This window comes from Klenkia terrae, assembly GCF_037083865.1.
In the GTDB taxonomy this organism is placed as follows: Bacteria; Actinomycetota; Actinomycetes; order Mycobacteriales; family Geodermatophilaceae; genus Klenkia; species Klenkia terrae.
Map to the genome: position 1 here is coordinate 1 of NZ_JBAPLV010000022.1, position 57671 is coordinate 57671.

At 75.5% G+C, this 57671-nt stretch carries 46 protein-coding genes and 1 riboswitch (1 of these 47 running past the window's edge); of the genes, 17 read left to right on the top strand and 29 right to left on the bottom strand.

The genetic code is table 11. The features are described from left to right. Positions 1-343 precede the first annotated feature (343 nt). A complete protein-coding gene (locus UXQ13_RS17690) occupies positions 344-2014 on the top strand; it encodes an HNH endonuclease signature motif containing protein (protein ID WP_263639401.1) in 1671 nt (556 codons plus the stop codon). 153 nt (positions 2015-2167) lie between these two features. Here the strand turns inward: UXQ13_RS17690 and UXQ13_RS17695 are convergent, their stop codons facing one another. Continuing rightward, positions 2168-3604 carry an AAA-type ATPase lid domain-containing protein gene (locus UXQ13_RS17695; RefSeq protein WP_263639400.1) on the bottom strand — a complete coding sequence of 479 codons (1437 nt, stop codon included), beginning with the start codon at positions 3602-3604 and terminating at the stop codon, positions 2168-2170. Between the two features lie 179 nt (positions 3605-3783). Here UXQ13_RS17695 and UXQ13_RS17700 point away from each other — a divergent pair, with 179 nt between their 5' ends. From UXQ13_RS17700 to UXQ13_RS17710, 3 genes are read left to right on the top strand one after another with little or no spacing between them, the layout of a single operon-like run. Further along, the gene (locus tag UXQ13_RS17700; RefSeq protein ID WP_225235544.1) at positions 3784-4833 is read left to right on the top strand and encodes an amidohydrolase family protein; all 1050 of its coding nucleotides are present in this window, start codon (positions 3784-3786) and stop codon (positions 4831-4833) included. After that, positions 4833-5612 (top strand): metal-sulfur cluster assembly factor, encoded by a 780-nt coding sequence (locus UXQ13_RS17705; protein WP_225235543.1) that lies wholly within the window; start codon positions 4833-4835, stop codon positions 5610-5612. The genes UXQ13_RS17700 and UXQ13_RS17705 overlap by 1 nt, the downstream gene beginning before the upstream one ends. Further along, positions 5609-6634, top strand: a complete 1026-nt coding sequence (locus UXQ13_RS17710; RefSeq protein ID WP_225235542.1) for an NAD(P)-dependent alcohol dehydrogenase — start codon at positions 5609-5611, stop codon at positions 6632-6634. The genes UXQ13_RS17705 and UXQ13_RS17710 overlap by 4 nt, the downstream gene beginning before the upstream one ends. 21 nt (positions 6635-6655) lie before the next feature. On the opposite strand, the gene UXQ13_RS17715 is transcribed toward UXQ13_RS17710, so the two are convergent. The 3 genes from UXQ13_RS17715 to UXQ13_RS17725 all read right to left on the bottom strand — a co-directional run bounded on the left by UXQ13_RS17715 (position 6656) and on the right by UXQ13_RS17725 (position 13269). Next, positions 6656-9346 (bottom strand): putative bifunctional diguanylate cyclase/phosphodiesterase, encoded by a 2691-nt coding sequence (locus tag UXQ13_RS17715; protein ID WP_225235541.1) that lies wholly within the window; start codon positions 9344-9346, stop codon positions 6656-6658. A gap of 73 nt (positions 9347-9419) precedes the next feature. After that, entirely contained in the window at positions 9420-10448 is a 1029-nt protein-coding gene (locus UXQ13_RS17720) for an Atu2307/SP_0267 family LLM class monooxygenase (RefSeq protein WP_225235540.1), read from the bottom strand. Positions 10449-10491: 43 nt separating this feature from the next. Next, positions 10492-13269, bottom strand: coding sequence for an FAD-binding and (Fe-S)-binding domain-containing protein (locus tag UXQ13_RS17725; RefSeq protein WP_225235539.1), 2778 nt, complete (start codon positions 13267-13269; stop codon positions 10492-10494). A 30-nt stretch (positions 13270-13299) separates the two neighbouring features. Continuing rightward, positions 13300-13482: riboswitch (cobalamin riboswitch) on the top strand. A 126-nt stretch (positions 13483-13608) separates the two neighbouring features. Here UXQ13_RS17725 and UXQ13_RS17730 point away from each other — a divergent pair. Genes UXQ13_RS17730 through UXQ13_RS17745 form a run of 4 tightly spaced genes read left to right on the top strand, consistent with a single transcriptional unit; the run spans position 13609 to position 18222 of the window. Then, a complete protein-coding gene (locus UXQ13_RS17730) occupies positions 13609-15078 on the top strand; it encodes an ABC transporter substrate-binding protein (protein WP_225235538.1) in 1470 nt (489 codons plus the stop codon). A 5-nt stretch (positions 15079-15083) separates the two neighbouring features. Beyond that, a complete protein-coding gene (locus tag UXQ13_RS17735) occupies positions 15084-15788 on the top strand; it encodes an ATP-binding cassette domain-containing protein (RefSeq protein WP_225235537.1) in 705 nt (234 codons plus the stop codon). Further along, positions 15785-16516 (top strand): ATP-binding cassette domain-containing protein, encoded by a 732-nt coding sequence (locus tag UXQ13_RS17740; RefSeq protein ID WP_225235536.1) that lies wholly within the window; start codon positions 15785-15787, stop codon positions 16514-16516. Before UXQ13_RS17735 ends, UXQ13_RS17740 begins: the two co-directional genes overlap by 4 nt. After that, on the top strand, positions 16513-18222 hold the full coding sequence (locus UXQ13_RS17745; protein WP_225235535.1) for an ABC transporter permease subunit: 1710 nt from the start codon (positions 16513-16515) through the stop codon (positions 18220-18222). Before UXQ13_RS17740 ends, UXQ13_RS17745 begins: the two co-directional genes overlap by 4 nt. A 7-nt stretch (positions 18223-18229) precedes the next feature. Here the strand turns inward: UXQ13_RS17745 and UXQ13_RS17750 are convergent, their stop codons facing one another. Further along, positions 18230-19342, bottom strand: coding sequence for an MGDG synthase family glycosyltransferase (locus tag UXQ13_RS17750; protein ID WP_225235534.1), 1113 nt, complete (start codon positions 19340-19342; stop codon positions 18230-18232). Between the two features lie 194 nt (positions 19343-19536). Here UXQ13_RS17750 and ppk2 point away from each other — a divergent pair, with 194 nt between their 5' ends. Further along, complete coding sequence (gene ppk2, locus UXQ13_RS17755) at positions 19537-20502, top strand: polyphosphate kinase 2 (RefSeq protein ID WP_336392636.1); 966 nt, start codon at positions 19537-19539, stop codon at positions 20500-20502. Here the strand turns inward: ppk2 and UXQ13_RS17760 are convergent. From UXQ13_RS17760 to UXQ13_RS17805, 10 genes are all read right to left on the bottom strand, one after another. Further along, on the bottom strand, positions 20493-21467 hold the full coding sequence (locus UXQ13_RS17760) for a Gfo/Idh/MocA family protein (RefSeq protein WP_336392637.1): 975 nt from the start codon (positions 21465-21467) through the stop codon (positions 20493-20495). The genes ppk2 and UXQ13_RS17760 overlap by 10 nt on opposite strands. Continuing rightward, entirely contained in the window at positions 21464-22942 is a 1479-nt protein-coding gene (locus UXQ13_RS17765) for a glycoside hydrolase family 43 protein (protein WP_225235531.1), read from the bottom strand. The genes UXQ13_RS17760 and UXQ13_RS17765 overlap by 4 nt, the downstream gene beginning before the upstream one ends. After that, the gene (locus UXQ13_RS17770; protein ID WP_225235530.1) at positions 22939-24237 is read right to left on the bottom strand and encodes a C-glycoside deglycosidase beta subunit domain-containing protein; all 1299 of its coding nucleotides are present in this window, start codon (positions 24235-24237) and stop codon (positions 22939-22941) included. Before UXQ13_RS17770 ends, UXQ13_RS17765 begins: the two co-directional genes overlap by 4 nt. Positions 24238-24239: 2 nt before the next feature. Continuing rightward, positions 24240-25781: a GMC oxidoreductase gene (locus tag UXQ13_RS17775; protein WP_225235529.1), complete on the bottom strand. Its 1542-nt coding sequence runs from the start codon at positions 25779-25781 to the stop codon at positions 24240-24242. Further along, entirely contained in the window at positions 25778-26884 is a 1107-nt protein-coding gene (locus UXQ13_RS17780; RefSeq protein ID WP_225235528.1) for a Gfo/Idh/MocA family protein, read from the bottom strand. The genes UXQ13_RS17775 and UXQ13_RS17780 overlap by 4 nt, the downstream gene beginning before the upstream one ends. A 76-nt stretch (positions 26885-26960) precedes the next feature. Next, positions 26961-27830, bottom strand: a complete 870-nt coding sequence (locus tag UXQ13_RS17785) for an ATP-binding cassette domain-containing protein (RefSeq protein WP_336392638.1) — start codon at positions 27828-27830, stop codon at positions 26961-26963. Continuing rightward, on the bottom strand, positions 27827-29647 hold the full coding sequence (locus UXQ13_RS17790; RefSeq protein ID WP_225235526.1) for a dipeptide/oligopeptide/nickel ABC transporter permease/ATP-binding protein: 1821 nt from the start codon (positions 29645-29647) through the stop codon (positions 27827-27829). Before UXQ13_RS17790 ends, UXQ13_RS17785 begins: the two co-directional genes overlap by 4 nt. Beyond that, the gene (locus tag UXQ13_RS17795) at positions 29644-30585 is read right to left on the bottom strand and encodes an ABC transporter permease (protein ID WP_225235525.1); all 942 of its coding nucleotides are present in this window, start codon (positions 30583-30585) and stop codon (positions 29644-29646) included. The genes UXQ13_RS17790 and UXQ13_RS17795 overlap by 4 nt, the downstream gene beginning before the upstream one ends. 72 nt (positions 30586-30657) lie before the next feature. Further along, positions 30658-32187: an ABC transporter substrate-binding protein gene (locus tag UXQ13_RS17800; RefSeq protein ID WP_225235524.1), complete on the bottom strand. Its 1530-nt coding sequence runs from the start codon at positions 32185-32187 to the stop codon at positions 30658-30660. A 172-nt stretch (positions 32188-32359) separates the two neighbouring features. After that, positions 32360-33622 (bottom strand): ROK family protein, encoded by a 1263-nt coding sequence (locus UXQ13_RS17805; protein ID WP_336392639.1) that lies wholly within the window; start codon positions 33620-33622, stop codon positions 32360-32362. 119 nt (positions 33623-33741) lie between these two features. On the opposite strand from UXQ13_RS17805, the gene UXQ13_RS17810 reads away from it, so the two are divergent. From UXQ13_RS17810 to UXQ13_RS17820, 3 genes are read left to right on the top strand one after another with little or no spacing between them, the layout of a single operon-like run. Further along, positions 33742-36552, top strand: a complete 2811-nt coding sequence (locus tag UXQ13_RS17810) for an alpha-L-rhamnosidase (RefSeq protein WP_225235522.1) — start codon at positions 33742-33744, stop codon at positions 36550-36552. Then, on the top strand, positions 36549-38186 hold the full coding sequence (locus tag UXQ13_RS17815) for a GH35 family beta-galactosidase (RefSeq protein ID WP_336392640.1): 1638 nt from the start codon (positions 36549-36551) through the stop codon (positions 38184-38186). The genes UXQ13_RS17810 and UXQ13_RS17815 overlap by 4 nt, the downstream gene beginning before the upstream one ends. A 2-nt stretch (positions 38187-38188) precedes the next feature. Then, complete coding sequence (locus tag UXQ13_RS17820; protein ID WP_225235520.1) at positions 38189-39028, top strand: nucleoside hydrolase; 840 nt, start codon at positions 38189-38191, stop codon at positions 39026-39028. A gap of 9 nt (positions 39029-39037) precedes the next feature. On the opposite strand, the gene UXQ13_RS17825 is transcribed toward UXQ13_RS17820, so the two are convergent. Continuing rightward, positions 39038-39457, bottom strand: coding sequence for a MarR family winged helix-turn-helix transcriptional regulator (locus tag UXQ13_RS17825; RefSeq protein WP_225235519.1), 420 nt, complete (start codon positions 39455-39457; stop codon positions 39038-39040). A gap of 43 nt (positions 39458-39500) precedes the next feature. Between UXQ13_RS17825 and UXQ13_RS17830 the strand changes: the two genes are divergently transcribed. The 5 genes from UXQ13_RS17830 (at position 39501) to UXQ13_RS17850 (ending at position 46193) form a co-directional block, all read left to right on the top strand. Continuing rightward, entirely contained in the window at positions 39501-40325 is an 825-nt protein-coding gene (locus UXQ13_RS17830) for a glycoside hydrolase family 25 domain-containing protein (RefSeq protein WP_336392641.1), read from the top strand. A gap of 15 nt (positions 40326-40340) precedes the next feature. Then, complete coding sequence (locus UXQ13_RS17835) at positions 40341-41390, top strand: Gfo/Idh/MocA family protein (protein WP_225235517.1); 1050 nt, start codon at positions 40341-40343, stop codon at positions 41388-41390. Further along, the gene (locus tag UXQ13_RS17840; RefSeq protein WP_225235516.1) at positions 41387-41866 is read left to right on the top strand and encodes a nucleoside deaminase; all 480 of its coding nucleotides are present in this window, start codon (positions 41387-41389) and stop codon (positions 41864-41866) included. The genes UXQ13_RS17835 and UXQ13_RS17840 overlap by 4 nt, the downstream gene beginning before the upstream one ends. A gap of 740 nt (positions 41867-42606) precedes the next feature. After that, positions 42607-44283: an HNH endonuclease signature motif containing protein gene (locus tag UXQ13_RS17845; protein ID WP_336392642.1), complete on the top strand. Its 1677-nt coding sequence runs from the start codon at positions 42607-42609 to the stop codon at positions 44281-44283. A gap of 443 nt (positions 44284-44726) precedes the next feature. Continuing rightward, complete coding sequence (locus UXQ13_RS17850) at positions 44727-46193, top strand: aminopeptidase P N-terminal domain-containing protein (protein ID WP_225235799.1); 1467 nt, start codon at positions 44727-44729, stop codon at positions 46191-46193. 67 nt (positions 46194-46260) lie between these two features. Here the strand turns inward: UXQ13_RS17850 and gcvP are convergent, their stop codons facing one another. The 13 genes from gcvP to UXQ13_RS17915 all read right to left on the bottom strand — a co-directional run. Continuing rightward, on the bottom strand, positions 46261-49242 hold the full coding sequence (gene gcvP / locus UXQ13_RS17855) for an aminomethyl-transferring glycine dehydrogenase (protein WP_225235800.1): 2982 nt from the start codon (positions 49240-49242) through the stop codon (positions 46261-46263). A 24-nt stretch (positions 49243-49266) separates the two neighbouring features. Continuing rightward, positions 49267-49827: a MerR family transcriptional regulator gene (locus UXQ13_RS17860; RefSeq protein ID WP_455428468.1), complete on the bottom strand. Its 561-nt coding sequence runs from the start codon at positions 49825-49827 to the stop codon at positions 49267-49269. 222 nt (positions 49828-50049) lie between these two features. Then, a complete protein-coding gene (locus UXQ13_RS17865) occupies positions 50050-50541 on the bottom strand; it encodes a bifunctional nuclease family protein (RefSeq protein WP_225235801.1) in 492 nt (163 codons plus the stop codon). Positions 50542-50612: 71 nt separating this feature from the next. After that, positions 50613-51383 (bottom strand): transcriptional regulator FtsR, encoded by a 771-nt coding sequence (gene ftsR / locus UXQ13_RS17870; RefSeq protein WP_225235802.1) that lies wholly within the window; start codon positions 51381-51383, stop codon positions 50613-50615. Continuing rightward, a complete protein-coding gene (gene odhI, locus UXQ13_RS17875; RefSeq protein ID WP_225235803.1) occupies positions 51380-51898 on the bottom strand; it encodes an oxoglutarate dehydrogenase inhibitor Odhl in 519 nt (172 codons plus the stop codon). Before odhI ends, ftsR begins: the two co-directional genes overlap by 4 nt. Before the next feature lie 292 nt (positions 51899-52190). Continuing rightward, positions 52191-52595, bottom strand: a complete 405-nt coding sequence (gcvH, locus tag UXQ13_RS17880) for a glycine cleavage system protein GcvH (RefSeq protein ID WP_225235804.1) — start codon at positions 52593-52595, stop codon at positions 52191-52193. A 14-nt stretch (positions 52596-52609) separates the two neighbouring features. Next, positions 52610-53413 carry a DUF881 domain-containing protein gene (locus UXQ13_RS17885; protein ID WP_225235805.1) on the bottom strand — a complete coding sequence of 268 codons (804 nt, stop codon included), beginning with the start codon at positions 53411-53413 and terminating at the stop codon, positions 52610-52612. A gap of 13 nt (positions 53414-53426) precedes the next feature. Continuing rightward, entirely contained in the window at positions 53427-53759 is a 333-nt protein-coding gene (locus UXQ13_RS17890; RefSeq protein ID WP_055768226.1) for a small basic family protein, read from the bottom strand. Between the two features lie 4 nt (positions 53760-53763). Next, positions 53764-54684, bottom strand: coding sequence for a DUF881 domain-containing protein (locus UXQ13_RS17895; RefSeq protein ID WP_225235806.1), 921 nt, complete (start codon positions 54682-54684; stop codon positions 53764-53766). Beyond that, entirely contained in the window at positions 54681-55298 is a 618-nt protein-coding gene (locus tag UXQ13_RS17900) for a cardiolipin synthase ClsA (RefSeq protein WP_225235807.1), read from the bottom strand. Before UXQ13_RS17900 ends, UXQ13_RS17895 begins: the two co-directional genes overlap by 4 nt. 45 nt (positions 55299-55343) lie before the next feature. Beyond that, on the bottom strand, positions 55344-56429 hold the full coding sequence (locus UXQ13_RS17905) for a helix-turn-helix domain-containing protein (protein ID WP_225235808.1): 1086 nt from the start codon (positions 56427-56429) through the stop codon (positions 55344-55346). 56 nt (positions 56430-56485) lie between these two features. Further along, the gene (locus tag UXQ13_RS17910) at positions 56486-57460 is read right to left on the bottom strand and encodes an alpha/beta hydrolase (protein WP_225235809.1); all 975 of its coding nucleotides are present in this window, start codon (positions 57458-57460) and stop codon (positions 56486-56488) included. A 114-nt stretch (positions 57461-57574) separates the two neighbouring features. Then, positions 57575-57671, bottom strand: partial view of a serine hydrolase domain-containing protein gene (locus UXQ13_RS17915; RefSeq protein WP_225235810.1) — the 3' portion only. The gene runs 1079 nt beyond the window's last position; only the last 97 of its 1176 coding nucleotides appear in the window; its start codon lies off the right edge, out of view; the stop codon is at positions 57575-57577.

The window sequence follows — 57671 nt, forward strand, 5'->3', positions numbered from 1 at the left end:
GAGTGAGGTCAGGAGGGTGTTGAGGTCGGTCGTCACAACCCGTACCCCAGCACCCCCCGCCCTGAAATCACACCCGTGTCATTCGGACTTACTCATCTAGGCCACCCATCGTGCCGGCGGCTCCTTCGAGATTTCTCCGGAGTGGTCGACGAGACATTGGGCAGAGACCGTCGTAGGACGGTGCCGGCCAGGGCCTCCGCAGGAGCCGATGACCAGGTCTCGTCGTCACGGGCGCTCGGGCCGAGTTCCCGGACGAGACGCCCTATGGTCCGGACAAGACGCCCAATGGTGCAGTGCTCCGCGAGCCCCGAAAGTGTCGTACCCCCCTCGTAGCGTGCTGGTCATGACGACGGAGCCGCGGCTGGGGGTGGGGTTGGCCGTCGCCGTGGTCGGCCCCCGCCCGGAGACCGTGGTGGACCGGCCGTCGCGGTTGAGCGAGGTGCTGGACCCGTCCTGGCTGGACGACGTCGCGTGCGCCGGCGAGATGGTGTCGGTGAACCGGCTGCGCGCTGCGCTGGACGCCTACGAGGTCGGCGTGGTGGCCCGCTTGGCCGACCTGCGACCGGACTTCTGGCAGGAGACCGACACCCCCGGCGGGCCCGTAGAGGGCTGGTCGCCGGTGCGGTCGTTCGTCGGGGTGAGCGAGTTCTTCGTCGACGAGGTCGCCGCAGTGCTCGGCATCTCCCGCACCCGTGCGCACACCGTCGCGAACACCGCGTTGGTGCTCGTCGGTCAGCTCCCCGCCACGTGGCACGCCTTGGCCGACGGGCACATCGACCTGGCCCGTGCGCGTGCCCTGGTGCACGTGCTGGGCTGGCAGCAGCCCGAGGTGTCCGCGGACGTCGTCGCCGCGGTGGAGGCCGAGGCCCTGGGCTGGGCCATCGCGGGCGAGGGTCCGTACCGGCTGCAGGACCGTACGGCTGCCCTGCTCCTGGAGCGGGATGCCGAGGCCGCCGACCGGGCTCGGAAGCGGGCCGAGCGCGAGGCCGACGTGCAGGTGCACGGTAGGCGGGACGGGCTGGCCGACCTCACGGTCACGCTGCAGCCCGACATCGCCGCCGCCTGCCGGGACACCGCGGACCGCTACGCCCGGATGTGGAAGGCCGACGGCGACGACCGACCCATCGGGCTGCTGCGCACCCTCGTGCTGGCCGACCTGGTCCTGCGGCCGTGGGACACGTCCCGGCCGTCGGTCACCGCCCACATCACCATCCACGCGCCCCTGCCGGCGCTCGTCCCACCCCAGCCTGGAGCTGACCCCGGGCCACCCACCGGGACCTCCGCACCTTCAGATGGACCGGCCGGTGAGGACGGCGCTGGTCCATCCCAGCTCGGCACGGTCGGCGGCCTGCCGGTGACCTCCGCGCACCTGCGGGAACTGATGGCCCGGTGGTCGGACGCCGGGCTCGACGGGCTGACCGCACCCGACGACGGGTCCCTCGACGTCGCGGTCACCGACCCGCACACCGGACGACTGCGAGCCGTGGTCACCGGACCCGAGCTGCGCCGGGTGGCCGCCCGGGCCTGCCCGCAGCACCCCGGCGCCGACACCCCGTCGTGCGGGTGCCCGCTGCTGGACGCTCCACCAGCCACCACCGCCTACCGCCCCACCGCCGCCCAGCGTCAGTTCATCGCCGCCCGCGACCGGGGCTGCCGCCACCCCGGCTGCTCGCGCCCGGCACTCTGGACCGACGCGGACCACGTCCTCGCCCACCAGCACGGCGGCCCCACGGACTGCGCCAACCTGTGCACGCTCTGCCGCCGGCACCACCGGCTCAAGACGCACGCCCCCGGTTGGCGATTCGCGATGACGGCCGACGGCGTCCTCTCGGTCACCACGCCCTCCGGCGTCACCCGCACCACCCGACCACCCGGGATGGGCCACGGCCTCGACCACCTGGTGCGGCTGCTCGACCCGGCCGCCGAGCCACCACCTCAGATCGAGCACGGCGAGGCGACCAACCGCGGAGACGCCGCCCCCTCCCCGCCGCACGACGACCCGCCGCCGTTCTGACCGGTCCCGGCGCGGGTCGGGCGGCACCGTCCCCGTCGGGGTCGACGCGCCATGGCGCTCCGGGTGGACGACGGCAACCCCGCCCGCCGCCTCCACGACCGGACCGGTTCTGGGTGGTCGGGTCAGCGATCCCGACGTGCTGGTCCGCGAGTGTTAACGCCTGCCGGGGATCCGCAGGTCGTACTGGTTGATCTTCCGGTACAGCGTGGCCCGGGAGATCCCCAGCTCCGCCGCTGCCTGCACGGCGGTGGCACCCGGCACGGTCAGGCAGCGCAGGATCTCGTCGCGCTCCAGCTGCTCGAGCCGGCCGAGCGGACGGTCGCCCCCGGCCAGCACCTCCGGCCGCAGGTGGGCGAGGTCGACCAGGTCGGTCCGCCCGGCCGCCTCCCGCACCACCGACCGCAGCTCCCGCACGTTCTCCGGCCAGCCGTAGGTGGTCAGCGCCCGCACCGCCCGCGGGGTGAACCGCACGTCGCAGTGCCGCGCCTCCCGAGCGAAGGACCGGGCCAGCGGTTCGACGTCCTCCGGGCGCAACCGCAGCGCGGGCACCTCCACGACCGCGTCCACCAGTCCGGCCAGCGCCGGCGGCAACGCGGCGAACGACGACGCGGTGAGCACCAGCGGCCGCACCGGGCCCGCGCCGTCCGGCAGCACCGCGACCAGCTCGTCGGCCGCCCAGGCCGGCAGCGCGTCCGCCCCGGCCACCACGACGCAGGTGTCGGGCGCCGCCAACGCCGGGGACCACAGCGCCAACCAGGACTCTACGTCCTCGGCGGCGGGCGGCCGGGCCACCAGCACCCGCTCCCGGCGCCGGCTCCCCTGCCGCGCCAACGTGGCCACCGCGGACTTGCCCGCCCCCGGCTCCCCCACCACTGCCAGCACCCGGCCGGCCGACACCGCGTCCCGCGCCGCGCCGACCGCCTCCTGCCACCCGCGGGAGGCGCACGGATCCCCGGCCGGCAGCCGGTCGGCCACGACGTGGAAGACCTCGCCGCGCGGCAGCGGACGCACCGGCTGCCCACCGGCCCGCACGTGCATCAGCGCGCTGGTGTTGCCGGCCGCCGACTGCGCCAGCGCCAGCAGCAGGTCCGACGACGCGTCGGACCAGGTGGTCAGGTTGATGCTGCCGACCAGGTCGCCGCTGCGCGGGTCCAGCACCGGGACCGCGGCGCAGGTGTAGCGCCGCAGCGGGGCCACGAAGTGCTCGCCGGAGCGGACCAGCGCCGGCACCCGGTCGGCGAGGGCCAGGGCCAGGCCGTTGGTCCCCGCCGTCTGCTCGCCGAAGTAGAAGCCCGGCGCCAGGTGCACCCGGTCCAGCGACCGGTTCATGTCCGCGTCCACGGACCAGCGGGCCAGCACCAGGCCCTCGTGGTCGGTGATCATCAGCCCGACGGGCTCGGTCCCGAGCGTCCCGTGCAGCTGGCTCAGCACCTCGGCACCGCACTCGTAGAACAGCGAGCCGGTGTCCACGGCGCCGGTGAAGACCGGCTCGACGCCGTCCGGGGAGACGCCGTACCGCTCGCTGCGGACCCACGACGCCCGCACCCGCGGGCGGGCCGACGGGACCGGGCTGGCAGGCCGTTCGACCACGGGGACCCCCTCGACGCCTCGGTGCGCACCACGACCGTAGGGCCCGGGCCCGTCCGCCACGAGTGGTCCACGTCTCAAAGTGAGACACCGGGCCGTAGAGCCGGGTGCGCATGCCGCCCTAGCGTCGGCAGCGGTCCGGCGCCCAACGAGGGGTGCGGACCCGGCTCGAGGAGGACCCCGTGTACAGCAAGGACGGCACCGACTACTTCGTCGTGGACGCGCACATCGCGCTCTGGGACGCCCGCCCCGAGAACCAGCGGAACATCCACGGCAAGCAGTTCATCGACTGCTTCTACGACTACCACCGCAACCTGTCCCCGGAGGCCGAGGTCTGGTCCTACGACGAGTACCTCTACCAGGGCGGCGAGCGGCTGATGCGCGACGTCTTCGTCGACGGCATCGTCGACCACGCCATCTTCCAGCCGGCCCGGCTCGCCGAGTTCTACGCCAAGGGCTTCGGGCAGACCGAGGAGGCCTTCGCCCTCGCCCAGGCCCACCCGGACAAGCTCACCTACAACCACTACTGGGACCCCCGGGACGGCGAGAACGGCCTCGACGCCCTCCGCGCCGCGCACGAGCGGATGGACCTCAAGGGCGTGAAGCTCTACACCGCCGACTGGCACGGGGAGTCCCGCGGCTGGAAGCTCACCGACCCGATGGCCCAGCGCTACCTCGCGCTCTGCCAGGAACTCGGCATCCGCAACATCCACGTGCACAAGGGCCCCACCATCCGGCCGCTGGACCGGGACGCCTTCGACGTCGCCGACGTCGACCACGTGGCCACCGACTTCACCGACCTGACCTTCGTGGTCGAGCACTGCGGGCTGCCCCGGCTCGAGGACTTCTGCTGGATCGCCACCCAGGAGCCCAACGTGGTCGCCGGCCTCGCCGTCGCGATGCCGTTCATCCACTCCCGGCCGCGCTACTTCGCCCAGATCATGGGCGAGCTCCTCTACTGGATCGGCGAGGACCGGATCCTGTTCTCCAGCGACTACGCCATCTGGACGCCGAAGTGGCTGGTCGAGAAGTTCGTGGACTTCCAGATCCCGGAGGACCTGACCGAGTACGCCCCGCTGACCACCGAGACCAAGAAGAAGGTCCTCGGCCTCAACGCGGCCAAGCTCTACGACCTCCCGGTGCCCGCGGAGCTGCAGCTGCCCGACGCCGACGAGACCGCCACCGGCCCGCGGGACACCGACGCGGCCGACAAGAACCTGGCGATGGCCTGATGACGGCGGTCCTCCAGCGCAGCACCGAGCAGCGGGTCACCGAGGCCGACGTCCGGACGGCGCTGGACACCGTCATCGACCCCGAGCTCGACGAGCCGGTGACCGACCTGGGCTTCGTCCGGTCGGTGGCGGTCGAGGGCCCGGACGGCTGCGACGTACGAGTGCACCTGCGGCTGCCCACCTCGTTCTGCGCGCCGAACTTCGCCTGGCTGATGGTCTCCGACGCCCGGGACGCCGTGCGCGCCGTCCCGGGCGTGGGCCGGGTCGTGGTCGAGCTCGACGACCACCACGACTCCGACCTGATCAACGCCGGGCTGGCCGCGGACGCCGGCTACCGCGGCACGTTCGGCCACGAGGCGGAGGAGTCCCTGGACGAGCTTCGGGCGACGTTCCAGCGCAAGGCGCACACCGCCGCGATGGAGCGGGCGCTCACGTCCTGGCTGCGCGCCGACCCGGCCCGCACCGAGGACGACGTCGCCGCGCTCCGGCTCTGCGACCTCCCCGCCGGCCGGGAGACCGACTCCCTGCTGTCCCGGCGGGCGGCGCTGCGGCTGCCGCTGACCCCGACGTCCCCGGTGCTGCTCGCCCCCGACGGCACCCCGCCGGAGCCGGGCCAGGTCGCGCTGACCCTGCGCAGGGCCCGGTCGGTCCGGATCTCGGTCGACGGCAACGCGCACTTCTGCCGCGGCCTGCTCACCACCCGCTACCCGGGCTCGGACGCCGACCAGGTGTTCCGTCCCTCCGTCGACTCCGCACTCCCCCTGGAGGTCCTCAGATGAAAGCCGTACGCGTCACCGGCTACCACCAGCAGCTGGCGATGACCGACGTCGACAAGCCGGAGGTGAGCGGTCCGCACGACGTCGTCGTCCGGATCGGCGGCGCCGGCGTATGCCGCACCGACCTGCACATCCTCGAGGGCCAGTGGGCCGAGAAGTCCCAGGTCGCGCTGCCGTACACGATCGGTCACGAGAACGCGGGCTGGGTCGACGCGATCGGGGACGCGGTCACCAACGTGGCCGTCGGGGACAAGGTGATCCTGCACCCGCTGGTCACCTGCGGGCTGTGCCGTGCGTGCCGGTTCGGCGACGACGTGCACTGCGAGGCCAACCGGTTCCCCGGCATCGACAGCGACGGCGGCTACGCCGAGTACATCCTGACCACCGCGCGCAGCTGCGTGGTGCTGGACGACTCGCTGGAGCCGGCCGCCGTCGCCGCGCTGGCCGACGCCGGCCTGACCGCCTACCACGCAGCCGCGAAGGCGGCCCGCCGCCTGCGGGCCGGCGACCGGTGCGTGGTGATCGGGGCCGGCGGGCTGGGCCACATCGGCATCCAGGTGCTGGCCGCGATCTCCCCGGCCGAGCTGATCGTGGTCGACCGGAACCCCGACGCGGTGAAGCTCGCGCTGGGCATCGGCGCCGACCAGGCCGTGGTCGCCGACGGCAGCCAGGTCGAGCAGGTGCTGGAGCTGACCGGCGGCAAGGGCGCCGAGGTGGTCGTGGACTTCGTCGGCGAGGGCGGGTCCACGAAGCAGGGCATCGCGATGACCCGGCAGGGCGGGGACTACCTGATCGTCGGGTACGGCGAGAACATCGACGTCCCGACGATCGACCTGATCTCCGCGGAGATCAACATCATCGGCAACCTGGTCGGCAGCTACAACGACCTGGTCGAGCTGATGGCGCTGGCCGCGCAGCAGAAGGTCACCCTGCACACCCAGCAGTACGCGCTGGCCGACTTCCAGCAGGCGATCGACGACCTGGACGCCGGCCGCGTCCGCGGGCGGGCGATCCTCGTCCCCTGAGCGGGTGGTCCGGCGCCCCGGTCAGCCGACCGGGGCGCCGGACACCTCCGCCCGGAGCAGGTCCGACGCCTGCGCGACGGTCAGCGGCAGCGACACGTGGAAGCCCTGCGCGGCGTCGCAGGAGTCGGCGGCCAGTCGGTCGAGCACGGCGGCCTGCTCGACGCCCTCGGCCACCACGGTCAGCCCGCTGGCGTGCGCGGTGGCCACCATGAGCGCGACCAGCCGCTGGTCGGCCGGGTCGGTGGACAGGAATCGGCCGTCCACCTTGAGCGTGTCCACCGGCAGGTGCCGCAGCGCACCGATCGAGGTGGTCCCTGTCCCGAAGTCGTCCAGGGCCACCGAGACCCCCAGCCCGCGCAGCGAGGCCAGGTGCGACAGCAGCACCGGGGCCTCCACCACGGCCCGCTCGGCGATCTCCAGCACCAGGCAGGACGCCGGCAGCCCGGCCTCGACCAGGCAGGCCAGCACGGTGTCGGTCACCCGCGGCTCGGCCAGGAAGCGCGCCGAGACGTTCACCGACACGGTCGGTCCCCCGGCGCCGGCCAGGTCGTGCTCGGCCCGCCACCGGGCCAGCTGACCGACCGCGCTGGCCAGCACCCAGCGGTCCAGCTCGCAGATCAGGTCGCTCTGCTCGGCCACCGGGACGAAGGCCTCCGGCGCCAGCAGCCCGACGCCGGGGCGCTCCCAGCGGGCCAGTGCCTCGAACCCGACCAGCGCACCGCCGGCCACGTCGACCACCGGCTGGTAGAGCACGTGCACCTCGTCGGCGGCCAGCCCGCGGCGCAGCGCCACCTCGACGTCGCGGCGCTCGTCGATGTGCGCCCGCAGGCCGTCGTCGAAGATCTCGACCCGGCCGCGGCCGGCGTGCTTGGCCCGGTACACCGCGGCGTCGGCTTGGGCGAGCAGCTCGTCGCCGTCCACCTGGCCGTCCTGGGCCAGCGCCACGCCGACGCTGGCGCCGACGGTCACCGGGCGGGGCCCGGTCGGGGTGGCGACGGTCAGCGGGAGGGACACCGCCGCCACCAGCCGCTCGCCGAGGGCGGCCAGCTCGGACACGTCGGCGACCGCCTCTACCAGGACGACGAACTCGTCCCCGCCGAGCCGGCACACCGTGTCGCCGGCCCGGGCGGCCTCGCGCATCCGGGAGCCGACCGCGCGGAGCACGGCGTCGCCGGCGGCGTGGCCGGCCCGGTCGTTGACCGCCTTGAAGCCGTCGAGGTCGACGAAGAGCAGGCCGGTCGCGCTGCCGGTGCGCCGGGCGCGGTGCAGCGCCGCGGTGGTCAGCTGGAGCGCGCGGGCCCGGTTGGGCAGGTCGGTCAGCGGGTCGTGCGCGGCCTCGTGGGCCAGCGCCTCCTGCAGCCGGTCGCGCTGCCGGAACGCCTCGACGAGCTGCTGCACCGAGGCGTGCACGACCTCGCCGAGCTGGCCGGGCAACGACTCGTCCAGCACGGGGTCGGCCAGGTCGCCGCGGGCGACCGCACCGGCCTGGGCCTGGATCCGGCGGAGGCCGGCCACCGCGCCGCCGAGCGCGCGGCCGACCGAGCGCACCTCGCGCGGTCCGCCGACGCCCACGTCGACCAGCCGGCCCTGGCTGACCTCCTCGGCCTGCTCGGACAGCCGGCGCAGCGACCGGGTGACCTGCCGGCCCACCAGCCAGAGCGTCAGCACGGTCAGCGACACCGACAGCGCCGCCACCAGGAGGGTCGCGTCCCGCTCGTCGGCGGCGGCGTCCCCGTCGCGGGACGCCGAGGACGCCGCGCGGTCGACCGCGTCGCCGAGGACGTCGAAGGTCTGCTGGGTCACCGCGGAGGCGGCGAGGACCAGCGCCCGGAGCTGGCCCGAGGTCAGCTCGGGCACGCCCGAGGTGGTGGCCAGGGACAGCGTCTGGTCCAGCACCCGGGCCGAGGAGGTGACCGCCAGGTCGGTCGTCTCGGCCAGCATGGCCGGGTCGGTCACCGACCGCAGGTTCTGCCGGGCCAGGGCCACGGCGCTGTGCGACTGCAGCCACGCCCACTGCCGGGTGGGCGCCTCCGGCGTCCCGGCCCCGACCAGCCAGCCGAGGTAGTCCACGGCGTCGGGGTTCAGCGCGGCGGCCAGGTCGGCGACCAGGCGCACGTCCCGGATGGCGGCGACGGTGGCGGTGGTCGTCCCCGAGCTGGCGGCGGCGACCACGACGGCGTCCTGCCGGTCGTGCAGGCGGTCCGAGACGGCGGTCCAGTCGGCCCGCAGGACGGCGAGCTCGGGGGTGGTCCCGCCGTCCACCTCGGCCCGCAGCTCGGCCACCTCGGCCTGGGCCGCCTCGGCCGCCGCGGCCGACGCCGGGACGGCGCGCGCGGCGGCCAGCTGCTCGTCGGTCGCGGCGCGCACCCGGTCGGCGGCGGTGAGCACGGTCCCCGCGACCGCAGCACCGAACTCCGGGGTGATGCCGAGCCGCGCGACCACGACCGGGTCGTCCAGCGCGGCCGCGACCACCAGCACCAGCAGCTCCTGGTCGACGGCGGCGGACGCCTGGGCCAGCCGGCCGAAGGCGTGCACCTGCACCGCGGCGGAGGCCGAGGCGTCGGCGGCGGCCGAGGCCCGGCCGGCCAGCACCACGGCGAAGGTGGTCAGGCCGGCGACCGGCAGCAGGACGAGGACCAGGAGCAGGGCCCACAGCGGGGTACCCCGCCGACGCGTGGTCCGGCGGGGAGACCACGGGGCGGGAGTCCACACGGCCTGGTTGTCGGCGGCACCGGGCGCACGCTGAAGGTGCGCCCGGTGCTGTCACCCGACCGGGTGGCCCGGCTCAGGCGTCGGCGACCGCGGGGGCGACCTCGGTGCCCAGCAGCTCGATGCCGCGCAGCAGGTCGTCGTGCGCCAGCCGGGGGTTGGTCATCTGGATGGACAACCGGTCCACCCCGCCGAGCTGGTCGGAGATGCGGCGGATCTTCTCGGCCACCGTCTGCGGCGAGCCCATGAAGAAGGCGCCGTCCGGTCCGGAGGTGGCGTCGAACTGCGCCCGGGTGGGCTGGCGGAACCCGCGCTCCCGGCTGACCTTGGTGAACATCTCGTGCCAGCCCGGGTAGATGGTGTCCGAGGCGGCCTCGGTGCTCTCCCCCACGTAGCCGAACACGTGCAGGCCGACCTGGAGCTTCTCCGGGGCGTGCCCGGCCTGGGCACCGGCCCGCCGGTAGAGGTCGATCAGCGGCGCGAACTGCCGGGGCTCGCCGCCGATGATGGCGACCATCAGCGGCAGACCGAGCAGGCCGGCCCGGGCGAAGGACTCCGGGCTGCCGCCGACGCCCACCCAGATGGGCAGCTCGGCCTGGGCCGGGCGCGGGTAGACGCCCTGGCCGGTCAGCGCGGGGCGGTGCTGGCCGGACCAGGTCACCTTCTCCTCGTCGCGGATCTTCAGCAGCAGCTCGAGCTTCTCGGTGAACAGCGAGTCGTAGTCGCTCAGCGGCAGGCCGAAGAGCGGGAACGCCTCGGTGAACGAGCCGCGCCCGACCACCAGGTCGGTGCGGCCGCCGGAGATCAGGTCGAGGGTGGCGAACTGCTGGAACACCCGGACCGGGTCCGCGGCCGAGAGCACGGTGACCGCGCTGCCCAGCCGGATGCGCTCGGTGCGGGCTGCGGCGGCGGCCAGGATGATCGCCGGCGCGGAGTCGTAGTACTCGGGGCGGTGGTGCTCGCCGATCCCGAACGAGTAGAGCCCGACCTGGTCGGCCAGGGCGATCTCCTCGAGCAGGTGGGCCATCCGCTGCTGCGGACCGATGGCCTCACCGGTGGTCGGGTCGGTCACCGCGGCCACGAAGCTGTCGACGCCGATGTGCATGGGTCCTCCTCGGGACGGGTTCTGCTGCACTGTAGTTCAACGTTCAACCGTTGAGGTCGGCGCCCATTCCCGCGGCCAGCACCTCGGCCAGGTGCCGGGCCCGGACGCCGGCCAGCTGGTCGAGCTGGGTGCGGCAGGAGAACCCGTCGGCCAGGACGGCGGCACCCGGCCCGGCCGCCCGGACGGCGGGCAGCAGCGCGGTCTCCGCCACCGCCACCGACACGGCGTGGTGGCCGGCCTCGGCCCCGAAGTTGCCGGCCAGCCCGCAGCACCCCCCGACCGCGGCCACCTCCGCGCCGGCCCGGGCCAGCAGGTCCCGGTCGGCCGCCCAGCCCAGGACGGCGTGCTGGTGGCAGTGCGGCTGGGCGACCCCGCGGACGCCGGTGAGGTCCGGCGGTGTCCAGCCCGGCTTGGTGGCCAGCAGCTCGGCCAGCGTGTGCGTGGCCGCCACGACCCGCTGCGCGGCCGGCCCGGGCACCAGCTCGACGGCGTCCCCGCGCAGGACGGCGGTGCACGAGGGCTCCAGCCCGACCACGGGCACGCCCAGGTCCAGCGCGGCCACCGTGCGGGCCAGCTGGCTGCGCGCGGTGTCCAGCTGGCCGGTGGAGATCCAGGTCAGCCCGCAGCACACCGGCTCGGTGACCCGGACCGCGAACCCGGCGTCCTCGAGGACGACGACCGCGGCCCGACCGACCTCGGGGCTGAAGTGGTCGGTGAACGTGTCGACGAACAGCAGGACCGGCTCACCGGTGCCGGGCGCCCGGCGGGCGAACCAGGCGCGGAAGGTCTGGTCGGCGAACCGCGGCAGCTCGCGGTCCCGGTCGATGCCGCCGGCGGCCCGGGCCAGTGCACCCCCGGCCGCCGTCCCCAGCACCGCGTTGACCAGACGGGGCGCGCGGGCGGCCAGCCGGGCGGTCAGCGGCAGCCAGCCCAGCGACCAGTGCGACCGCGGCCGCCACCAGCGTCGGTACCGGGCGTGCAGCACCTCGGCCTTGTAGGTGGCCATGTCCACCCCGGCCGGGCAGTCCACCGCGCAGCCCTTGCAGGACAGGCACAGGTCCAGGGACTCCAGCACCTCCGGCGAGCCCAGCCCGCCGACCAGCGTGCCGTTGGCCGCCTCCTGCAGCACCCGGGCGCGGCCACGGGTGGAGTCCTTCTCGTCGCCGGTGGCCAGGAACGACGGGCACATGACGCCGCCGGTGGCCGTGGCGTCGGCGCGGCAGCGGCCCACCCCGACGCAGCGGTGCGCGGCCACCGACAGGTCGCCGGCGTCCGAGGTCAGCGGGAAGGCCCGGCTGGGCAGCGGGTGCGCGGCGGGCAGCCGGAGGGTGGCGTCCAGGGGTTCGGGGTCGACCAGCACCCCGGGGTTGAGCAGCCCGGTCGGGTCGAAGGCGTGCTTGACCGCGGCGAACGCGGCCAGCAGCTCGGGGCCGTACATCCGCGGCAGCAGCTCGCTGCGGGCCCGGCCGTCGCCGTGCTCGCCGGAGACCGACCCGCCGTACCCGGCGACCACGTCGGCGGCGGCCTCGACGAACTCGCGCAGCACGTGCGGCCGGTCGGCCAGCGGGAAGTCGATCCGGGCGTGCACGCAGCCGTCGCCGAGGTGGCCGTAGACCAGCGCGTCCAGGCCGTGCGCGTCGAGCAGGCCGCGGAAGTCGCGCAGGTAGGCGCCCAGGTGCTCCGGCGGGACGGCGGCGTCCTCCCACCCGGGCCAGGCCGGCGCCCCGGCCGGGGTGCGCCCGCCGAGCCCGGCGCCGTCCTCCCGGATCCGCCACAGCCGCAGCGCGTCGGCGCCGCCGACCACCAAGGAGTCCAGCGCCCCGGCGTCGGCCACCAGCCGGCGGGCGGCGTCCTGGGCGGCCGCGGCCGACTCCCCCGCGACCTCGACGAACAGCCAGCCGTCGCCGCGCGGCAGATCCGGCACCGCGGCGGCCCCCCGGCGGCGGCGGACGACGTCGACCAGCCGGGCGTCCATCCCCTCCACCGCACGGGGCGCGTGCGGCAGCAGCCCGGGCACGGCGTCGGCGGCGGCCGGCATGTCCGGGTAGCCCAGCACCACCAGCGCGGTGGCCGCCGGCACCTCGGCCAGGGAGACGGTGGCCTGCAGCAGGACGGCGAGGGTGCCCTCCGAGCCGGCCAGGAACCGGCCCACGTGCCGGCCGCGCTCGGGCAGCAGGTGCTCCAGCGAGTAGCCCGACACCTGCCGGCGGAACCGCCCGGACCCGGTGCGGACGGCGGCCAGGTTGGCGTCCACCACCGGCCACAGGTCGACCGGGCCCGCGGACCCGGGCCCGGCGTCGAACACCTCGCCCGCCGCCGTCGCCACCTGCAGGGAGACCACCGTGTCGGCGGCCCGACCGAGGCTCATCGCGTGCGCGCCGCAGGCGTTGTTGCCGATCGTGCCGCCGATGGTGGCCCGGGAGTGCGTCGACGGGTCGGGGCCGTAGGCCAGCCCGTGCGGGGCACCGGCGTCGGTGATCCGGTCCAGCACCACGCCGGGCTGGACGACGGCGGTGCGGGCGTCGGGGTCCAGCGCCTGCAGCCGGGTGAGGTGCCGGGAGGTGTCCAGCACCAGGCCAGGTCCGATCGCGTTGCCGGCGATCGAGGTGCCGCCGCCACGCATCGTCAGCGGGACGGCGAGCTCGCGGCACACCGCCAGGGCGGCCAGCACCTCGTCGGCGTCCCGCGGGTAGGCCACCGCGGTCGGCACCACGCGGTGGTTGGAGGCGTCGGAGCTGTACTCCGCGCGCCGCCGGGTGCCGTCCTCGACCTCGGCCAACCCGGCCGCCCGCAGACCGGCCACCAGCTCCTCGACCGCCACCGGGCCAGTGTGCCTCTAGGGTGGGCGGCGCAGCTGGTCCGGCCGCCGCGAGGCGGCCGGGGCAAGAGGGAACCCGGTGCGAGTCCGGGACTGCCCCGCAGCGGTGAGCAGGAACGACCGCCGTCATCAGCACTGGGTCCCCGGACCTGGGAAGCGACGGCCAGTAGGTGGGCACCCGTGCCCGTGCCCGCGAGTCCGAAGACCTGCCAGATGCGGCCGCGCGGCCTCCCGCGTGGTCGGTCGGCGACCTCGTGGGCGGGTCCGGACGACGGCGGGGTCACCCCTGCCCGTTCCCTCCCCCGGCGTCGCGGACCTCCCGCCGCTCGCGAGGAGAGAGCCGTGAAGAGGACCACCCTGGGCATCGCCGCCCTGCTGACCCTGACCGCCTGCGGCGGCGGGTCCTCGCCGTCCGCGGACGGCGACCGGATCCGGCTGGCCTACGCCTTCGCCCCGGTCGCCGGGCTGTCGCCCTACAGCGACGACGCCGTCATCGGCTACGGCGTGGGCGCCACCGAGACCCTGGTCCGGCTGGACCCGGCCGGTGCACCCGAGCCGCTGCTGGCCACCTCCTGGACCCAGGTCGACGACCTCACCTGGCAGTTCGACCTGCGCGACGACGTCACCTTCCACGACGGGACGGCGATGACCGCCGACGTGGTGGCGGCGTCCCTGCAGCACGCGGTGGACGCCGACCCCAGCCCGCGGGCGCTGTCCGGCGTGGAGCTGACCGTCGCCGCGGCCGACGAGGACACCCTGACCCTCGCCACCGCCGCACCCGACCCGGTGCTGCCGCAGCGGCTGACCTCGCCGGAGCTGGTGGTGCTCTCCCCCGGCGCGTACGCCGACCCGTCGTCCCCGGACCTGGTGGGCACCGGCACCGGCCCCTACGAGCTGACCGCGGTCACCGGCACCAGCGGGGCGACCCTGGACGCCGACCCCGACTACTGGGGCGGCGCCCCGGCCGCCGACGGCGTGGACGTCACCTTCCTGTCCGACGGCACCGGCCGGACAGCGGCCCTGCGCGCCGACGAGGTCGACGTCGCCCAGGCCGTTCCGGTCTCCCAGGTCGACGGCCTCGGGTCGGGTCACCGGCTGCAGTCGGTGCCGCTGCCGCGCACCGTCTCGCTGCACCTGACCACCACCTCGCCGGTTTTCGCCGACCCCGGGCTGCGCGAGACCGCCCGGCAGGCGGTGGCCGGCCTGGACGTCGCCGGCACGCTCTACGAGGGCCAGGCCGACCCGCCGCAGGGCCTGTTCGGGCCCACCTCGACCTGGGCCGCGGACCGGCAGCCGCCCACCTACCCGTCGGCCGTGCCGGCGAGCGGGCAGGCGGTCAGCCTGGCCACGTTCTCCGACCGCGCCGAGATGCCCGAGGTGGCCGCCGCGGTCGCCGACGCGCTGCGCACCGCCGGGTTCACCGTCGACCTGCAGGTGGGCCTGTACTCCGACATGGAGGCCGACTACCTCGACGGCCGCTACGACGCGGTGCTGATGAGCCGGTCCTACGGCCAGGACACCGCCGACCCGCTGTCCTACCTGGCCTCGGACTTCGGCTGCGCCGGCGGGTACGACCTGTCGCAGTTCTGCGACCCCGCGGTGGACGCCGAGCTCGCCGCCGGGTCGCAGCTGACCGACGTCGCGGCCCGCAACCAGGTCGCGCTCGCCGTGGAGCGCACCGTGCTGGGGTCCGACGCCGTCGTCCCGGTGGTCCACGACCGCACCCGGTTCGGCGTCGCCGACCGGGTGAGCGGGCTGGCCGCGGACCCGTGGGAGCGGTCGATCATCACCGTCGACACCGCGGTCTCCTGACCGGCGTGGTCGCCCGGGTCAGCGGGCTCACGGTCGCGGCCGGCGACCGCCGGCTGGCCGGCCCCGTCGACCTGGCGGTGGCCGACGGCGAGCGGGTCGGGCTGGTGGGTGCCTCGGGCTCGGGCAAGTCCCTGCTGGTGGCCGCGCTGCTCGACGAGCTCCCGGCCGGGCTGACCACCACCGGCTCGGTGCAGGTGGCCGGCCGGGCCGGCGCGGTGTTCCAGGACGGCGCCACCGCCCTGGACCCCCTCGCCAGGGTCGGCGCCCAGCTGACCGGGCCGCTGCGCCGGCTGCGCGGGCTGTCCCGCGCCGCCGCCCGGGAGCACGCGGCCGGTGTGCTGGACCGGCTCGGCCTGCCGCCGGGCACCCTCCGCGCGTGGCCCGCGACGCTGTCCGGCGGGCAGCGGCAGCGGGTCGCGCTGGCCCTGGCGCTGGCCGGCGACCCGCGGCTGCTGGTCGCCGACGAGCCGACCACCGCGCTGGACACCGTGGGCCAGGCCGCCGTGCTGGACCTGCTGGACGCGCTCGCCCCGGCGCTGGTGCTGGTCAGCCACGACCTGGCCGTGGTGGCCCGGCTGTGCACCCGGGTGCTGGTGCTCGAGGACGGCGTCGTGGTCGAGGAGGGCCGCCCGGCGGACCTGCTCGCCGACCCCCGGCACCCGCTGACCCGGGACCTCGTCGCCGCCGCGCGGGCCGGGGAGCTCGCGTGATCGAGCTGCGCGGGCTGGTGCGCGGGTACCCCGGGGTCCGGGCGCTGGACGGCGTCGACCTCGCCGTGCCGACCGGCCGGCACCTGGCCCTGGTCGGCAGCTCGGGTGCCGGCAAGACGACGCTGCTGCGGCTGCTGCTCGGCCTGGAGGCACCCGACGCCGGCACGGTCCGGGTGCTGGACCGCCCGGTGCACCCCGGCCCGGCGCGGTCCCTGCGCTGGCTGCGGCAGGCCGTCGGCGTGGTCGCCCAGGACGCCGGCAGCTCGCTGGACCCCCGCTGGCCGGTGGGCCGGTCGGTGGCCGAGCCGCTGCGGCTGCTGCAGGTGACCGGCGACCACCCGGCCCGGGTGCGGGAGGTGCTGGCCGCGGTCGGCGTGGACCCGGACGCCGCCGACCGCCGTCCCGACGCCTTCTCCGGCGGCCAGCGGCAGCGGATCGCGCTGGCCCGCGCGCTGGCGCACCGGCCGCAGCTGCTGGTCGCCGACGAGCTGCTGTCGGGCGCGGACGCCGTGCTGCGCGCCCGCCTCCTCGAGCTGCTCACCGGCCTGGGCACCCAGCTGCTGCTGGTCACCCACGACCTGGCCGTGGCCGCCGCGCTGCACGGGGACGTCGCCGTCCTCGCGCACGGGCGGCTGGTCGAGCACGGGCCGGTGGCCGACGTGCTGGCCGACCCGGCCGCGCCGGCGACCCGGGAGCTGCTGGCCGCCGTGCTGCGGCTGCCGTCGTGAGGGCTCTGCGCAGCGCGGGCGCCGTGGTCGGCACGGCGCTGGCCGTGGTGCTGGCGCTGGCTGCGCTGCCCTGGTTGCGCGGGGAGGACCCGGCGGTCACCGTGTTCCGGGCGCTGTACGCCGAGCGGACCCGGGACCCCGCCGTGGTCGAGGCCCTGCGCGCCGACCTGGACCTGCCCGACGGCCCGGTCAGCGGGGCGTGGCGGTGGCTGTCCGGCGCGGTGCGCGGCGACCTCGGGGTGAGCTGGGTGGACCGCCGGCCGGTCGCGCCGGAGGTGCTCCGGGCGATCGGGGTGTCCGCCGAGCTGGCCGCCGCCGCGGTGGTCGTGGCGGTGCTGGTCGCCGGGCTGCTGCTGGTGCCGGCCACCGCCCGCGCCGTCCGCCGCCGCCGGCCGCCGGGGCCCTGGGCCGGCGGGTTGCCGACCGTGCTGGCCGCGGTGCCCGAGGTCGTGCTGGCCGTCGTGCTGCTGGGCGTGGTCGGGGTGCAGCTGCGCTGGGTGCCCACCTCCGGCTGGGGCGCGCCGGACCAGGTCGTGCTGCCCGCGCTGGCCCTGGGGTTGCCCGCGGGCGGACTGCTCGCGCGGGTGCTGGGCGCGACCGTCGCCGGCGCGCTGGCCGAGCCGTGGGTGCGCACCGCCCGGGTGAACGGGGCGGCGCCGGCCGCGGTGACCCGCTCCGTGCTCCGCCGCGCCGCGGCCGTGGCCGCACCCCAGCTGGCCCTGCTGGCGGTCGGGCTGCTGGGGTCCTCGGTCGCCGTCGAGCAGCTGTTCGCGATCCCCGGGGCCGGCCGGACGGCGCTGCGGGCCGTGCTGGCGCTGGACCTGCCGCTGCTGCAGGGCTGCGTGCTGGCCCTGGTGCTGGCCGGCCTGCTGCTCGGCCTGCTCGGCGGTGCCGCCCACCGCCTGCTGCTGCGCCCGCTGCTGGGCGGCGGGGAGCTGGTGCAGCCGGTGCCGGCGCCCGCGCGCCGGACCGCCGTCCCGCTGGTGGCCGCCGGGCTGCTCGGCGCGGTGGTGCTGGTCGGGCTGGTGCGCGGCGGGGGCGGCGTCGTGCTGGCCGACCGGCTGGCGACACCGTCGGCGCGGCACCCGCTGGGCGCCGACGCGGTCGGCCGCGACGTGCTGGCCCGGTTCGCCGAGGGCGCGCTGCTCACCGTCGGCACCGGCCTGGCGCTCACCGCGGTGGCCGCGGTGGTCGGGCTGGCCGTGGCCGCGACCGCCCGGGACACCCGGCCGGGCGTGCCCGACGTGCTCAACGCGCTGCCCGCGGTGCTGGTCGGCGTGGTGCTGGTGGCGGTCACCGGCCCGGGTCTGCTGCCCGCGGCCGCCGCGGTGCTGGCCGTGGCGTGGGTGCCGCTGGCCGTGCACGGCCGGGCCCTGGTGGTGCAGGGGCTGGCCGCGGCGCCGGTGCGGGCCGCGGTGCTGTGCGGCGCCGGCCGCCGGCAGGTGCTGGCGGCGCACGTGCTGCCCGCCGTCGTCGGCCCGCTGGCCCGGCACGCCGCGGCCCGGGTGCCGATCGTGTCGCTGAACCTGGCGGCGCTGAGCTTCCTCGGGCTGGGCGCGGCCACCGACTCCCCGGAGTGGGGCGCGATGCTCGCCGAGGGCCTGCCCTACCTGGAGCGCGCGCCCTGGGGAGCCGGGGCGCCGGTGGTCGGCCTGCTGCTGCTCGGCGTCGTCGCGGGGACGGCGACCGCCCCGCGCCGCCGCTGAACCGGGGTCAGGCGGCCACCGCGGGCGCCGGTCGGCCCAGCCGGCCGAGCACCAGGGCCGCCGGGTCCGGGTGCGCCGGGCGGACCCGTGGCCGGGCCACCTGCGCGGCCACCGCGGCCGCGAGCCCCGCCCGGTCGACCGTCCAGGGGGCCAGGCCGGCGGCGGCCAGCACCGCGGCGTTCGCGCGGCCGTGCCCGGGGATGGGCCGGTGGGTCACCATCGGCAGCCCGGTGACCAGGGCCTCGGTGCAGGACATGCCGCCCGCGTTGTGCACCAGCAGGTCGGCCACCGCCATGAGCTCCGGGACGTCGTCCCGCCAGCCCAGGGCCACCGCACCCGGGACCCCGGCCAGCCGTGCCCGGCGGCCCCCGTCGCGGCCGCACAGCACCACCGGCGTCGCCCCGACCGCCAGCAGGTCGACCGCCGTCCGCGCCACGTCGCCCAGCGCGAGCGAGCCGGCGACGACCAGCGCGACCGGGTCCCGGCCGCCCAGGCCCAGCTCTGCGCGCAGCCGCCGGACCGTCGCGGCCGGCACCGGGCGGGCGAAGCGGGCCGGGACGAGCGGGCCGGCGACGGTCATCGGCACGCCGTACCGGGCCTCGCCGTGCCGGGCGGTGGCCGCGGTGACGGTCAGGTGGGCGTCGACGGCCGGGTGCAGCCAGGTGCGGTGCACGGCCGGGTCGGTCAGGTAGGTGAGCACCGGGACGCCGAGGTCCCCGGCCGCCCGCAGGTCCCCCAGCGTCTGGGAGCCCAGCGGGTGGGTGGAGACGACGAGGTCCGGCGCGGTCCCCCGCAGCCAGGCCTGCACGGCGGGGCGGGCCGCGGAGGCGGTGGCGCCGGCGGCCCGGCGCAGCAGGCCGTCGCGCTCCAGCCCCCGCACGAGGAGGTCGAAGGCGGCCGGTGCCCGGTTCACGCACGGGCCGTAGGCGTCGCCGACGACCCGGCGCAGCGGCCTGGGCAGCGCGGTCAGGAGGTCGCGCACCTGCACTGCGGCACCGGCCAGCCGCAGGCGTAGGGCCAGCTCGGCAGCAGCGGCGTCGTGGCCGGCCCCGACCCCCGCAGACACCACGAGCACCTGCGGGCCGGGTTCCGTCGGGCGCGTGCCGGTGACCAGGCGCATGACCGTCTCCTCGGGGGTCGGGGGTGCACGCCCGGCGACGCTGCACGGCCCGGGCCGCCACCCGGGGGTGGACCGCTGACCGGTCGGCGAACAACGCGTGGCCCACCGGTGGTGTGGCGCACCCCCCAGCGCCGGCGGGCTGCCGGTCACCCGCCGTCCACCCGCCGTCCACCCGGGTGGGCCAGCATCCCCGCGTGACCCCGATCGGCAGCCCGCCCGGCGCCCCCCGCTACGTCGCCGACCCCGAGCAGCGCGAGCAGCTGGACGACCTGGCGCAGTGGCGGCTGGCCCCGCTGCCCGACGAGCACTCCGACGAGGACTGGGACGACGACCGGGAGCTGCTCGCCCCCGACGGCACCCTGGTGCAGACCTGGCGCGAGGACTACCCGTACGACACCCGGCTGGGCCGCCGGGAGTACGAGATCGAGAAGCGCCGGCTGCAGATCGAGTTGCTCAAGCTGCAGGGCTGGGTCAAGGACACCGGCCAGCGCGTCGTCGTGGTCTTCGAGGGCCGGGACGCCGCGGGCAAGGGCGGCACCATCAAGCGGTTCGCCGAGCACCTCAACCCGCGCGGGGCCCGGGTGGTCGCCCTGGACAAGCCCACCGAGCGCGAGCGCACCCAGTGGTACTTCCAGCGCTACGTCGCCCACCTGCCCGCGGCCGGCGAGATCGTGCTGCTGGACCGGTCCTGGTACAACCGCGGCGGCGTCGAACGGGTGATGGGCTACTGCACCGACGAGGAGTACGCGCTGTTCTGCCGGCAGGCGCCGGAGTTCGAGCGGATGCTGGTCGACAGCGGGATCCGGCTGGTCAAGCTGTGGTTCTCGGTGTCCCGCGGCGAGCAGCGCACCCGGTTCGTCGTCCGGCAGATCGACCCGGTCCGGCAGTGGAAGCTGTCCCCCACCGACCTGGCCAGCCTGGACCGGTGGGAGGACTACACCCGGGCCAAGGAGGCGGTGTTCGCGGCCACCGACACCGACCACGCGCCGTGGACGGTGGTCCGCAGCAACGACAAGAAGCGGGCCCGGCTGGAGGCCATGCGGCACGTGCTGTCCGTCATGCCCTACGCCGGCCGGGACGAGGCCGTGGTCGGCACGCCGGACCCGCTGGTCGTCGTCTCCGCGCAGGACGTGCTGGAGGCCGACGCCCGTCAGACCTGAGCCGCGGCGAGCAACCGGGCGCGCACCAGGTCGATCGTGTCCAGCACGGCGATCGTGTCCCGCAGCGGCCGGTCGGCGTGCTCGAGCAGTCCGTCGGCGACGGCCTCGGCGACCGCGCGGAACATGGGCACGTAGCCGTTGCCCTCCAGCGGCAGCTCGACGCGGTCAGGGCGCCGGGACGACGCAGACAGCACGCTGAGCGAGCCCGTGGCGAAGAACGGCGCGTCCAGGGTGATGGCCCCGTCCGTCCCGCCGATGTCCGCGCCCGCCCCGACGACGCTGCGCAGGCTGGTCAGCAGCGCGGCGAACCGGTCGTCGCCGTAGCGGAGGAACACCGACGCCGTCAGGTCGACGCCGTCCGCGCGCACCTCACCGGTCGCCTCGACGGCCGTCGGGACGCCGAACAGCAGGTGCGCCAGGGTCAGCGGGTAGACGCCCATGTCCAGCAGCGCCCCTCCGCCGCCGGGCTGCCAGTGGGCCGTGCCGGGCGGCGGCGGGAACCCGAAGCTCGCCCGGACCGAGCGCACCTCGCCGATCCGGCCGTCGGCGACGTCGGCGAGCACCCGCCGCACGGCGGGGTTGAAGCGCATCCACATGGCCTCCATCAGGAAGCGGCCCTGCTCGGCGGCGAGCGCCGCCAGCGACCGTGCCTCGTCGGCCGTGCTGGCGAGCGCCTTCTCCACGAGGACGTGCTTGCCGGCCAGCAGCGCCCGGCGGGCGAGGTCGGCGTGGGTGCCGATCGGGGTGCAGAGGTAGACGACGTCGACGTCGTCGGCGGCGAGGAGCGCGTCGACGTCGCCGTACCAGCGCGGGACCTCGTGGGCGGCCGCGAACGCGGCCGCGGTCTGCTCGTGGCGGGAGGCCACGGCCACGAGGTCCAGGTCCTCCGCCAGGTGGAGGTCGCCGACGGTGGCCCGGCTGATGCCGCCGGTGCCGACGATCCCCCACCGCGTCCGGCCGCTCATCGGCCGGCCAGGGCCCCGGCGTCGAGCGCGGCCGCGGAGTCCGAGCCGCGGTACCGCAGGGCGTGCACCAGCACGCTGCCGTCGGTGCAGGTGATCCCGGCCAGCCGGCCGGTCATGCCGCCGGCGACCTCGGTGGAGAGGTAGCGGCCGTCCACCGATCCCAGGGCCTCGAACGCCCCGTCGACGACGACGCCCGCGGTGACCCGGTCCGGGCCCAGACCCGTGGAGAACGGGCGTGGCTCGGTCCCCGGCGAGGTGATGATCCGCAGCTGTGCGCCGCCTGGCAGCTCACGCGTCCCGAGCACGTGCCGGACGTCGCCGACCGCCCACACCGCCGACACCCGGCCGTCGGCCACCTCCAGCTCCAGGCCGTGCCGCGGGTCGATGCGCAGGGCCACCCCCCCGGTGCCCGTGACCTCGAGGTCGGCGGTGACGTCGCAGAACAGGTGCTCCTGCCGGGTGCCCAGGAAGCCCGGGCCCACGACGAGGCCCCGGTCGGTCCAGGTCGTCAGCTCCGCCGGGAACCGCTCGGCGGCCACCCAGTCCACCCCGGGCACCGGCCCGGTGAGCTCCCGCACGAGGACGGCGTCCGGGAGGGTGACCGGGTCGATGGCACCGGCCACGACCGGCCACCCGTCGACCCAGTCGACCTCGACGGCGAAGGTCTCGCGGCCGAGCACGTGCCACTCGGGGCTGGCGCCGCGGGCCCGCACGCCGTGGAGCACCATGGCCCAGCTGCCGTCGGGGCGCTGCACCAGGTCGGCGTGCCCGGTGTTCTGCACCGGGTGGTCGGTGCCCCGGTGGGTCAGCACCGGCCCGCCCGGGCAGGCCTCGAACGGCCCGGACGGGGAGTCGCCGCGGGCGACGGTGACCGCGTGCCCGCGCTCGGTGCCGCCCTCGGCGATCAGCAGGTACCAGTGCTCCCCGACCCGGTACAGGTGCGGGCCCTCGGGGAACTTGCCCCCGGTGCCCGACCAGATCCGCCGCGGCGGGGTCAGCACCTCGCCGGTCAGCGGGTCGATCGCCGACTGCACGATGCCGCCCAGGGCACCGAACCCGGCGTAGGTCATCAGGCAGGTGCCGTCGTCGTCCCACGCCAGGTCGGGGTCGATGCCGACCGCGCCGGGGATCCGGGCGGGCACCGACCAGGGCCCGGCCGGGTCGGTCGCCCAGCTGATCAGCTGGCCGCCCTCGTCGGTCCAGTTGGTGGTGGCCATCCAGAACCGGCCGCCGTGGTGGCGCAGGGTCGGTGCGAACACGCCGCCGGCCGGGCCGGCGTCGCGCACGTCGAGCTGCTCGGGGCGGTCGAGCACGTGCCCGATCTGCTCCCAGGTGCGCAGGTCGGCCGAGCGGAACAGCGGGACGCCGGGGGCGTACTCGAAGCTCGAGCAGGCCAGCAGGTACTCCCCGTCGACGACGCAGACGCTCGGGTCGGGGTGGAAGCCCGGGATGACCGGGCGGGTGCCGACGCTCATGCCCGCTCGGCCGCGATCGAGCGCATCAGGGCGTGCGACCGGCGGACCTGGTCTCCACCGCGGTACGGCTCGCGCCGGCCCTCGTACTCACTCGACAGCCAGCCCGACCAGCCGGCGTCCTGCAGCGCCGGGATGATCTCCCGCCACGGCACGTGCAGGTCGTGCAGGTCGTCGTCGACGGTGGCGAACTTGGCCTGGATGAAGTGCACGTGCGGCAGCACCTCGACCAGGTCGGCGATCGGCACGGCGAGCGGGCGCAGGTGCATCGGCACCTCCTCGTCGTCGTCGACCTGGATCTCCTCCGACAGCTCCAGGACCGGGGCGGTGTTGAAGATGCCGGTGTCGACCAGCAGCTTGAAGTGGTCGCTGCCGGTCCTCTCGATGAAGTCCACGTAGGCCTGGGTGACCGGGTGCTTGATCGGCGTCGGCGCGTGGATCTCCGGGCAGATGACGACGTCGAGCTCGGCGGCCAGCTCCAGCGACCGCTCGACGGACTCCTGCCAGATCGGGTGCGGGTCCAGGTCCCAGGAGGTGACCCCGAACTTCGGCCGCACCGAGGTGAAGCCCAGGCGGGAGGCCAGCCGCAGGTCCTGCTGGATCTGCGCGGCACCCTCCTCGGCGGTGAGGCTGCGGTCGTGCCACATCTCGGTGTCGACCCAGGAGCCGTAGTTGGTGGCGGTCAGGGCGTAGCGGTCCAGCAGGGTGTGCCAGTGGTCCACCCAGCCGGCGTCCGGGCTGGGGTAGCCGGGGATGTTGCCCTCGCCGAGGATCTCCACGCCGGTGGCCCCCATGTCGGCGATGTCGGCGAGCACGTCCTCCAGCGTCATCAGCGTGTAGATGTCGGCGGTGTAGCTGTAGGTGGAGACGCCGAACCTCAGCCCGCCGCCGGGCACCGGCGGGACCAGCACCGGGGTGGCCGAGGCGGTGAACGTCGTCCGGTTCACCATCGGCGGGAAGTAGGGCCGGCGCAGGAAGACCACCACGTCGAGCTGGTGCACCCCCGCGGCGAGGCCACCGGGCTTCGGCACGGTGACGGTGGCGAGCTCGTCGAGCTGCCAGCGGACGTCGGTCGAGGCGCGCAGCTCGTCCAGGGTGAGCGTGCGGCCCTGCAGCGTCCACAGCGGCACGTGGTCGGGGACCCGCTCGCCGTCCACGACGACCTCGACGCCGTCGAGCAAGCTGCCCGAGACTCCCCGGTAGTTGGGGTTGCGGAGCTGGAACCGGAAGCCGGTGACCCGGCCGCCCTCGGTGACGTTGCGGAAGCCGCGGGACTGGATGACGGAGCGGTCGAGCATGGTCAGTTCCTCTCGGAGAGCGAGCCGGCGATCGAGCGCGCGCCGGCGACGGCGAGCGCGACCGAGGTCAGGGTGGGGTTGCAGGCGATGGCGGTCGGGATGACGCCGTTGCCGGCGACGTGCAGGCCGGGGACGTCCCAGACCTCCGAGGTGGGTCCGCAGACCGAGGTGCCGTCGGGGGTCTCACCCATCCGGACCGTGCCCTGGATGTGCAGCGAGGCGCCCGGGCCGAAGGTGAACGGCTCGCCGCCCAGCGGGTCACCGAGGGCCGCGGCGACCTCCTTCACCGCGGCGGTGGCCGCGGCGATCGAGGCGTGGTCGGCCTCGGTGAGCCGGTAGTGCACCTGGATGCCGGGCATGCCGTACGGGTCGGGCGCGGTCTCGTCGAACTCGAGCCGGTCGCTCTCCTGCAGGTCCTTGGCGCAGAACCAGCCCAGCCCCACGATCGTGCCCGGGGTCGGGACGTCGTCGGCGGCCAGCGGCACCGGGGAGGCGTCGAGCTGCATGACCTGGCCGTGGAAGGGGTGCTGGTCGGTGTAGGGCACCCAGCTGACCCCGCTCTGCGCCACGATCGAGCTGCGGCCGCGCGGGTCGACGTCCTCCTGGTCGGCGTGCCCGACGTCGCGCAGCCGGACGGCGTAGACGGTCTGGGGCTGGTCGTTGAGGTACCGGCCCAGCGCGTGCGGCCGGACGCCGGAGGCCCACAGCAGCTGCGGGGTGCGCAGGCTGTCCGCGGCGACCACGACGTACCGGGCGGCGACGTCGTGCTCCTCCCCGGTCTGCAGGTCGCGCACCCGGACGCCGGAGGCCCGGCCGTCGGTCAGCAGCACCCGGGTGACCAGCGCCTCGGGCAGCAGGGTGTGCCGCGGGTTGGCCCGGGTGGCGTCGCCGTAGACGACGTCGGAGCCCGACCAGGTCAGCCGGCCGTCGGCGTGCCGGGTGACCGCCAGCGGCATCGGGGCGACCCGGCGGTCCTCGGCCCGGTCGGCGTCCAGGTGGTCGGCCAGCCGCTTGCGGACCTCGTCGGCGAACGGGGCGTCGTCGAAGGCGTGGTCGTCGACGGCCAGCAGCCGCTCGCCCTCGGTCAGCAGCTCGTCGAGGTCGTCGAGGAAGGCGATCCGCTCGCCCTCGCCGGGCCGCGGGCAGGCGCCGGTCCAGTGCGCACCCATGCCGCCGACGTTGCTGGACATCGCCGCGTTGGGCAGGCCGTCCTCGCCGGGCTGCCGGTAGCCCGAGGGCAGCAGCCAGGTGCCGGGGCGGGCCATCCGGGGCGCCTCGTCGGCGTAGCCGTCCATGGTGTCGGTCGGGGTGTCCGCCGAGAGCGGCGCCGGGCCCTCCGAGGCGCGCTGGGCGGCGGCCCGGGCCTGCTCGTCGAGGATGTTCTTCACGTGCCCGCCGGGCGGGTCGGCCAGCTGCGGGCCGACCTCGAGGGTCAGCAGGGTGGCCTGGGGGGCGCGCTCGCTGAGCACGCGGGCGTAGGCGGCGCCGCACGGGCCGCTGCCCACGATGACGACGTCGACGCTGGTGGGGAAGGTCCTGCTCATGGGGTGGCTCCTGCCGGTGCGGCGGTGGTGGGGGTGACGTCGACCCAGCGGTCGGTGCGCGCGGACTCCAGGACCGCGGCGGTGAGGTGCGCGGCCCGCAGGCCGTCGGTGAAGGTGGGCAGCCCGTCGGGGGCGTCCCCGGCGAGTGCGGCGTAGGTGTCGGCGACGAAGGCGTCGAAGCAGTCCTGGTAGCCCTGCGGGTGGCCGGCCGGTACCCGGTCGTAGCGGGTCGCGCCGGGGTGCGCCGACGTGCCGCGGGCCAGCAGCGTGGTGGCGTCCCGACCGCCGACCCACAGCGTCTCGGGGGCCTCCTGGTCGAAGGCGAGGCCCTCGTGCTCGCCGTCCAGGGAGAACCACAGCCGGTTCTTCCGCCCCGGGCTGACCTGGCTGACGGTGAGGTTCCCGGTCGCACCGCCGTCGGTCTCGAACAGCACGACCGCACCGTCCTCGGTGCGCACCGGGCGCCCACCGCGCTCGGGGACGGCGAGCAGCAGCCGGGCGGTCAGGCGGGTGACCCGGTGTCCGGTGACGAACTCGACCAGGTCGCACCAGTGCACGCCGATGTCGGCGAACGCCCGGGACGGCCCGCCCACGGCGGGGTCGACCCGCCAGTCGTCGTCCTCGCGGCCGGTCAGCCAGTCCTGCAGGTAGGACCCGTGCAGCAGCCGCAGCGGACCGGTGCGGCCGTCGGCGACGCGGGCGCGGGCCTCGCGCACCGTGGGGTAGAAGCGGTAGACGAACGGCACGGTGGCGACCACGCCCGCCGCCGCGGCCAGCGCGGTGAGCTCGGCGGCCTCGGCCGGGTCCACGGCCAGCGGCTTCTCGCAGACCACGTGCTTCCCGGCGGCGAGCACCGCGCGGACCAGCGGGGCGTGCGTGGCGTTGGGCGTGCAGACGTGGACGACGTCGACGTCGGTGGCCAGCAGCTGGTCCAGGTCGTCGGCGGCGGACTCGGCACCGAGCCGGTCGGCGGCGGCGCGGGAACGCTCGGGGGTGGAGCCGACGACGGCGGCCAGGACGCCGCCGCTGCGGGCGATCGCCCGGGCGTGCACGGTGGCCATGAAGCCACCGCCGACGACGCCGGCACGGATGCGGTCGGTCACGGTCGTCTCCTCTCGGGGCTGTTCAGGACGTGCGGGACCCCGGCGACGGGGTGCGTCGTCGTGGGGGCGGGACCGGTCAGGCGCGGGCGGCGGCCAGGCGGTGGCGCTCCTCCCGGCGGGCGGCCTGGCGGGTGGGGTCGGGCACGGGGGCGGCCAGCAGCAGGGTGCGGGTGTAGTCGTGCCGCGGGTCGCTGGTCACCTGGGCGGCGTCGCCGGTCTCCACCAGCTCGCCGCGGTGCATGACGGCGACCCGGTGGCTGATGTGCCGGACCACCGACAGGTCGTGGGTGATGAACAGGTACGCGACGCCGGTGCGCTCCTGGATCTCGATGAACAGGTCCAGCACCCGGGCCTGCGTGCTGAGGTCCAGCGCGCTGACCGGCTCGTCGCAGACGATCACCGCGGGGTCCCGGGACAGCGCGCGGGCGATGGCGATCCGCTGCCGCTGGCCGCCGGAGAACTCCCGGGGCAGCCGCTGGCCGGCGTCCTGGGGCAGGTGGACCTCGTCGAGCAGGTCGCGCACCCGGCGGTCGGCGTCGGATCGGCTCGACCCGGCCACCACCAGCGGCTCGGTGAGGATGTCCGCGACGGTCATCGCTGGGTTCAGGGAGCTGTAGGGGTCCTGGAAGACGACCTGGATGTCCTCGCTGAGCGCCCGCCGGGCCTTCTTGCCGATGCCGGAGATGCGCTCGCCGCGGAACCGGATCTCGCCCCCGGTGACCGGCGCCAGGCCCAGGACGGCGCGGCCCAGCGTCGTCTTGCCCGAGCCGGACTCCCCGACCAGGCCGACGGTCTCCCCCGGCAGGATGTCCAGGCTGATGCCGTGCAGCACCCTGGCCGGCGCCTGCCGGAAACCGCGCAGCGGGTACTCGACGACGACGTCGGTGATCTCCAGCAGCGGCGTCGTCGCCGGGGTCTGCTCGGGCGCCGGGGTCAGGGTGGTCATCGGGTGCCTCCGGCCGGGGTGGTCAGGGCCGCCCGCGCGGGGCCGCCCTCGAGGGTCGCGGCCAGCAGGCTGCGGGTGTAGTCGTGCTGCGGGTCGGCGAACAGCTGGGCGGCCGGCGCGGACTCCACGACCTCCCCGGCGCGCATGACGGTGACCGTGTCGCACAGGTCGGCCACCACGCCGAAGTCGTGGGTGACCAGCAGGACGCCGAGGTCGCGCTCGGCCTGCAGGTCGCGCATCAGGTCGAGCACCTCGGCCTGCACGGTGACGTCCAGGGCGGTGGTGGGTTCGTCGGCGATCAGCAGGTCGGGGTCGCAGGACAGCGCACCGGCGATGAGCACCCGCTGGGCCATGCCGCCGGAGATCTGGTGCGGGTAGCTGTCGAAGACCCGCGCCGGGTCGACGATGCCCACCCGGTCCAGCAGCTGGACCGCCTTGGCCTTCGCGTCGGCCTTGGACAGCCCGAGGTGGTGCCGCATCGGCTCGGTGAGCTGGGAGCCGATCCGGAAGGAGGGGTCCAGGTTGCTCATCGGCTCCTGCGGGATGTAGCCGATCCGCCAGCCGCGCAGCTGGTTCATCCCGCGCCGGGAGATGCCCCGCAGGTCGCCGCCGTCGAAGGTCAGCGTGGTCGCCGAGGTGTGCGCCTGCGGCGGCAGCAGCCCGAGGACGGCGAAGGCGGTCTGGCTCTTGCCCGAGCCCGACTCCCCCACCAGGCCGTGCACCTCGCCGCGGCGGATGGTCAGCGAGACGCCGTGCACGACCTCGCCCTCGCCGCCGTCGGGCTTCGGGTAGGCCACCCGCAGGCCCTCGACCCGGAGCAGGGCGTCGTCGGGGGCCGGCGTCGTCCCCGAGCTCGGCCGGGCGTCCTCGACGACCGGACCGGCGGCCCGCACCGCCGAGCGCTTGCGCACCGGCGGGGTCGCCCCGACGCCGAGCACGTCGCGCAGGCCGTTGCCGACCAGGCTGCACGCGGTGACGGTGACGACGATCGCCAGCCCCGGGAGGAGGAGCAGGTTCGGCGCGGCGTAGATCTTGGCGAAGGCGTCGTTGAGCATGCCGCCCCAGCTGGCCTGGTTCGCCGAGCCCAGCCCGATGAACTCCAGGCCGGCCTGCAGCACGATCGCGATGCCCAGGACCTGCGACATCTGGATGATCGTCGGGGCCACCACGACCGGCAGCACGTGCCGCCGCATGATCCGCGGGTCCGAGAGCCCGGCGACCCGGGCGGCGTCCACGTACAGCTCGCCGCGGACGGCGATGATCGAGGCGCGCACCAGCCGGAAGACCCCGGGGGCGATGACGACGCCGAAGACCAGCATCGCCAGCTCGGTGCTGCGGCCGAACTGAGCCAGCACCACCAGCAGGATGATGATCGCCGGCTGGGCCATCACCAGGTTGGCCACCCAGCTCGCCGCGGCGTCGAAGCGGCCGCGGTAGTAGCCGGCCAGGACACCGGCCGGCAGACCCAGCACCAGGGCCACCACGACCACGATCAGCGCGCCGACCAGGCTGGTGCGGGCGCCGTAGAGCAGCTGGGCGAGCACGTCGCGGCCCAGGCCGTCGGTGCCCAGCGGGCTGTCGCCGCCGAACGGGGCCAGCGCGTCGGTGATCGACGACGCCGTGGGGCTCGCCGAGGTGAGCAGCGGCGCGGCCGCCGCCAGCACCGCGACCAGCAGCAGCCAGACCAGCGAGGCCACCGCCACCGGCTTGCGCAGGAACCGGCGCGCCACGCCGGCCCGGGGCGGGACGGCGGTCGGGGCGACCGAGGACGAGGGGGCGGCTGCGGCGGCCGGGCCGCCGTCGGAGAGGAGGCTCATGCCGTGCGCACCTTCGGGTTGAGCCAGCCCAGGGCCAGGTCGGCCAGCAGGTTGACGACGACGACCAGCACGACGGTGAGCACCACGACCCCCAGGACCACCGGGACGTCGCCCTGGCTGGCGGCCGAGGTCGCCCGCTCGCCGATGCCGTTGAGACCGAAGACCTTCTCGATCACGACCGCGCCGCTGATCAGGGCGATGAACTGCAGGGACAGCACGGTGAGCGAGGCCGGCGCGGCGTTCCGCAGGGCGTGCTTGAGCAGGATGCTGCGGGTCGGCAGGCCACGGCTGCGCAGCGTGCGGACGTAGTCCTGGCCCAGCACGTCGATCATCGAGCCGCGGGTCTGGGTGGCCACGGTGGCGGTCGCCCCGATGGCCAGCGCGACGGCCGGCAGCGTGATCGACGCCGCCCACAGGCCGGGGTCCTGGGCGAACGGGGTGTAGCCGATGGCCGGGAAGAGACCGAGCTGCACGGCGAAGACCAGGGCGAGCAGCAGGCCGACCAGGAAGTTGGGGACGGCGAAGGCGAGGATCGAGGCGCCCTGCAGGGCCGAGTCGACCCAGCCGCCGCGCACCGCGGCCAGCACGCCGATCACCACGCTGACCAGGGCGGTGAGCACGATCGCGGCGATGACGAGGGACAGCGAGATCGGGAGCGCGTCGGCGACGGTGCCGCCGACCGGCTGGTTGGTGAACCAGGAGACCCCCAGGTCCCCGTGCACCGCGCTGGTCAGCCAGTCCCAGTACCGCTCGAGCACGGGCCGGTCCAGCCCGAGCTCCTGGCGCTTGGCCAGGACGGTGGCGGCGTCGGCCTGCGCGCCGACGATCCGCCGGGCGGGATCGGACCCGGTGGCGTTGGTGAGGAAGAAGGTCGCCGTGGCGGTGACCCAGACGAGCACGACGCCGGCGCCGAGCCGCTTGAGCAGGAACCCGAGCATCGTTGCCCTCCTGGTCCAGGTGGATGGGTGGTCCCGCGCCCGCGGGGGTGTCCCCCGCGGGCGCGGGGTGGATCAGCTACCGGCCGGGGCGAAGCCGCTCAGCGGCGGGACCGAGAGCCCGGGGACGGCCGTGACCTCGACGTCGGCCGTGGTCACGTAGGCACCCTCGAGGGCGTACCAGGGGGCGAACCAGGCCTGCTCGACCAGCTGGTCGGACAGCTGCTGCAGCACGTCGGCCTGCTGGTCGGCGGGCGTGGTGACGGCCTGCTGCACCAGCGCGTCGATCGCGGGGTCGCTGCTCGTGAACGGGTTGAACGGCGACTGCTGGGTGAGCGTGAGGCCGATCATCTCGAAGGGCGACCCGGTGGTCAGCGTGAAGAAGTTCGCCGGCCACTGGCCACCGATGATGCTGCCGACGACCTGGTCACCGGTGATCGGCGCGTAGGTGACGTCGATGTTGATCGAGGCGAACGCCTCGGTCATGGCGGCCTGCTCGTCGGGGTAGACCGGCGAGAAGTCCGGCAGCGTCATCGAGAAGCCGTCGGCGTACCCGGCCTCGGCCATGAGCTCCTGGGCCTTGTCCAGGTCGAAGTCGTAGGTGCCCTCGAGCGAGGCGTCGTAGCCGTCGGACTCCGGCCCGAAGACCTGCACGGTGGGCTGGCCCAGACCGTTCTTCACCACGTCGACGATCGACTGGCGGTCGATGGCGTAGTTGATCGCCTGACGGACACGCACGTCACCCAGGGCCGGGGCCAGGGCGCCCGCGCGGTCCCACAGGTAGATGCCCTCGATGCCGCCGCTGGTGTAGGTGGTCACCGTCAGGTCCGCGCTCTCCGCGCCCTCCTGCAGGTCGTTGGTCTGGGCGGTCGAGCCGTCGATCTGCCCCGACCGCAGGCCGTTGAGCACGGCGGTGGTGTCGTCGAGGTACTGCACCTCGACGGTGTCGAAGGGGTAGGAGTCGGCGTCCCAGTAGTCCTCGTTGCGGGTGAACGTGTAGTCGCTGCCCGCGGTGCTGGCGTCGGCGTCGTAGACGTACGGGCCGGAGCCGACCGGGTTGGTGGCCAGGTCGGGGCTGTCCAGGGCGTCGGGGCTGGCCATGTAGCCGCTGCTGCGGGCCAGGCTCTGCAGCAGGCCCGGGTCGGGCCGGCTGAGCACCAGGTCGACGTGGGTGGCGTCGACGACCTCGACGCTGCTGATCGACCCGAGCGCGGTGCCGGCCTCGCCGGTGGCGGCGCGGGCGACGTCCAGGTTGGCCTTGACCGCGTCGGCGTCGAAGGCGGCACCGTCGGTGAAGGTGACGCCCTCGCGCAGGGTCAGGCTCAGCGTCGTGTTGGTCTCGTCGTAGGAGAACTCGGTGGCCAGGTCGGCCACGGGCTTGCCGTCGGCGTCCTGGGTGAGCAGCTTGTCGTAGACGGCCTGGTAGTAGGTGTCCTCGGGACCGCTCTGCGCCATGGCGCCGATGGCGAACGAGCTGGGCGGGGTGATGGCGGCCAGGGTCAGCGTGTCGTCCCCGGCACCCCCCGACCCGGAGGACGAGCCCCCGCCGCACGCGGCGAGGAGGAGCAGCGAGGCGGCCGAGACCGCGGTGAGGGACCTGCGCATGGGGACTCCAGGGGCATCGGGACCGGCGGTGGTCCCGGGCGGCCGTGGCCGCGCTGACGGGGAGGAGGAGCGACCGTGCCGAGGGGTGCAGCACGGTGGTGCGTGTGCGCCGGGTCACGGCGTGGGGGTGACTTTAGCGCCGTAGGCACATATGTCAACCACCACATCCGCATCAGCCCTCGGCGACCTGCTGCAGGTGCGCTCCCCGCCCCAGCGGGCTCCCGTTGTCCAGCCACTGGCCCAGGCTCTTCGGGGCGAAGAGCTGCTCGATGGCCAGCATCGCGGCGCCGGTGACGCCCTCCTGGAAGCCCAGCGACGCCCGCCGGACGGTGAGGTCCTGGCCGGCCAGCCGGCTCACCCGCCGCCCCACGGTCTCGGCGAAGGTGTCGAAGACGTCGTCCCCGACCCGCAGGGCGCCGCCGCCCAGGACGACGGTGCCCGGGTTCACGAAGTTGACCAGGTTCGCCACCGTCGTCCCGACCAGCCGGGCGCTGCCCAGGACGACCTCGCGGGCCAGCGGGTCCCCGGCCCGGGCGGCCATGCCGACGTCCTCGGCGGTCAGGTGCCCGTGCCGGGCCAGGGTCCGCTGCAGCGCCGGGCTCTCGGCCACCCGGTCGACCACCCGCTGCACCAGGCTCCAGCCGCCCGACAGCGCCTCCAGGCACCCGGTCTGGCCGCACCGGCAGACCACCGTCGGGTCGTCGGTGACCTGCAGGTGGCCGATGTCCCCGGCCGCCCCGCTGTCGCCCCGGTAGACCGCACCGCGGGAGACCAGCCCGGCGCCGACCCCCTCGTCGATCAGGATGTACAGCAGGTCCCGGCCGTCCCGCGGCTCGCCGCGGTGCCACTCCGCCAGCGCCATGAGGTTGACGTCGTTGTCCACCCAGACCGGGGCGTCGTGCCGCTCCCGCAGCCAGGACCGGACGCTGTGGCCGTCCCACCCGGGCAGGATCGGCGGGGCCACGATCCGGCCGGTGCCGAACTTGACCGGGCCGGCCACGCCGATGCCGAAAGCCCAGGGCTCGCTGCGGGTCTTGCGGGCCAGCCGGGTGAACAGCCCGTCGAGCATCTCCATGGTCGCGTCGGGGCCGGCCGCGGCATCCCAGTCCTGGTGCAGGGTGGCCAGCAGCGTGCCGTCCAGGGTGGCCACGGCGACCCGGCTCTCGGTGGGGGCGATGACTCCGGCGAACACGTGCCCGGCCTCGGCGCGGAACCGCAGCGACCGGGACGGCCGGCCGCCGCCGGAGGGAGCCAGGTCGCCGTCGGCGAGCAGGCCCAGGTCGATGGCCTGCTGCACGCGCTGGGCCACCACCTTGCGGCTGAGCCCGCTCTCGGCCTCCAGGGCCGGGCGGGTCACCGCCTGCCCGGTGCGGACCAGGTTGATGAGCCGGGCGTGGACGAAGGCGTCCTGGGGCGAGGGGGACGTGCTCGTCACGGTGGTTCCTCCGGGGCTTGTGCGTGTGCTGCATCATATGGTCCGCAGGGACAAAAGACCCCCCCCTCCGGAGGACCACCGTGGACCGGCCCGGTACGAGCACGCCCACCCCGGCGAGGGTGGCAGACCTGCGCGTGGGTCGCCGTCGGGACGGGGCGGTCTGGACCGACGGCGCGGCGCCGCCGGTCTCCTGGCGGACCGCGACGCCCGCGACCGGCTGGACCCAGGCCTCGGCCCACCTGCTGGTCACCCGCGGGGACGGCGCCGTGCAGGAGCACGTGGTCGACGGCCCGGACGCCGTCCTGGTGCCGTGGCCGTTCCCGCCGCTGCAGCCGCGCGAGCGGGTCCGGCTCGAGGTGACCACCACCGGGTCCGACGGCGTCCGGGCGACCCCGGCGGCCGTCGAGGCCGAGGCGCCGCTGCTGACCGCAGCGGACTGGTCGGCCGACTGGGTCGCGCTGCCCGACGCCGCCGACGACCGGCCCGGGCAGCTGCGCCGCGGGTTCGTGCTGCCCGCCGAGCCGGTCCGGGCCCGCCTGCACGTCACCGCGCTGGGCGCCTACGAGGTCGAGCTGAACGGCACCGTGGTCGGCGACGAGGTGCTGGCTCCTGGCTGGACGAGCTACCGGGACCGGGTGCTGGTGGCCACCCACGACGTGACCGCGCAGCTGCACGCCGGGGAGAACGTCGTCGGGGCCTGGCTGGCCGGCGCCTGGTTCACCGAGCGGTACGGCTTCTTCGGCCGGGCCACCCGGGCCTACGCGGGCCCGGCCGCGCTGCTGGCCCAGCTCGAGGTCGACCTGGCCGACGGCAGCCGGGTCACCGTGGGCACCGACGGCACGTGGACCGGCCGCACCGCCGGACCGCTGCTGACCTCGGGGATCTACGCCGGCGAGGAGTTCGACGCCACCCGGCACGCCCCGTCCTGGTCCCGGACGACGACCGGCCCGGGCTGGTCGCCGGTGCGGGTGCTGGCCGACCCGGGCGCCGCGCGGGTGCCGGCCACCGCCGAGCCGGTCCGGCGCACGCAGGAGGTCGCCGCGGTCGCGGTGCTGACCACGCGGGCCGGGGCCACCGTCGTCGACTTCGGGCAGAACCTGGTCGGCCGGGTGCGGATCCGGGTGCAGGGGCCGGCCGGGCACACCGTCACGCTGCGGCACGCGGAGGTGCTGGAGGACGGCGAGCTGGCCACCCGGCAGCTCCGGTACGCGTACTCGGTGGACCGGTACACCCTCGCCGGCGGCGAGCCCGAGGAGTGGGAGCCCCGGTTCACCTTCCACGGGTTCCGCTACCTGCAGGTCGACGACTGGCCCGGCGAGTTCGACCCGGCCGCCGTCACCGCGGTCGTCTGCCACTCCGACATGGCCCGCACCGGCACCTTCACCTGCTCGGAGCCGCTGCTGGAGCGGCTGCACGAGAACGTCGTCTGGAGCATGCGGGGCAACTTCCTGTCGATCCCGACCGACTGCCCGCAGCGCGACGAGCGACTGGGCTGGACCGGGGACCTGCAGGTCTTCGCCGGCACCGCCGCGGTGCTGCACGACTGCGACGCGTTCCTGACCTCGTGGCTGGCCGACCTGGCCGCCGAGCAGGAGCACAGCGGCGGGGTGGTGCCGATCATCGTGCCGACGGCCATGGAGTCCGACCGGGAGGGCGTGGTCGCGGCGTGGGGCGACGCGGCCACCGTCGTCCCGTGGACGCTGTACGAGCGGTTCGGCGACACCGGGCTGCTCGCCCGCCAGTACGCCAGCATGCGCGCCTGGGTGGACGTCGAGCTGGCCCAGGCCGACGGAGACGGCCTGTGGTCGCGGGGCTACCAGCTCGGCGACTGGCTGGACCCGCGGGCGCCCGCCCACAGCCCCCGCGAGGGCCGCACCCACCCGTCGCTGGTCGCCTCGGCGTACCTGTTCCGCTCGCTGGACCTGGTCGCCCGGTCCGCCGCCGTGCTCGGCCACCGGGACGACGCGGCGCGGTACGCAGCGCTCGCCGAGCGCACCCGGACGGCGTTCCTGGCCACCTACGTCACCCCGGCCGGCCGGATGGTGTCCGAGGGCCCGACCACCTACGCGATGGCCCTGGTGTTCGGCCTCGCCACCGACCCCGACCTGCGGGCCCGGCTGGGCCGACGGCTGGCGGAGATCGTGCGGGAGGACGGCTACCGGATCGGCACCGGCTTCGTCGGCACCCCGCTGGTCATGGACGCGCTGTGCGCCACCGGCCACCTGCACACCGCCTCCCGGTTGCTGCTGCAGACCGAGGCGCCGTCCTGGCTGTACCCGGTCACCGTGGGCGCGACGACGGTGTGGGAGCGCTGGGACGCGCTGCTGCCCGACGGCTCGGTGAACGGCCACGAGATGACGTCGTTCAACCACTACGCGCTGGGCGCCGTCGTCGACTGGCTGCACCGCGGCCTGGCCGGGCTGTCCGCGGCCGAGCCGGGGTTCGCGCGGCTGCGGGTGGCCCCCGCCGTGCTGCCGGGGCTGACCTCGGCCGGGTCCCGGCAGGTGACGCCGTACGGGCCCGCCGAGGCCGGCTGGGAGCGGACCGCCGACCGGGTGCGGGTCACCGCTCTGGTGCCGCCCGGTGCCACGGCCGAGGTCGAGCTGCCCGACGGCACCCGGCACGAGGTGGGCTCCGGCGCGCACGCGTGGGAGGTCGACCTGACCGACGAGCTGCCCGCGACCGAGCTGCGCGGCCTGGACACCGACCTCGCCGACCTGGTCGACGACCCGGATGCCCTCGCCCTGGTGCGCGCCGAGGTGGCCGCCTTCGACCCCGGCCGGGCCCTCGCCTTCGCCGGCGCGCTGCGCTACGAGGCGGGCTCCACCCTGCGCACCGCCCTGATGTTCGCCGACCCCGACGGGCTGCACCGGGTGCACGCCGCCCTCACCGACCTGCACGACACCCGCACCACCGAGGAGACCCCGTGACCACAGCACTCCCCCACCTGCGCGCCACCGCCACCGGGCAGCAGCTCGTCGTCGACGGCCGGCCCGCGCTGCTGCTGGGCGGCCAGCTGCACAACTCGACCTCCTCGGACCCGCACCGGGTGCGCGAGGTCATGACCCGGCTGGCCGCCCAGGGCATCCGGACGGTCATCGGCACGGTCAGCTGGGCCCAGGTCGAGCCGGTCGAGGGCACCCTGGACTTCGCGTCGGTGGACGCCCAGGTCGCCGCCGCCGAGGAGCTGGACCTGCGGCTGGTGCTGATCTGGTTCGGCGCGTTCAAGAACGCGGCGTCCACCTACGCGCCGTCCTGGGTCCGCTCGGACACCGCGCGCTTCCCGCGGGCCGAGGCGCACGGCGCCCGGTCGCAGGCGTTCACCTACCCGGGCGGGATGCCCAAGCCGGTGCTCAGCGTCTTCGGCCCGGAGCTGCTGGCCGCCGACCGCCGCGCCTACGTGGAGTTCCTGCGGCACCTCGCCGAGGTCGACCGCGGGCACCGGGTCGTCATGGTGCAGGTCGAGAACGAGGTCGGGCTGCTCGGCGACAGCCGGGACCGCTCGCCGGTGGCCGAGCAGGCCTGGTCCGCCCCGGTGCCGGCCGAGCTGCTCGCCCGACTCGCCCGCGAGGACGAGGCGCCGCTGCGGCCGGAGCTGTCCGCCCTGTGGGCCCGGCAGGGCCGCCGGACGACGGGCACCTGGGCCGAGGTGTTCGGCGACGACTGGGAGGCCAACGAGGCCTTCATGGCCTGGGGCTTCGCCTCCTACTGCGGCGCGCTGGCCGCGGCGGGCAAGGAGGTCACGGCGCTGCCGACGCTGGCCAACGCCTGGCTGGGCCCGCAGCCGGGTCAGCCCGAGGCCGGCGACTACCCCAGCGGTGGCCCGGTGGGCCGGGTGCTGGACCTGTGGCGGGCCGCCGCCCCGGCGATCGACCTGCTGGGCCCGGACCTCTACGGGGCCGACGTCAAGCCGGTCATGACCGACTACCACCGCCCGGACAACCCGCTCTTCGTCCCGGAGTCCGCGCTGCGCACCGGCAGTCTGTTCTGGGCGCTGGGCACCCACCGGGCGCTGGGGTTCTGCGTGTTCGGGGTGGACGACGTCCGGCCCGGCAGCCAGCTCGGCGACGCCTGCACCCTGCTGGGGTCGATCGAGGACCGGATCACCGCGGCCCAGGCCGAGGACCGGATCGCCGGCGTCCTGCTCGAGGCGGGCCAGACCGAGCAGTGGTTCTCCCTCGGCGGCTACGACGTCGTCGCCCGGGACGCCCGGGCCCTGCTGGACAAGATGCTGCTGGACGTCGGCGTGCAGGGCCCGCCCCCGGCCGGTCCCCGGCCCAGCGAGACCGAGGGCCCCGACGCCCGGCCCTCCCCCGCCGACGGCCGGCCCTTCGGCATCGTGCTCGCCGAGGGTGCCGACGAGTTCCTGCTCGTCGGGCAGGGACTGGCGCTGGACCTCTCGGCCGACGACGCCGTGGTCGAGGTCGACGCCGTCGAGGAGGGCACCGTCGTCGACGGGGCGTGGGTGCCGGGCCGGTTGCTCAACGGCGACGAGCGGCTGTTCGTGCTGCCCGGGGAGCGGCTGGGCATGGTCCGCGTCCGGGTGCTCCGCCGGCCGCGCTGACGATGACCACCGCTGCCCCGCACATCGCGCCGACCTGCCGCGTGGTGGTGGACAACGACTTCTCCGGGGACCCCGACGGCCTGGTGGCACTCGCCCACCACCTGCTGTCCCCCGCCAACCGGGTCGTCGCGGTCACCAGCACCTGCCTGAACCCGCAGTTCCCGTCGCCCGCCTCCTCGGCGGCCGCGGGCGCCGCGCTGGCCGAGGAGCTCACCCGGATGACCGGCACCCCGGTACCGGTGTTCGCCGGCCGGGAGGGGGTCTACGACGGGACCGGGACGTCGGCGGCCGCGGACGCGGTCATCGCCGCGGCGCTGGCCGACGACGCGCTGCCGCTGGTGCTCGTCTGCGGGGGCCCGTTGACCACCGTCGCCGACGCCCTGGCGGCGGACCCGTCGATCGTCGGCCGCTGCACCCTGGTCTGGGTGGGCGGGACCGAGACCGACGGGTTCGAGTACAACCGGGACACCGACCCGCGGGCCGCGGAGTTCGTGCTCGGACACCGCGACCTCGCCGTCCACCTCTTCCCGCAGGAGACCTACCGGCAGCTGGCCCGTCTCGGTCGCCGAGCTCGAGGCCGACCTGGCCACCACCGGCGCGCTGGGCCGATGGCTGTGGGAGCGGTTCACCAGCCCGCCGGACTGGCTGCGGGTGGGCGGCGTCTGGCCGCTGGGCGACAGCGCGCCGCTGCTGGTCACCGCGCTGGGCACGGAGTCCAGCGGGTGGGTCGACCTGCCCGTCGGGCCCGGGCCGCGCCGCGTCGGCGGTACACCCAGGTCGACACCCGGCTGGTCCTGGGTGACCTGCTGGCCCGGCTGCGGCTGCACGAGGCGGCCCGCTAACCTCCCCCGTCAGGCGTTCGGCGGTCCGACCATCAGGGTGAGCAGCTCGGACAGCTGGGCCGGCTGTTCGTCGTCCAGCCGGCCGACCGACGTCCGGGCCGCCATCTCGGCCCAGACCTCGCCGACGAAGTGGCTGCCCCGCGGCGCGATCTCGACCCGGCCGTCCGGCGCCCGCCGGACCAGGCCGCGGGCCGTCAGCCGGTCGACGGCGACCTCGGCCATGGCGCGGTCGCAGTGCAGGTGGGCGGCGACGGCGTCCAGCGCGGTGGGCCCGTGGTCGACCATGGAGCGCAGCAGCGTCAGCTGGGTGCCGGTGAGCCCGCCCCGCAGCAGCACCTCGCCCCACCGCTGCTCGATGTCCTGCACGACCGCCAGGACCTGCAGGGCGACGTCGCCGACCCGCGCGTCGCGGTCGGCCGGCGGGGTCACGCGGTCACCCTAGGACGCCGACCGGCGCGGTACCGTCGCCAGCATGGGGGCCCTCCGGCGATCCCTCGCCGGGCTGGCGGGGGCAGTGGTCGTCGTGCTGTCCCCGGGCGTCGCCGCCGCCGCTCCCGGTGACCCGGTGACCGGTTTCGACGTCTCGTACCCCCAGTGCGGCACCCCGCTGCCGACCGGGGCGGACTTCGGGGTCGTCGGCGTGAACGGCGGGGTGGCCACCACCGCGAACCCCTGCCTGGCCGAGCAGCTGGCCTGGGCGGCCCGGGCCACCGGGGACGCCGCGGCCCACCCGCCGCTGCAGGTCTACGTCAACACCGCGAACCCCGGCCACCTGCAGGACGAGATCAGCACCTGGCCGCGCAGCGGGGACACCCCGTACGGCTCCTGCACCGGCGACAACGACCGAGCCTGCTCGTGGGTCTACGGCCAGACCCGCGCCTCGGTGGACATCCACGGCTTCCTGCTGCCCGCCGCACGCACCGCCGGGGTGGACGTCGTCCCGGCCGAGCTGGTCTGGTGGCTCGACGTCGAGACGATGAACACCTGGCAATCCGGCACCGCCGCGTCCCTGGCGAACAACCGGGCGGCGCTGGAGGGCATGACCGACTACCTGGCCTCCACCGGGGCGCGGATCGGCCTGTACTCCACCGGGCAGCAGTGGCAGCAGATCGTCGGGTGGGTGCCGCCGGGGAGCCCGCTGTACGAGCTGGACAGCTGGCTGGCCGGGGCGCTGTCCCGCGGGGAGGCCGCGCTGCACTGCAGCGACACCCCGCTGACCGCCGGGGGCGACGTCGTCCTCAGCCAGTACGTCGTCGAGCGCGACGGGCGCCTGCTGGACCACGACCTGCCCTGCTGAGTCAGACTCCCCGTCATGGACGACGGTGCGGTGCGGTTCGGGTTGGTCGGCTACGGCTTCGGCGGGCGGTACTTCCACGCCCCGCTGCTGGCCGCGGCGCAGGGCGTGGACTTCCTCGGCGTGGTGACCACGTCGCCGGAGCGGCGGGCGCTGGTGGCCCAGGAGCACCCGTCGGCGGCGTGCTTCGACTCGCTGGAGGCGCTGGTCGAGGCCGGCGCGGAGGCGGTGGCGATCTCGACCCCGGCCGACACGCACAGCCCGCTGACCGACCGGGCGCTGGACCTCGGCCTGGCCGTGGTCTGCGACAAGCCCTTCGCGCTGGACGCGGCGGCCGCGCAGGCCTCGGTGGACCGGGCGGCCGCCGCCGGCCTGGCCCTGGCGCCGTACCAGAACCGGCGCTGGGACTCCGACTTCCTGACCCTGCGCCGGCTGGTCGACGAGGGCGCGCTGGGCGAGGTGCGCACGCTGGAGTCCCGGTTCGAGCGGATGAGCGACGGCGACGGCCCGGGGGCGGCCGGCGGCGGCACGCTGCGGGACTTCGGCAGCCACCTGGTCGACCAGGCGCTGGTGCTGCTGGGCCCGGTCGGCTCGGTGTTCGCCCGCTGGTCGCTGCGGGAGTCCGGGCTGGACGACGACGTGCTGGTGGTGCTGGACCACGTGTCCGGGGCGCGGTCGGTGCTGGGCGGCAGCTGGCGCACCGGTGCGCCGGGGCCGCGGTTCCGCGTGGTGGGGACGGCGGGGTCCTACGTGGTGGGCGACCAGGTGCTGGAGAACGGGATGGGCGCGATGGACGGCCAGGAGTTCGCGCTGATCGCCGGCACCTCGCCCGCCACCGCGGACTGGGGCACCGAGCCCGAGACGGCCTGGGGCCGGCTGCAGCGCGGGGCCGAGTCGACGGTGGTGCCCAGCGAGCGCGGCCGGTGGGACACGTTCTACCCGGCGTTCGCGGCCGCCGTGCGCGGCACCGGCCCGGTGCCGGTCGACCCGCGGGACGCCGTGGCCACCGCGCGGGTGCTGGACGCTGCGCGACGGAGTGCGACCGAGGGCGTCGTGGTGTCGCTGTGAGCCTGTCCGAGGTCGACCGGGCCCACCTGGTGCGGTGCGTGGAGCTGGCGGAGGAGGCGCTGGTGGCCGGCGACGAGCCGTTCGGGTCGGTGCTGGTGGCCGCCGACGGCACCGTGCTCGCCGAGGACCGCAACCGGATCGCCGGCGGGGACTCGACCCGGCACCCGGAGTTCGAGCTGGCCCGCTGGGCCGCCGAGCACATGGACCCCGCCGACCGCCCCGCGGCGACGGTCTACACGTCCGGCGAGCACTGCCCGATGTGCTCGGCGGCGCACGCGTGGGTGGGCCTGGGCCGGATCGTCTACGCCAGCTCCTCGGCGCAGCTGGCCGCGTGGCTGACCGAGCTCGGGGTCGCGCCCGGACCGGTCGCCACCCTGCCGGTCACCGTCGTCGCGCCCGGCATCCCCGTCGACGGTCCGGACGAGGAGCTGTCGGCGCGGGTGCGCGAGCTGCACGTGCGGCTGCACCGGGGGTAGCGAGGTCGAGCCGGCGGTGCCGCCGGACGGGCCGCGACGGTGCCGTGCTGGATCGGCTCTGCTCCGTGGTCGGCCGGGCGCGGCGGTCCGGGGCGGGGCCGTCCGTGCGAGCTATCCGGCCATGTCCGCCCGGGGCACGGCCCCCGGATACGGCGGTCAAGGCACGGAGGTCCAGGCGCAGCTTGTCGGCCGCGATCAACCGAGCACCGTTCTCCGCGCTGCGTCCGCGTCGAGCAGTCCCGACCATCCCGCCCAGCTGACCGGGCGCGTCACCGGGCCGAGTGCGGCCACAGCCCTGCCACGTGCGGCCATCCGGGCGCCGCTGTCCCTGCTCCGCGTCCCGCCCACCGGGCACGTCACATGACCTGGGAAGGCCGGCTGCGAGCAACTGCTGGTCTACCTACGCCGGCCCGCCGTCGAGGCGTCGGTCGGCGGGCCCGTCGTGTTCGACCCGCTGGTCGACATGACCGTGGGGCGATCGGGCTGCACCACAGAGCGAGCGACGCCGCTGCGCCGAAGGTCGAGCTGGCTCAGGGCCCGGAGCACACAACGAACACCTCCACCAGCGTCGCCGCGTCGCGACCAGCGGCAGCTGGGTGAGCGTCGATGACCCCCAGCTGGCCGTGCGGGGGATCAGCGGCTTCCGTCACTGCCAGTGGCGGCGGAGCCACTGATAATCAGCAGGTCAAAGGCCTGTTCTGTTGGCCGTTTTTGTCAGACCCCTCTGGTGGACTAGGTCCATGACAGCGACGGCGCGACGGTTCCGGGTGGAGGTCACCCCCTACGTCACCGCCGTCCCCGTCGACGCCGCGCCGGTCCCACGGCTGACCGAGCTCGCGGCCACCGCCGGGCTCTCCGGTACCGAATTGGACGCCGAGCTGGCCTCGGTGGCCAAGCAGATGTCGGCCCTGGCCGCGTACCGCGCCGGCCTCGTCGAGCGCAAAGCCACCCTCGGTGCTCGCCAGCCGCTGCCCTTCGCCCCCGGCGCGCGCACCGATACCCGCCCCGAGGCCGACCCGGATCTTGACCCGTCGCTGCAGACCGCGGACGATTTCCTGCCCGACGAGGTCGCAGTGCTGCTGAACATGTCGGTCGGGTCGGCTCGGTACCTGGTCGATGACGACCTCACGCTGGTCCGCCAGTTCCCGGCGGTGTGGGAGGCGTTGGCTGATCAGCGGATCGACGAGACCCGCGCCAAGGCGATCGTGCGGGCGATGCGGTACCAGGCCCGGTCGTGGGGCGGCCCGGTCGACGACGCGATCGTCGACGTGGTCGCCGCGCGTGGGGTGGCGTGGGCCGCGGCCGGGTGCGCGCCCTCGACGCTGCGCGACCGGCTCGAGGCCGCGCTGATCGCTGCGGACCCTGCGGCGGCGGACCGGCGGCGGGAGTTGCGCAAGCGGGAGGCCGGGGTGCGGGTGCAGGGCACCGGCGACGGCCTGGCTGACGTGCGGGTGAACGGCATGGAGGCCGCGACCGCGAAGCTGGTGAAGGCCCAGCTGGCGGCGTTCGCCCGGGAGCGGAAGGCCGACGGTGATGACCGCCGGGCCGGGGAGATCGAGACCGAACTGGTCGCCACCCTCATCACCCGCCCCTGGGAAGCCCAGGACCCCGCCGTCGCCCACGTGACCATCAACGCCGACCTAGCCGACCTCCACCCCGACGCCCCGGCGCAGGCCGACTCGGCAACAACCGAGGGCACCGTCCCCAGCGACGGAATGTCGGAGGACGGAGCGGCCGAGGACGGAGCGGCCGAGGACGCGGCGGCCGACGACGGGGCGGCCGAGGACGCGGCGACCTGCGTCCCTGCCGCCGGTGATGCGGGTGGCGGGAGCCGGGTCGGGCACGTCGGCGGATTGCCGGTCACCCCGGCCGCGGTGCGGTCCCTGCTGCAACGGATCGATGCCCTCGGCCTGACCCACCCCGACGGCGGAGACCTCGACCTCACCGTCACCGGCGAGCGCGGCCGACTGCTCGCCGTCGCCACCCCCGAGGAGCTGGTCGCCGCTGCGAAGGGCGGGCGTGGACTCGGACCGCCACCACCAGCTCCTGGCTACACACCGACCGCAGCCCAGTACCGGTACCTGCGCGCCCGCGACCGGCACTGCCGCTTCCCCGGCTGCCGACAAGTCGCCCGGACCTGCGACGCCGACCACGTCATCCCCTACGACCACCACGACCCCGAACGGGGTGGACCGACCTGCGTCCGCAACCTGGCCATGCTCTGCCGCCGGCACCACCGGCTCAAGACCCACGCGCCCGGCTGGCGGTTCGCCATCGACGCCGACGGCACCCTGCACGTGACCACGCCCGGCGGCACGACCCGGACCACCCGGCCACCGGCGATGGGTGAGGTCCTCGACCTGCTCGAGGAGTCGCCGCCGCCCTACGACCCAGCCGCCGACCCACCACCCTTCTGACCGTCTGGCCTCGACAGACGACCCGCTGAGCGGCGTTCGGCCGCCCGGGTGGGCGTCCCGTCCAAGGTGATCACCCAAGGCTTCGATACGGCCGCCGGACGGCCATCGGTTCTCGGGGTGCGGGCCTTCGCGGTGGCCCGGGCCGGGTTCGACGGGAGGGGGTGCTCTGAGGCGAGGTCCGGCACAGTGGCGGGGCCCTGGGCCACGCGGTCGCCACGCTGGCCGGTGGCGGAGCTGATCCGGAGCGACTCGGACGCAGGTTCGGTGGCCGACGCGACTGCAGTCCGACGGGGCGGGACCCAGGGCTCCGGGTCGTCGGAAGGGGTGGGTCAGGCCAAGCGCCGGTTCCGCCAGGCAGCACGATCAGCAGCGGCAGCCGGGTCGCCGTGGCGTCGGCGGAGGGTGGGCACACGGCCCGACGAGGGCAGCGGGAGACTGGGTGCATGAGCTCTGCCGACGACCTCGCGGGCAGCCCCGCCGTCCCCGACGCCACCCGCCGCGCCCCGCACGACCAGGCGTTCGGGCCCTGGGTGCAGACCACGCTGGCCGACGGCTGGGACCCCGAGCCCGAGGCGCCGCATCCTGCCCACCCGGGCGCCGCCGCCGCCGCTGCCGCGCACCGCGCCCGCCTGCTGGCCGCCCTGCCCGGGGGCACCGTCGTCGTCCCGTCGGGCACCGCTCCGGTCCGCGCCAACGACACCGTCTACGGGTTCCGCCCCGCCAGCGCCTACACCTGGCTCACCGGTGACCAGGCCGAGGGCGCCGTCCTCCTCCTCGCCCCCGACGGCGCCGCCACGATCTACCTGCCGCCCTCCGCCGGGCCGGGCACGCTCACCTACGTCACCGACCGCCGCGAGGGCGCACTCTGGGTCGGCGGCGTCCCCTCCGCCGCCGGCACCGCCGCCGCTCTCGACGTGCAGGTCCGACCGCGCACCGAGCTCCCCGCCGCCCTCCGCGCCGCCGGTGACGCCCGGGTCCTCGGCGGTGTCGACCCCGACCTGGGACCCGGCGACCCCGAGCTGGGCCGCACGGTCGACCGCCTCCGCGCGGTCAAGGACGACTGGGAGATCGACCGCCTCGCCGACGCCTGCGCCGCCACCGCCCGCGGGTTCGCCGACGTCGTCCGCGAACTGCCGGAGCTCCTCGCCGGCGACGGCCGGCGCGGCGAGCGCTGGCTCGAGGGCACCTTCTGGCGCCGCGCCCGCCTCGAGGGCAACGACGTCGGCTACTCCTCCATCGTCGCCGCCGGCACGCACGGCACCTCGCTGCACTGGGCCCCCGTCGACGGCGACATCCGCCCCGGCCAGCTGCTGCTCGCCGACATGGGCGTGGAGACCACCTCCCTCTACACCGCCGACGTCACCCGCACCCTGCCCGTCTCCGGCACCTGGACGCCGGTCCAGCGCCGGGTGCACGACGCCGTCCGCGAGGCCCATGACGCCGGCATCGCCGAGGTCCGCCCCGGCCGCGACTTCCTCGCCGCCCACCGCGCCGCGCAGTGGGTCCTGGCCGACCACCTCTGCCGCTGGGGACTGATCCCCTGGTCGGCCGACGACGCCCTGCACGAGGACCTCGCCCGCCCCGGCGCCGGCGCCCACCGGCGCTACACCCTGCACTCCACCAGCCACCTGCTCGGCCTGGACGTGCACGACTGCGCCACCCTGGACGGCGCCGAGTACCTGGCCACCACGCTCCAGCCGGGGCACTGCCTCACCGTCGAGCCCGGCCTGTACTTCCAGGTCAACGACCGCACCGTCCCCGACGAGCTGCGCGGGGTCGCCGTCCGCATCGAGGACGACCTCGTGGTCACCGACGGCGCCGCCCGGGTGCTGTCCGACGCGCTGCCCACCGACGCCGACGAGCTGGTCGCCTGGATGGCCGACGTGCAGGCCCGGCCGCGCGAGCTGTAGCGGCCACGCACCGCCGGGTTCCCGCCCTCACCGCACAGCGGATGAGGGCGGGAACCGCGTCAGTGGGTCAGGCCTGGGCGACGACCTCGCGCTCGACGCCCGCGGTCTCGGTCTCGCCGACGCCTTCGGGGTCGCCGTGCGGGGCCGGGACCGCGCCGGCCTCCGGTGCGACCTCCTCGAAGGCCTCCGGCGATGGGCAGGAACAGACCAAGTTCCGGTCCCCGTACGCACCGTCGATGCGGCGCACCGGCGACAGGTAGGACCGGCCCACCAGCGCGCGCACCGGGTACACCGCGGTCTCCCGGCTGTACGGCTTGTCCCAGTCCCGCGCCAGCATCGCCAGCGTGTGTGGGGCGTTGCGCAGCGGGTTGTCGGTGGCGTCGAACTCCCCGGACTCGACCCGGGCGATCTCGCCGCGGATGGCGATCATCGCGTCTACGAAGCGGTCGATCTCGCCCAGGTCCTCGCTCTCGGTCGGCTCCACCATCAGCGTGCCGTTGACCGGGAAGCTCATGGTCGGGGCGTGGAAGCCGTAGTCGACCAGCCGCTTGGCGATGTCGTCGTTGGTGACGCCGGTGGCCTTGGTGATGCCGCGGATGTCCAGGATGCACTCGTGGGCCACCAGGCCCTCCGCGCCGGTGTAGAGCACCGGGTAGTGCTCGCGGAGCCGCGCGGCCACGTAGTTGGCGGCCAGGATGGCGTGCTCGGTGGCCCGGGTCAGCCCGTCGGGGCCCATCAGCCGCAGGTAGGCCCAGGAGATGGGCAGGATCCCCGCCGAGCCGAACGGGGCGCCGGCCACGGCCGGTCCGGTGCCGCCGGTCTCGACCAGCGGGTGGCCGGGCAGGAAGGGCACCAGGTGCTCCCGGACGCCGATCGGGCCGACGCCGGGGCCACCGCCGCCGTGCGGGATGCAGAACGTCTTGTGCAGGTTGAGGTGGCTGACGTCCGAGCCGAACCGGCCCGGCCGGGCCAGGCCGACCAGGGCGTTGAGGTTCGCGCCGTCGACGTACACCTGACCACCGGCGTCGTGAACCGCGGCGCAGATGTCGCCCACCGCGGTCTCGAACACCCCGTGCGTGGACGGGTAGGTGATCATCAGCGCGGCCAGCCGGTCGGCGTGCTGCGAGACCTTGGCCCGCAGGTCGGCGACGTCGACGTTGCCCTGGTCGTCGCAGGCCACCACCACGACCCGCATGCCGGCCATGACCGCCGACGCGGCGTTCGTGCCGTGCGCCGAGGACGGGATCAGGCAGACGTCGCGCTGCACGTCCCCGCGCGAGTGGTGGTAGCCGCGGATGGCCAGCAGCCCGGCGAACTCGCCCTGCGAGCCGGCGTTGGGCTGCACGCTGACCGCGGCGTACCCGGTGATCTCGGCCAGCCCGGTGCACAGCTCGTCGATCAGCTGCGCGTAGCCGCGGGCCTGCTCGACCGGGGCGAAGGGGTGCAACCCGGCGAACTCCGGCCAGGTGATCGCGGCCATCTCGGTCGCCGCGTTCAGCTTCATCGTGCAGGAGCCCAGCGGGATCATCGTGCGGTCCAGCGCCAGGTCCTTGTCGCTCAGCGACCGGAGGTAGCGCAGCATCGCGGTCTCGCTGCGGTGGGCGGAGAAGACCGGGTGGGTCAGGTAGGGCGTGCTCCGCCGCACGGCCGCGGGCAGGGCGTCGGTGACGTCGTCCAGACCGCCCGGCTCGACGCCGAACGCGGCGGCGACCTCGCGCAGCGTGTCCACCGACGTGGTCTCGTCGCAGGCCACCGCGACGGTGTCGGCGTCCACCAGCCGCAGGTTGATCCGGCGCTCTGCAGCGGCCGCGACGACGTCGACCGCCCGGCCCGGCACCGCGGCCAGCACGGTGTCGAAGAAGTGCTCGTGGACGACGTCCACGCCACCGGCGCGCAGCCACCCGGCCAGCGTGGTGGCCGACCGGTGCGTGCGGGCCGCGATCGCCGCCAGGCCCTCGGGCCCGTGGTAGACGGCGTAGGCGCCGGCGATGACGGCGAGCAGCACCTGCGCGGTGCAGATGTTGCTGGTCGCCTTCTCCCGGCGGATGTGCTGCTCGCGGGTCTGCAGCGCCAGCCGGTAGGCGACGTCGCCGTCGGCGTCCACCGAGACGCCGACCAGCCGGCCGGGGAGCTGGCGGGCCAGGCCCTCGCGGACCGACAGGTAACCGGCGTGCGGGCCGCCGTAGCCCATCGGGACGCCGAAGCGCTGGGTGGTGCCGCAGGCGACGTCGGCGCCCCACTCCCCCGGTGCCTCGACCAGGGTCAGCGCCAGCAGGTCCGCGGCGACGACCACCGCGGCACCGGCCTCGTGCGCGGCAGCGGTCAGCGCGCGGTGGTCCCGGACGGCGCCCGAGGCACCCGGATAGGCCAGCAGGACGCCGAACGCCCCGGCCTCGGGCAGGTCGGTGGGCCAGCCGGCGGTCAGGTCGGCCACGTGCAGGGTGATCCCCAGCGGCTCGGCCCGGGTCTGCAGCACCGCGAGGGTCTGCGGCAACGTGTCGGCGTCCACGACGAACACCGCGTCGGGCTTGGCCTTACCGGCCCGCCGGACCAGGGTCATCGCCTCGGCGGCCGCGGTGGACTCGTCGAGCATGGAGGCGCCCGCGACCGGGAGCCCGGTGAGGTCGGCGACCGTGGTCTGGAAGTTGATCAGCGCCTCGAGCCGGCCCTGGCTGATCTCGGGCTGGTAGGGCGTGTAGGCGGTGTACCAGGCCGGGTTCTCCAGGATCGTGCGCTGGATGACCGCCGGGGTGGTGGTGCCGCTGTAGCCCAGCCCGATCATCGAGGTGAACACCTCGTTCCGGGCGGCCCGCTCGCGCAGGGCGGCCAGCACCTCGGCCTCGCCCTGGGCGGCGGGCAGATCCAGCGCGCTGCGGTCGCGCACGACCTCGGGGACGGCGGCGTCGACCAGCGCGGCCAGCGACGGCTGACCGACCGCGGCGAGCATGGCCGCGGTGTCGTCGGTGCGGGGGCCGATGTGCCGGGCGGCGAACGCGCCGCGGGGCTGGAGATCGGCCAGGGCGGGGAGAGGAGCTGCGGGGTCGACCACGACCCCGAACGTACCCGCTGGCGGCTAGGCGGAGGCGCGGCGGCGGCGACGGGCGGAGAGCTCGTCGTCGGCCTCGACCGGACCGCCGTCCAGGCGCTCGGCGGGCAGCTCGGCGAGCTCGCCGGTCAGCTCGCGCAGCGCGCCGGACACCGCGATGCCGAACACGCCCTGGCCACCGGCGAGCAGGTCGACGACCTCCTCGGCCGAGGTGCACTCGTACACCGTCGCGCCGTCGGACAGCAGGGTCACGTTGGCCAGGTCCTTGACCCCGCGGGTGCGCAGGTGGTCCACGGCCTTGCGGATGTTCTGCAGCGAGACCCCGGTGTCCAGCAGTCGCTTGACGACCTTGAGCACGAGGATGTCGCGGAAGCTGTAGAGGCGCTGGGTGCCCGAGCCGGTGGCGGTGCGGACCGACGGGGCGACCAGACCTGTTCTCGCCCAGTAGTCCAACTGCCGATAGGTGATGCCAGAGGCCGCACACGCGGTGGGGCCCCGGTAGCCGAACGCGTCGGAGTCGGCCTCGTCGTAGGAGGGAGCACCCACTGCCGCGTCGGTGAACAGCTGGCCCTGGTTGCCGTCGCCCACGTCAGCGTCCTCCTCGTCGTGCGGCCCGATCCGGAGACCCGGCCGGCGCCCCGCGCGACCACCGAGCTGTGCGCTCGGAGTTGCACCGGGGTGATTCGTCGAAGGTAGGCCCGCCCGGTGGGGCGGTCAACCGCGGTCGGCGGCGTGTCGACCAGGTCACCCCAGAGGGTGACCTGGCTGTGACCTGCGATCGGCACGCCGTCACGGCCCACTCACGCTGGGTCAGGGGCTGGGGTCCGACGTGGGATCCGGGCCGAAGAAGTCGTCCGGGCTGACCTGGTCGAGGAACTCGCGGAACTTCTCGACCTCGTCCTCCTGCTCGTCGGGGATCTCGATCCCCACCTCGTCGAGCAGTGCCTCCGCGCCGTAGATCGGCGCACCGGTGCGGACGGCGAGCGCGACCGCGTCCGAGGGGCGGGCGCTGACCGTCCGCTCGTCGCCGAAGACGAGCTCGGCGAGGTAGATGCCGTCCTTCATCTCGGTGATGTGCACGGCCTCGAGGCTGGCCCCGAGCACGGTGACCACCTCGCGCAGCAGGTCGTGGGTCATCGGCCGGGCCGGCCGGACCCCCTGCTGCTCGAACGCGATGGCCGCGGCCTCGACCGCGCCGATCCAGATCGGCAGGTAGCGCTCGCCCTGCGTCTCCTTCAGCAGCAGGATCGGCTGGTTGCCGGGCAGCTCGACCCGGACACCGACCACTCTGAGCTCCTGCACGATGGGCCTCCCCCGGTCGGTGCTGGACCGACCACGAGGGCCGGACGACGGTTCACAACGTACGCCGCGGGTCAGGCCCCGGCGTCGGCCCCGAGGACCTCGCGGAGCCGGGCCTCCAGCAGCGCGGTGTGCAGCTGGGTGGACAGCGTGCCCAGCTCCCGCAGCTGCTCGGCCGCGCGGGTGTGCGCGTCCTCGGAGCGGGCCATCAGCACCGGGGCGACGACCTGCTCGACCAGGGCGGCCTCGCGCTCGGCGCTGGTCCGGTACACCCGCAGGTGCCGGGGCTCGATGCCGTGCCGGGCCAGACCGCCGGCGGCCCGGGCCACCGCCAGGGCCGACGCCGGGAACCGGCCGTCGGCACCCGGGGTCAGCAGGCCGTACTGCACGCAGTCGGCCAGCTGGGCGTCGTCGAGGTCCGCCGCGGCCGCGAAGTCGGCGGCCGACAGCGGCTCGCCCTGCTCGGGCTCCCGGGCCGGTGCCGGCTGCGACTCCGGAGCCGTGACCTCGGGGCGCGCCGGCAGCGTGGCCGGCGACTCGCCCCGGTCCAGCGCGTCCAGCTGCTCCTTGATCACCCGCAGCGGGAGGTACTGGTCGCGCTGGGCGGCCAGCACGAACCGCAGCCGGTCGATGTCGGCGGTGGAGAACTTCCGGTATCCCGACGGCGTGCGCTGCGGGTGGACCAGGTCCTCGCCCTCGAGGTAGCGGATCTTGGAGATCGTCACGTCGGGGAACTCGTCGCGCAGGTCGGCGAGCACCTCGCCGATGGTGAACCGGGGCCGGCTGTCGGCCCCGGTCGCGCCGGCACCCGGCGCGGGCTCCCCGGCCCGGGCCGCCGCGGTCACGACGAGGCGGGCTCGCCGGTGCGCGGCCCGGTCAGGTAGACCAACCGGAACTTGCCGATCTGCACCTCGTCGCCACCGGCGAGGGAGGCGACGTCCACCGGCTCGCGGTTGACGTAGGTGCCGTTGAGGCTGCCCACGTCGTGCACGGTGAAGCCGCCACCCTCGCGGTGGAACTCCACGTGCCGGCGACTGACGGTCACGTCGTCGAGGAAGATGTCGCTGTCGGGGTGCCGACCGGCGGTGGTGACCTCCTGGTCGAGCAGGAAGCGGCTGCCCGCGTTCGGGCCACGCTTGACCACCAGCAGGGCGGAGCCGGCCGGGAGGGACTCCACGGCGCCGGCGTGCGCGTCGAGCGGGGTCTCACCGGTCTGGGGGGCCTCGCCGGAGTCCTCGCCGCCCACCTTGGGGATGACGCTGGTGGACTCGCCCACCCGCTCCGGGGACAGGGCCGAGCCGCACTGCGCGCAGAAGCGACTGCCCTCGGGGTTCTGGTGTCCACATCGAGTGCAGTGCACGGTGTCTCCTCCGGATGTGCAGGCGGCACCGCCGCGGACTGTCTTCTCAGGCCGCGGCCGGCCGGCGGACGACGGGCCGGGCGGCCCGTCGAGGGTCGGCCGCCGCTGTCAGCGGGCGGGCCGGGATCATGGAACCAGTCGGCCGACCCGAGGGTCAACCGGACGTCGAGGCTGAGGGTGGGTCCGTCGCGGCACCGTCGCGGTGCCGTCCCGGATCACTCTCGGCGAGCATAGTGATCGCCGCATCCCGGGTGACCGGGGGTCGGCCCCGGCGGCTGCCGGGCGGGTCGGGTCAGCCCTGGTCGACCAGGGTCTGGTAGGCCTGCGCGTCCATCAGCTCGGCGGTCGGGTCCTCGGTGTCGCCGGTGACCTCGATCTCCAGCAGCCAGCCCTCGCCGTAGGGGTCGGAGTTGACCGTCTCGGGGGTCTCGGCCAGCGCGTCGTTGACCGCCGACACCGTCCCGGCCAGCGGCGCGTAGACGTCGGACACGCTCTTCGTGGACTCGACCTCGCCGATCGGGTTGCCCACGGTGAGCTCGTCGCCGACGGCGGGCAGCTGGACGAACACGATGTCGCCCAGGGCGTCCTGCGCGTGGTCGGTGATCCCGATGCGGACCACCGTGGCCGCACCGGAGGTGCCCTGGACCTGGGCCCACTCGTGCTGGTCGGTGTAGCGGCGGTCCTCAGGGGTGCTCATGCGTCGTCCTTCTCTCAGTTGCCGTCGGGGTCAGCGTATTGGGGCTCGTCGAGGGGGCGCAGCGCGTCCACGACGACCTGGTCGGACTGCACGATCCGGACGTCGCCGCCCTCCCGGCGGACCGTGGCGCTCACCCCGCCCGGGATGTCCATGGCGGTGGCCAGCACCTGCGGCTCGCCGATCACGACGAAGACGTAGGGGGCGGTGACGGCCTGGCCGTCGATGCTCAGCGCGCCGGCGGTGCCGGTCACCGCGCTGCTCACGCCGATCCGGACGTCGTCGACCTGCATGGTCTCCGCACCGGCGCCGCGCAGCTCCTGGACGGCGTTGAGCAGGATGGCCGGGGTGATCTCCCCGGCCGGGTCGGTGAGCGTCATGGTCAGCCCCTGGCCCTGGGCGGCCAGGCTGCCGTTGAGGATGCCCAGCTCGGTGGCCCGCTGCTGCGCCTCGGCCAGGGCCGCCGCGGACTGGCTGTCGGTGTCGGTGAGCTGGTCGAGGGCGGTCCGCTGCTCGGAGATCTGCTGGCGCAGCCGGTCCTCGCGGGAGTTGACGTCGTCGAGGATGCTGACCAGGTCCTCCTCGCGGGCCCGGTCGTAGTCCTCGCCGCCGTCATGGCTGCGCACCTGGACGGCGAAGGCGAAGCCCAGCAGCAGGGTGAGCGCGCCGATCAGCGCGGCGGCCAGCCGGTCCCGCCGGCCGTGCCGCAGCTGGTGCCAGACGGACGGAGGCCGGGCCTCCCCCACCGTCTCGGGCTCGGTCTCGACGGCGTCGGGCCCGGGAGCCTCGGGCTCGGGCCGGGCCGGGTCCTGGTCGGTCATGGCTGCCTCCCGCTCAGGCCCGGAAGAGGTGCCGGCGGATGGCGGCGGCGTTGCCGAAGATGCGGATGCCCAGCACGACCACGACCGCGGTCGACAGCTGGGCGCCGACGCCCAGCTGGTCGCCCAGGAACACGATCAGCGCGGCCACCACCACGTTGGACACGAAGGACACCACGAACACCTTGGCGTCGAAGATCCCGTCGAACCGGGCGCGGATGCCGCCGAAGACGGCGTCCAGGGCCGCGACGACCGCGATCGGCAGGTAGGGCTGCAGCCACACCGGGACGCTGGGGTCCAGCAGCAGGCCGAGCACCACGCCCACCGCGAGGCCGAGGATGGGGATCACCGGGTCAGTCTCCGTCGTCCGTGGGGGCGCCGTCGGCCGGGGTGCCCGCGTCGGTGGTCGGGTCGACCGGCCGCGCGGAGCGCAGCTCGACGCTGCCGGCGCCGGTCAGCTCGAGGCCGTCGCTGCGGACCAGGTCGAACTGCCAGTCGTAGGTCACCGCGAGCTGGCCGAGGTTGCGGACCTCGGGCGAGGTGAGGAAGCCGTTGTTCAGGCCGACCGGGTCGCCGATCGCCTCGACGACGTACGGGCTGGTGACCGGGCGCAGGTCGACCAGGATCGCGCCGCCGGCCTGCCGGATCGTGGTGGTCGGCCCCAGTCGCTGGCCGTCGACGCTGATCGCCTCGGCCCCGGCCGCCCACAGCGCGTTGACCAGCAGCTGCAGGTCCCGGTCGAGCACCTGGGCGATCTGGTCGTCGGCGGCGCCGGTGGCCACCGGGTCGTCGTCGGCGGAGGGCAGCGCGTTGCCCAGGGTCACGGTCAACCCGGGCCCGGTCACCGGTTCGGCGGCCGCACCGGCCTCGGCCTCGGCGAGCCGGCCCAGTGCCCGCTGGCCCACGGTGGACGCCGACAGCGCCTGGTCGCGCGCGGTGCCGACGTCGGTCTGCAGCTGGGCGAGCGTGGCGACCAGGTCGTCGGTCACGGCCGACTCGCGGTCGATGTCGGCGATCAGCGCCGCCCGGCGCTCCTCGCGCTCGGGCGCGGCCGCCGAGGCCTCGTCGTAGGTGAGCGCGGCCAGGAAGCCGGCCAGCACCATGACCACCGCGACCAGGACCTGCCACCCGCGCCGGACCCGGCGCGGCGGCGCGGTGCCCGCGGCCCGGGCGGCGGCCGCCTGCGCGTAGGCCGGGTCCAGGGTCTCGGCCAGCACCTGGTCGAGCAGGGAGGCGCCCAGCGAGCGGGTGCGGGAGGCCTGCTGGGTGCTCACCGCTCCGCCCGGCTCTGCCGCACCAGGCCGACGGCCTGCACGACGTAGAGGACGCCGGAGAGCAGGTACAGCGCGCCGCCCCAGATGGTCAGCGCGTAGGCCGGCGGCGCGATGACGGTGGCCAGCCAGCCCGTGCCGTCGGCCATCAGCAGGCCGGGGAAGGCGTACAGCAGGATGAAGGTGGCGGCCTTGCCGAGGTAGTGCACCTGCAGCGGCGGCCAGCCGTACCGGCGCAGCACCAGCAGGACGACGGCCAGGACCAGCTCCCGGACGACGATGACCGCCACGAACCACAGCGGGACGACGTCGCGCAGCACGAAGGCCACCAGCGTGGCCACGATGTAGAGCCGGTCGGCCGCGGGGTCCAGCAGCGCGCCGAGCTTGCTGGACTGGCCGAGCACCCGCGCCAGCTTGCCGTCGGCCCAGTCGGTGACGCCGGAGACCATGAGGACCACGACGGCCCAGCCGTCGGCCTCGGGCCCCAGCAGCAGCCAGAGGAACAGCGGGACACCCAGCAGCCGGAGCACCGACAGCGCGTTGGGCACCGTCCACACCCGGTCACCGAGGTCGTCGCGGGAGACCGCGGCGGTGCCCTGCGAACCAGCCGTCGTCACGCCGTCCTCCCCCGTCTCCGCGCCCGTGGTCGGGCGCTGCCCAGGCTAGTGCCCGGGTCCGACAGGTTCCGGTTCCCCGGGCCGGCCGGGTGCGGTGGGTGCCGGCAGGTCGAGCACGCGGCTGGTCTGCAGCCGCCAGGCGAGGTGGGCGACGCCGGCGCGGAGGCGGCCGAGCCCGTCGAGCGGGTCGAAGCCCAGCGTCGTCGTGATGATCTCCAGCCGGTGCTGCAGCGTGCTGTGGTGGATGCCCAGGGCGCGGGCTGCCTGCCGCGCGGACCCGCTGGTGGTCAGCGCGTCCAGCGTCGCCGCACCCCAGGGGTGCTCGTCCACCGCGGCGACCAGCTGGACGTCGGGGTGGTGCGCCCCGGCCGGCTCCTCGGCGAACATGCTGACCAGCCCGGCGTAGGCGTCGGCCCCCACCGAGCGGGTGGCGCCGCGCCCGCACAGCCGCAGCGCGACCACGGAGGTGCGGAACGAGTGGTCCAGGTGGTCGGGCGTGGTGGCCACGCCGACCCCGCTGGGGCCGGCCTGCACGACCGCGGTGGCCGCGGGCACGACCAGGGTGTGCAGCGGCCCGTGCGCGGTCGGGACGACGTCCTCGGGGCCGCCGGGGTGCTCGGCCCACACCGCGAACAGCGGCGCGGTCACCACCCGGTAGGAGGCGGTCGTGGACAGCCCGAGCGCCGCGGCCGCGGTGCGCCGCCGGTCGGCGGGCAGGTCACCGTCCACCAGCACGGCCAGGTGCCGGCGGGCGTCGGGGGCGCCGGCGTCCCGGTCGTGCCGCAGGCGGACGGCCAGGGCCAGCCGCTCCAGGACGATGGCGTCGTTGGCCTCGGCCGGGCCGGTCCGCTCCAGCCAGACGCAGGTGCCCGGTCCCGCCGGGGTGGCCCCCGCGGGCGGACCGTCCGGGGGCGGTCCGTCGGCGAGCTCGCCGCGCGGGGTGACCCGGACCGTGCGGGCGGGCCGCTGCTGGCCGAACCCGGCCACGCAGCCGGCCAGCGAGGCGGCCGCCGCGAGCAGCCCGCGGGTGTTGACCCCGCCGACGGACAGCTCGTCGAAGCAGGCGATGACGCGCAGGGCGAGGCTGGCCTCGGGGTCCAGGCGGGTGATCCGGCCGAGCAGTTCCTGCACGTCACGTCCTCGTCTCGCGCGGGTGCCGAGACAGTAGCCCCGGCGGGGGGTCCCGGTCAGTCCCCCAGCACGGTCTCCACCCAGGCGTCCCGGGCCCGGATCATCTGGCGGGCGACGGCGGTGTGCGGGGCGAACACGTCGCAGGCGTGGAAGGCCCCGCTCCACACGTGCAGCTGGGCGGCGGACCCGGCCCGCCAGAGGCCGTTCGCGTACTCGATGGCCTCGTCCCGGAAGATCTCGGCCGACCCGACGTCGATGAAGGCCGGCGGCAGCCGGCCCAGGTCGGTGGCCCGGGCGGGCGCGGCGTAGGGCGAGACGTCGGGTCCGCCGCGGGCGTCGCCCAGCAGCGCCGTCCAGCCGGTCTCGTTGCTGATCCGGTCCCAGACGCCGATGCCGTCGAACTGGCCGGTGGACGGCGTCGTCCCCCGGTCGTCGAGCATCGGGTAGTCCAGCACCTGGCCGCACAGGGCCGGGCCGCCGCGGTCGCGGGCGGCCAGCGCGAGCCCGGCGGCCAGGCCTCCCCCGCAGCTGGCGCCGCAGACCAGCAGCCGGTCGGGCCGGATGCCGAGCTCGCCGGCGTGCGCGGCGGTCCACTCCAGCGCGGCGTAGACGTCCTCCCGCGGGAACGGGTCGGGGTGCTCGGGGGCCCGCCGGTACTCGACGGTCACCAGCACCGCCCCCAGGTGCTGCACCCAGTCCAGGACCAGGTCGATGCCGCTGAACCGGTCGCCGAACATGAGCCCGCCCGAGTGCACGAAGAGCACGCCGGGCCGGGAGCCGTCGGCGCCGTCCGGGGTCAGCACCGAGACGGTGACCGGGTCGCCGCGGTGGCCGGCGATCTCCCGGTCGGCCCGGGAGATCCGGCGCTCGCGCAGCGTGTCCTCGATCGGGGCGGACGCGTAGGAGGTCCGCATGAAGCCGATCAGGTCCGGGGTGATCGTCGGGGGGAACATGCCGCCGACGACGGCCAGGCCGGCCTTGAGCTCGGGGTCGAACGGCGGGCGGGGCGGGGCGTCCACGGGTGTCCGCACGGGGGTCTCCTGCCTGCGCGCCGGGGTGGTCGGTGCTGATCGTGCTCCCGGGTGCACCCGGCCCCCCGACGGGCTCGAGGGGGCCGGGGCACGTCCGGGGGTCGTGCGAGGCGGTCAGAGCGACGCGTAGACCGCCTGCTCCACGTCGACGTAGGTCTTCCAGGCCCCGTCGCGGGCGATGAAGGGCAGGCTGTTGGTGTAGACCGACGCG

Excerpts from the sequence above, each read along its gene's own strand:
- UXQ13_RS17690 (WP_263639401.1), top strand. The coding sequence starts at position 344 with ATGACGACGGAGCCGCGGCTGGGGGTGGGGTTGGCCGTCGCCGTGGTC.
- UXQ13_RS17705 (WP_225235543.1), top strand. The coding sequence starts at position 4,833 with ATGACGGCGGTCCTCCAGCGCAGCACCGAGCAGCGGGTCACCGAGGCC.
- UXQ13_RS17710 (WP_225235542.1), top strand. The coding sequence starts at position 5,609 with ATGAAAGCCGTACGCGTCACCGGCTACCACCAGCAGCTGGCGATGACC.
- UXQ13_RS17720 (WP_225235540.1), bottom strand. The coding sequence starts at position 10,448 with ATGCACATCGGCGTCGACAGCTTCGTGGCCGCGGTGACCGACCCGACC.
- UXQ13_RS17750 (WP_225235534.1), bottom strand. The coding sequence starts at position 19,342 with ATGCGCCTGGTCACCGGCACGCGCCCGACGGAACCCGGCCCGCAGGTG.
- UXQ13_RS17760 (WP_336392637.1), bottom strand. The coding sequence starts at position 21,467 with ATGAGCGGCCGGACGCGGTGGGGGATCGTCGGCACCGGCGGCATCAGC.
- UXQ13_RS17765 (WP_225235531.1), bottom strand. The coding sequence starts at position 22,942 with ATGAGCGTCGGCACCCGCCCGGTCATCCCGGGCTTCCACCCCGACCCG.
- UXQ13_RS17770 (WP_225235530.1), bottom strand. The coding sequence starts at position 24,237 with ATGCTCGACCGCTCCGTCATCCAGTCCCGCGGCTTCCGCAACGTCACC.
- UXQ13_RS17775 (WP_225235529.1), bottom strand. The coding sequence starts at position 25,781 with ATGAGCAGGACCTTCCCCACCAGCGTCGACGTCGTCATCGTGGGCAGC.
- UXQ13_RS17785 (WP_336392638.1), bottom strand. The coding sequence starts at position 27,830 with ATGACCACCCTGACCCCGGCGCCCGAGCAGACCCCGGCGACGACGCCG.
- UXQ13_RS17790 (WP_225235526.1), bottom strand. The coding sequence starts at position 29,647 with ATGAGCCTCCTCTCCGACGGCGGCCCGGCCGCCGCAGCCGCCCCCTCG.
- UXQ13_RS17795 (WP_225235525.1), bottom strand. The coding sequence starts at position 30,585 with ATGCTCGGGTTCCTGCTCAAGCGGCTCGGCGCCGGCGTCGTGCTCGTC.
- UXQ13_RS17800 (WP_225235524.1), bottom strand. The coding sequence starts at position 32,187 with ATGCGCAGGTCCCTCACCGCGGTCTCGGCCGCCTCGCTGCTCCTCCTC.
- UXQ13_RS17820 (WP_225235520.1), top strand. The coding sequence starts at position 38,189 with ATGACCACCGCTGCCCCGCACATCGCGCCGACCTGCCGCGTGGTGGTG.
- UXQ13_RS17830 (WP_336392641.1), top strand. The coding sequence starts at position 39,501 with ATGGGGGCCCTCCGGCGATCCCTCGCCGGGCTGGCGGGGGCAGTGGTC.
- UXQ13_RS17835 (WP_225235517.1), top strand. The coding sequence starts at position 40,341 with ATGGACGACGGTGCGGTGCGGTTCGGGTTGGTCGGCTACGGCTTCGGC.
- UXQ13_RS17845 (WP_336392642.1), top strand. The coding sequence starts at position 42,607 with ATGACAGCGACGGCGCGACGGTTCCGGGTGGAGGTCACCCCCTACGTC.
- UXQ13_RS17850 (WP_225235799.1), top strand. The coding sequence starts at position 44,727 with ATGAGCTCTGCCGACGACCTCGCGGGCAGCCCCGCCGTCCCCGACGCC.
- gcvH (WP_225235804.1), bottom strand. The coding sequence starts at position 52,595 with ATGAGCACCCCTGAGGACCGCCGCTACACCGACCAGCACGAGTGGGCC.
- UXQ13_RS17885 (WP_225235805.1), bottom strand. The coding sequence starts at position 53,413 with ATGACCGACCAGGACCCGGCCCGGCCCGAGCCCGAGGCTCCCGGGCCC.